The following is a 48863-nucleotide window of genomic DNA, read 5'->3' as shown; positions in this document are numbered from 1 at the left end:
GCCTTTCAAGCTCTCTCGACCAAGATCTGTGCCGCTCTCCCAGTCAGTCCGATCCGCCGACCGCAATCAATCCGCTGGTCCGAATGATTAGGCAATGTTGCCCGCGCGTCATTCCATGACATCTCGCCTTGCGCCGCGCTGAGATACGGTCCTTCGTGTCACCCGTGCAACGAAAGCTAGCTCACACTTGCCGCGGATGAGGCTCAAGGTCAGGCGCCAGTACTGCGGCCAGCTGCCGATTGGCCTCACATAGGATCCCGCCCCATTGCATTTCCCCTCGGGTCTACGGGCAAACTAGCACCGGGAAGACGTCGTTTCTCGGCGATCTGACTGCCTTCGCTGGAAACTAGCGGTGAAACTCCACGAAAGACTGGAGGTAAGTGAATGATTCCTGCAAGATACGATGGATTTTGACGCGCGAACGAATCAGCATCGGAAAGCACCCGCACCGAATGTCGCGCGCTCTGGCGCAGCCGGAGACCTAACTGGTCGTCGTGAGGTTGAGTTTCAGCGTGCGCGGCAGCGATCGTCCGCCATCCATGACGATTGATTGTCCCGTCACCGCGGAAAACTCCGATGTACAGAGAAACGCCACCATCCGGGCGACCTCCTGTTCGGTGACCAGTCGCGCCATCGGTGTTTCCATGACGACGCTGGCCTTGTAGTCGGCCATCATATTGGTACGCTCGCTGGCGATCTGGCCGGGTACGATCGCGTTGACCGTAACGAGCGGCGCAAATTCGAGCGCGAGGCACTGCGTCAAATGGATCAAAGCCTCTTTGGCAAGCCCGTATACCGAATGCGACCTCGCATAGGCCGAGGTTGCGCTCACATTGATGATCCGGCCCCAGCCCATTCGCTCCATGCCTGTGATCGCGCTTTGAGCAAGCTGGTACGGGGTCCTTAGATTCACCGCCATGACCGTCTCCCACTCCGACAAGGATAGCGACCGAAACGGTGTATCTGAATAGGGACCCGCATTGTTGACTAGGATGCCTAAGGCTCCCAGTCGCTCTGTGACCCGGCATACAAGCGCTGCCGCCGCCTCTGGGTCTCTTAGGTCAACCGGAAACAGCATCGCTTTTCCACCGATCGCGGCGATGCGAGCGACAATGCTTTCGCCCTCGCTCAAAGCACGCCGGCAATGCACCGCGACACGCGCCCCACGCCGGGCGAGCTCGACTGCGATTGCAGCGCCGGTGCCTGATGAGGAGCCGGTGACAAGGGCGACCTTGCCGTTGAGATCACATTCGCCCGCACTCATGGATCGATTCTCCTAGACCAGATCAACTTCAGCTTCGACTCGTCCAGATATTTGTTGTGTATCAGGTCGATCAGATCCTTGGCGGATGTGGCGAGCTCCGCCTCATAGGCGGCGCGATCGGTCACCTCGATGCGCTCGATGTAATCCCAGGGGCCGCCGTCGAACGGCACCGGCTCCGTCAGGCGATGAATCCGATAGCTGATGATCGTCTTCAGCTTTGCTGTAAACGGATAGTCAACCTCGCGCTCGAAGCGTTCATATTCGTCCGGGTCGACACCGGTTTTCAAGGCGGTCAGGATATAGACGACCGTCGTCATCATTTGCTCCTTATGAATATTGCTCAGAGAGGACGAACGAGCTTTGATAGCCTGAAGGCCAAGCTTCGGCAGATCCTTATGTTTGGGATCATCGGGCGCCGATAAGTACCGCTGTCCGCCAAGCACGAGCCACTCGTCTTCACCATCCCGCTCGTCTCCGACGCCAAGCTACACGCGTCATCCGTCACGTCCCTGGCAGGGCTTCGATCAGCGCGGCGCAAAGAGCCCGCGAGGAGACTGCCAGTCCTCTTTTGGGAAAAAAAGTTGGCTCGAGGCTTATGCCTGCCGATCGCTCGACGCCTTCGCGAAAGCCGCCTCGACGGCCGGCCAGACTTGCGTTCCGAAGCGCATGATGACGTCTTCGTAACTGACGCCAGGAGCCGGAACCGGAAAGATGTTGAAGCCGGTGACGCCGGCGCGGCGGAGGTCAATGACGTGCTGGGTCACCTCTTCGACAGTCCCGCAGAGGGTGAGAGCATCGACATGGCGGTCGGTGACGAGAGGAAATAATGCGGCGAACGGGGCGACGCCGGCAGCATAAGGGACTGGACCAATGGCATCGACGACCTCTTTTGGCAATGTAAGTCCCTGTGTCTGAAGCGTGTAGAACCGCGAAGTGGCTTGCGCAATGATCCGCGTCACTGAAGGGCGCAATATATCGCGCGCCTGCTTACCGTCATTGGCGATACAGCAATCAAGGCGCGCGACAAGCTTGATCTCGCCCGGAGAACGGCCGGCCTTTGTCGCCCCCTCGGCGACGGCCGACGCGAAGGCCTTTGCTTCGTCGACAGAGCCGCACCCTTCCATCATCACGCCATCGGCGACTGCGCCGCCCAATTTCTGACCGAGCGGACCATTGCTTGCGACGCGAACAGGGACGCGCGCGCGCGGCGGCGTGAAATTCAATCGGCCGCGGTGAAATCGAATGATCTCGCCCTGGTAGTCGACCTCCTGCCCGGCCATGAGCTGACGAATCAGATCGACGGCTTCGCGAATGGCGAGAGGCGGCTTGCGCGATTGGATCCCGAGCTCGGCGAAGCCGGAGACACCCGCGCCGATGCCGAGAATGGTGCGCCCCTTCGAGATTTCATCGAGGGTGCCCAGGGCCATGGCGGTCAAAGCCGGGTGGCGCGCGAACGGATCGGTCACGCAGGGACCAAGCTTGACGCGTGAGGTTTGCCCGGCCAGATAGGACAGACACGAGTAGGTTTCGCGGTAGAAGCGCTCATCCGCAAGCCAGACGGTTTCAAATCCGCTCTCTTCGGCAAGCCTGGTACGAGCGGCAAGGCGGGACACCGGTTGGTCGCCGAGCATCAACAGTTCTATCGACATGAACGTCTCCGACAGTTGCCTCCCTCCGCGCTCAAGCGAGCTGACCCGGCCGAGAGGTGATGAAGAAAAAGGGCTTGACTTGCCGCCTCGCCGGTCCGCGGCCAGGTCCCTAACCAGCCGAGGCATCCGATCCTTGAGGGCGAATGCGCGATGACGCCGAGCCACGTATTCGGGCGTCGCCATGGCGCCGGCCTTCACGAGGGTGGATTACCGGGCAACAGATAGACGAAGAAAGCCGGTCACGCTGACGCCGAATAGGGTCGGCGTCAGCAAAGAGTGACTGGCGAAGCACGAAAGCGAAGAACGACATGATCTTGTCAGCGCGTCCAGGCCGCTCTCAACTCAGCTTCATCTTGTTGAAGCGCTCGAAGGAATCCCAGTACTTCGCAACGCCCGCGAGCTCGGAACGAGTCACCCTCGCCCAATTGTCATACCAAAGCAGACCCCAGGCCGCGTCATCCAGAAGAATCTTCTGCGCATCCTTGACTGCGGCCATGCGCCTGGCTGGATCAGCCTCTCGGATATTCTCGTCGATGATCTTGTCGAGGGCAGGATTGGCGTAGCCCCCCTTGTTGGTCGCGCTGGCTTTGCTGTGAAAATTCCAATAGAGGTGATAGAATGGGTCGTTGATCCAGGACTGCCACGATTCAATCGACAGCTCGTGCCCGCCGGTCGATGACAGTTGGCGGAAGGTCGCGTCAGTCTCCTTCTCGATGCTGACCCGGAATCCGATTTTCTCCAGTTCGCGCTGAATCCATATCGCTGCTTGCTCATGCGGCGCATATCCAACACGCACCGCGAGCTTGACCGGGATCGGCTCCGAGCCGAGCCCAGCTTCCGCCATCAGTGATTTTGCTTTGGCGACATCGTAATTGTACGGCGAGAGCGAACCATCATGGCCGGGCGTTTGAGCTGCGATCGGGCTTTTCATCTGTTCGCCATAACCGTAGAGGACGTTCGGGATGATTGCGTGGATCGGCATCGCGTAATTGATCGCCTGGCGAACTTTCACGTTATCGAACGGTTTTTTCTTCAGATTCATGCAGAGAAAATTGCAATTGGTGTCGGGCAGCGACACGACATTGAGACCCGGCTCGCCCTCAAGGCTCTTGAGATTCTTCGGCGACATCGAGTTGGGTCCGATCACCATGTCGATGGCTTTGCGCTTAAGCAGGAGAATCCGGTCAGCCTCATTCGCCGTTGATTTGATGACGATGCGCTTGAAATAGGGTGACGCCCCCCAATAGCCTTGTGTGGCTTCCAGAACCACCTCGACGCCTGGCTCGTTTCTGACGGCTTTATAGGGCCCGAGCCCGGCCGTGTTGCGCTTAAGCCATTGAGAGGCCCAAGGATCGTCGGCGGTCGCGTGCAGCTTGATCTCTTCGGGATCAAGAAGTGCGTTGTTGGACAAGGACAGCACGTCGAGCAACATGGCACTCGGCGCCGGCAGGTTGATCGCAAAGGTACTATCGTCGCGCACCTCGAATTGATCTGCCTCCGTCACCCCGATCATGGTTGGAAAGATGAGCCGCATGTAGCCGGAAGATTGCAGCCCACGGTCGAAGAGATATTTCACCGCGTTCGCATTCACCGGCCGGCCGCTCGGAAATTTCAGGCCACGACGGATGTTGACGACAAGGGTTTTGTTGTCGTTCTCATACGTCCAGCTTTCGCCGATGCCGCTTGCGAAAACAGCGGGCTTGGAAATCGCAAGGTTAGGCGATCCGGCGACTGGCTCTGCACCCCAGCTCAGCACCGTGTCGTAGATGTTTGCCTGAACGATATAAGCGCCGTCGGACTTGAATTGCGCCGGATCGAAGGAATCGATATCCGTGCCCCAGGCCACCGTGAGCGTCGGACCAGCCTGTGCATTTGCAGACCCGGTAAAAAGGCCCGGCGTGAACATCGCACTGCCGCTCGCCGCCAGCTTGAGAAAGCTGCGGCGTGATTGATTTCCCAACATTCAAGTCCCCTGCGTAGGTTCTGGATTTGCGTGAACAAGCTCGAATGACGTGGATAGCTCTGTCTCGTGCGCACGAGTCTTCGAAGGCGCTCCCGCAAAGGAGCGACCCAGGAAGTTCCGCTTGCGTCCGCACAATCGACGATCGCGGAGATAAAGATGCGCCTGACGTGTTCAGACACACAGCTCGGGATAAGGCATGAACCGCTGCAGGATCCTCAGGCAGAGGCGTTTCCGCGCCTGCCTTTCGGAGCGGCCGCCGATCGCTTCTTTACGGGTTTGTCGATAACGCGCGAGAGGCAATTGGCCGCCTGCATGATGTCATCGGTCACAGCCGCGCGGGCGGCGGGGCCGTCGCGATGCGTCAGCGCATCAAGGATGCGGCGATGAGCATCCATGGAGCGGCGCAGGTGCGCGGCGTCGGGCGCAACGAGCACGAAGCACGGGCCAATCAGAACCCAGAAATTCTCGACCGCACCAAGGATGATGGGTGCTTGAGCGATCTCATAGATCCGCCTATGAAAGGCGAAATTCGCCGATAGATAAGCGGGCACATCGACTGCATCGGCCGCCGCCTGGAGACGATCATAGAGCTCAGCGACCTCACTATCGTCAACGCCCGTCATGCGGATTGCCGCGCGCTCGGCAAGAAGCCCCTCAAGCGCCACCCGTGCATCGCGCACGTCGCGCAATTGCGCGCCTGACAGATGAACGACGCTCAGGCGCGCCGTGTCGCTGAACTCGAATGCACCTTCAGCCTGCAGGCGGCGGAGCGCCTCGCGCACCGGCATCGGGCTCGAACCCAACGCCTCGGCAAGTCCTCGAATTGTCAGCCTCTGGCCCGGCGCGAAGCGGCCGGCCATTACGCCGTCACGCAAATGCCGGTAAACCTGATCCGCCATCGAGTCCCGGGCAACGGACGGCAGTAGCGGCAGCGGTTTCTTGTCCTTCACCATCGCGGGTCCCCCCAAGTCTTAATTTCGGATATGTGATCACAAATTCGCGTCTACGTCAAGTTTGCTCAGCCCATTCTTGATTTTGGACTTAAGGTTGCAGACTTGTCGGGTCGTTCGGTCAACGTGAGACTTCAGATGGGACGCGAGCGGCGGAGCACCGTTCGTCCCGCGGATCATGGGCCTGAAAAACCGGTTCTTGGAAAGGCCTCCGGCGGGCATGCCGGAGGCCTTCTGGAGGTCAAACTCGATTCTAAAAGCCTCTTCCTTTCTCCTTCGTGCTAGTTGCCAAAACAGATCACCAATTGCGCTGAGCTCGCAGGAGCAAGCTCACCGTGCTCTGGTCCTTCAGCTCGTAGGTAACTCCGGGCTTGGCAATACCCGTCTGCGCCGGCAACACCACAGTGCCGCCGGCCGCATACTTCTGGTCGAGCACGCTGTATGCCAGATCGGCCGAGAAGGTCAGGTTCTTGACCGGAGTCCAGCGAGTGATCACGCCTGCGACCGCATAGTTGAAGTCGGGGTTGCAGCCGGCCGCGCCGCTCGAGAGCGCAAGGCCCGCGACGAATGCACCGCAGATGTAGCCTTTCGCTGCACTATTATATCGCGCAGCAGCCCACGCACCGTAGATGCCAGTGTTCCAGTAAGGATCCCAGTTGTGGGTATAGCCGCCACGGAAGCCGTAGGTGGTGGTCAGTTCCTGACGGGAGCCCGCCACGAAGACCGAGTCGGCGAGACCGGCAAGGCCGACGCTCTGGTAGACCCCCGCAAGTCCCGCCCCCCCGTACATCGCGTAGGTGGTGGGTACGAGGTCCTGGAAATTATAGCGGCTTGCGCCATACGTATAAACGCCTTGGACGTTGATTGTGTCACCCGGACCGGTCGGGAGATTCTTGATTGACAAGGCCAGTTGACCCGCCCAGCCCCACTTGTCGCCGGGATGACCGGTCGTCTCGTCGGCGCCGTAGTAAGCGGCATGATTGTCATGCATCGCGACTGACGCCTGGAAGAGGCCCCAAGCCTGATCGACTCGAAGCATAGCGACAAGGTCAGGAGAGCTTGCACCGGCAATGTCGCTCGCGCCGTACGCGCCTGTCGCAAGACCAGCCACTGTCGCGCCGCTGATGTTCCAGATGTTGGTCGTGTAGTATTGGACCTGATCCTGCGCCGAGAATGATGCCGTGATACCCTGGCCGAAGTCAGCGGTGTACGTAAACTGATTCACACCCGTAACCGCACCGCCGCCGCCCGGCAGACCGTCAAAGTTGTTCGCGGGGTAATTGATCCAGGGCGTTGAGAACTGGGAGATGGTTTTGCCTATCGTGAACCCTGCGAACTGGATGAAGGCCAGATAGACACCAACCGATCCACCAGCGACGCCAGTTCCGCCGTAAACCGTCGAGCCGTTAACACCGCTGGTCCCAACACCGGTATAGCCGCCCGACCCCCAGTCGAACACACCATCGAAGAAGGTGCGGAGCATACCGTATTGTGTTGCGGTGCGCGTATCGATCGTCAGATCTTCACGGGCATTGGTGGAATAGGAGTTGCGCAGGCGATTGCCCGCTCCAGGCGCACCATTCACCGCGCCCTGCGTGTAGATCGAGTTGGTGTTGAAGGCCGCATCAACGCGCAGATAACCTCCGAGCTTGATGCATGTGTCGGTGCCGGGGATATAATAGAACCCGGCGCCATAGAGAGAGCAGACCTTCACGTATTCAATCGGCCCTGCCTTGGCCGGCAGGTCGGCCGCCTGTGCACCACCCATCAAGCTGAGCGCAGCGGCCGAACCGCAGAGCATTCGGTTAAACGTCTTCATAAAAGCCCTCCAACATCTTCTGCGGCCCTTATGGGCGGTTGCCGAAGAATGATCCCAAGTTCACGACTGTTGCTTCTCGTTTCGCGCACCTCGACGTCTTCGCCACGCGCGAATGGATCGATTTGCTTGACGTGCGACCGAGGGGCCGCTCCGTCACGGGATGGACATTATATAAGCTACTTATATATGCAACTGATATAAGTTAGCGAAGTGTCGATTCGGGAAAGAGTCGTGGTATTCGAGCAACACACCACCGCACCCGCATTGTTGCTGCGTGTTGCAAACCGGGTTAGGTAAGTTGGCGAAATAATGAAGAGGAGGTCTCGGATCATGTCCCGAGATACGACCCGGCAGCAGCCCTCGCTGAGCGCGAAAGGTCACAGGACAAGCAAACAAACCGCTCCGTCGGACCGAATCATAGGAGAAGTCGGTTGGGACATTGCGGCCATCAATGTGCATCTGGAGGACATTCGGCGGACCTGGGCAAAGGCACTTGGCGTCAGCGGCCCCCAATGGCTGATCCTAATGGCGATTGCCGATCTGGATCAGGGTGCAGGCGTGTCCGTCGGAGATGTTTCGGCGAAGATCAACGTCCGCTCCCCGTTCGTGACCGCAGAGACCAAAATGCTGGAAAAGGGGGGCTTCGTATCTCGCACTGCCTCTCCGGCGGATGGCAGGGTCGTTTTGATGTCGCTGACCGAAAAGGCTCGTAAGGCAATTACGAGCCTTGCAGCCAAGCGCAGAAAACTGGATGAGACGATTTTTGCAGATCTTGGGCACGAAAGGCTGCAAGATTTCAGAGAAGTGCTTTCGACCATCAAGCGCAGAATGGAGAAAGTGGCCCTTCAGCTCGAGCTGGATGCAAGCAAGCCGGACGTGTGAGTGGCTATATTACAGGAGCCATTCGGCTCCGAAGGATTTATGAGCAGATTGTGCGCACCGGACGCCGAGCGCGAGAGCGATTGATCCCAATTGAATTCGCGCCCTAGGCCCTCGACGCCGTGCGGGTATCATTGAGCGCCAGCGGCCGAGCGTTCTTTACGCAATTCTTTCGCGTTGGAATGCTAGGCGCCTGGTCGTTTCGGTCGATGCGCAGTTTGTCTCTGAGCCAATCGAAGATAAACTGCCGCCCAATGCTCGGATTGTCGAGTTGCCGGTGCGATGAACCGGTCTCCTCGCCCTTGAAGATCTTGAGATCCATGGGTACGCCGGCGGCGCGGCAGTGCTCATGCAAGGCAGTGATATCCTCCAGGCTGACATAGTCGTGCTCTCCCACAACGACCAAGGATGGACATTTGATCTGACGGGCAAGCTTACAGAACGGGGATAGTTTTATATCTGGACCGAAGAGGCTGGCGGTGACATATCTGTGCTCGAGATCATCCCAAAATCCGCCGTCGCAAACGGCAGCAGCCCACCTCGTTTCGGTTGCCGCCACGCGTGTGGCAAGGGCCCCTCCAAGACCATCGCCTATCAAGGCGATTCGCCTCTGATCGACGTCATCGCGGCTGAGTAGATAATCCAACCAGCGACGTAGAGCCACGCATTGATAATGGTGGACCGGTCGATCCTGGAAGCGCTCGATCTCTCGCGGCAGGTCGGTAACGAGCAATGACAGGCCGTTTGCAATGGCATGAGACTGAAATCTCACCAATAGGTCTTCTTTGGTATCTCTTTCCTCGCCGATAGCCACGACCACCGGGGATTTGCGCGGCGCGGCCGATGAACGAATGAGATAACCTTGGAGCAAATTGGTACCGAAGCGGATCTCGAGCACCTCTCCACGCGGAGACAGCACTTCCAGGAAGGCCTCGGCACATGAGTTGGCAATGCGAGACAGTTCGGGAATTCTCGGATCGCTGCGAACAAGAAAGGCGGAAGCTGTGCGATAATAGTTCAAGGCGCGCAGCCATTCGTTCCTTGCCGTCGTAAAGTGGCCTTCTGCGCTTGAGAGGCGCGCGCGCCTTGCGATCCGGTCGGCCAGGGCACGCCACTCCTCGAGCCAGCTCTCGTCGTCGCCGACAACGATCTTGCCGGCAATCATGAGGCACTCGGACACGAAGCTTGCGCCCTCTTGAGCATCTCCCAGCAGGCGTCTCAGCTGGGTGCTCTCGACCTCATGATCCGGCCAGTGGGTCCAGCCGTCAGCGTCATATCTGGGCGAGCGGTGGACATTTTTCGCCTGTTCTCGCATCATCCTGCCCTCCCTATTAAGCCGCGTAGAACGCCTCTGTTCTTTGCGGTCGATCACCTTTTTTTCGTCCAAGCGCCGAATTGACACGTGGCGATATGTCGTATGGTGCGGCGCGCGCATGCAATGCTATTTGAACTCATGCTCGAACCCGAAAACGCGACGATTAGGCCGGCTGGTCACATTGAACCGCCATCGGCTCGTCCTGCGGAACGTGTGACCATTTCGTGTTCGCCTATGCCCAGCGGAGTCTAGGCGACGACAACGCACGCGCTCACGGCAGAGAGCCAGACGCTATTCACAGCTCACCGAGTTCTCCTGTCTTCGCCCCGAACGCTGATCGGTGGCCCTTGGCTGCCTTGCTGAGCTGGCGCCGGTCTCATTCGCAAAAGGTCGCCACAAGATCGCACTCAGAAGCCGACATCGCTCGTCCCTTTCAACTTCAGCATGACACGAGCCTCGTCCGGGGTTGCTGCCTCTAATCCGAGTCCTTTCAGGATCGAGCGGGCTAGCCTCACTTGCTCGGCGCTGGAGGTGGCGAGCTTGCCAGGCCCCGCCCAAAGGCTGTCCTCGAGTCCCACGCGGATATTGCCGCCCATTGCCGCAGCCATGGCGCCTATGCGCATCTGCGCGGCGCCCGCGCCGAGTACCGACCAGACATAGTCGTCGCCGAACAGCCGCTCGGCCGTGCGGCGCATGGTGACGATGTCCTCATGATGCGCCCCGATCCCGCCGAGCAAACCGAAGACGGACTGGATGAAGAACGGCGGCCGCACCACTCCGCGGTCGACAAAGTGCTTAAGATTATAGAGGTGGCCGACATCGTAGCATTCGAATTCAAATCGCGTGCCACTGGGCGCGCACAATGCGAGGACCTGCTCGATCTCGGCAAAGGTGTTACGGAAAACGAGGTCGCGTGAAGACTCCAGGTGCTCGCGTTCCCACTGATGGGTGAACTCGTGATAACGCTCGAGCATCGGAAACAGGCCGAAATTGAAGGAGCCCATGTTGAGCGAGGCCAGCTCAGGCCGGAAATGCCGGGCGGGCTCCACGCGTTCGGCGACCGTCATGAATGGGCTGCCGCCGGTCGTGATGTTGATCACGGCCCCCGATCTGCGGCTCAACTCCGGGAGAATCTTCGCAAATCCTTCGACCGATTGGTCCGGCTGACCAGTTTTCGGGTTGCGTGCATGCACATGCAGAATCGCAGCTCCCGCTTCCGCAGCCCGCACGCCCTCTTCGATGATCTCCTCCGGTGTCACCGGCAGGTGCGCGGACATTGAGGGCGTGTGGATCGCGCCGGTTAAGGCGCAAGTGAGAATGACCTTGCCAGGCCTGGCCATGTGAAACCTCAAGAGCTAATCGGTAGTGGGTAAGCGGCGGCGGCCGCGGAATTTTCGGCTTTTATGGCAGGACAGCCGGATCAGGAGTGCCCATCGCGCTTGCGCACGATGGATCTCCTCGCCTGCCAATTGATGACGAGGCAGCTTTTCGCGAGGTCAGCTGGCGAACCGCGGCTCCGGTATGCCCCGGACGCCAAGCCCCTTGATTGCAAATAGGGCCCCGCGCTGCTGTCCGTCATCGGGAAATCGCGGCAAGGGCGGCTTCGCCATGGAGGTCACATAGAGAATGTCGAGGTTGGGACCACCGAACATCACGCTCGTGACCTTGCGCACCGGCATCTGAATAACGCGCTCAACGCTGCCGTCGGGCGCGTAGCGTACGAGCTTTCCATCATAAACAAGCGCTTGCCAAAGAAATCCTTCTGCATCGACCGTAGCGCCATCGGCAGCACCGCCGTTTGAGCGATCTACTGGCGCGAAACGGCGCCGCTTGGTCGCAGCGCCGGTCTCGATGTCATAGTCGTAGGCCCAGATTTCTCCAGTCCAGGTGTCGGCGAAATAGAAGGTCTGGTCGTCCGGGCTCCAGCACGGGCCATTGGACACGATGATCTTCTCGTCCAGGACGTGCAGCGAGAGATCGGGATCGAGCCGGTAGAGACGGCCAGAGGCCTGATCCTCCAGTGTATCCATGGAACCGAACACGAAACGCCCGCGGCGATCGACTTTGCCGTCATTCAATCGATTGCGCGGCAAATGTGCCTCGGGGGCCGCGATCAGCTTCAGCTCCCCGCTCTCCAGATCGAGATCATGCAGGCCCGATTGCAGCGCGACGAGCGCATGCGTACCGTCGCGACGAAGCGCCATCGAGCCGATTTTCGCTCCAACATCCCAGGCGCGAAGCTCGCGTCCATCTGCGGTCGCACGAAAAACGCGACCATCGATGCTGTCTATCCAGTACAGACGCTGCTGCTCGGTGTCCCAAAGCGGGCCTTCGCCAAGCGTCGTCTTCAGATCCGCCACGATCTCGATCTGCAAAGTCATCCCCCCCATTCTCACGTTTCACAGGTATTCCACATTCCCGTCAACGCTGATCGCCTGGCCAGTCACATTGCGTGCACCTGGCGAGCAGAGGAATAAGGCCATGGCCGCAACGTCCTCAGCCGTCACCATGCGACGCAGCGAGATCTTCTTGAGGTATTCCTGGCGCATCGCCTCGTAGCTGGTATGGAGCTGCTCGGCGCGCGCGCGGATTACGCCCTCCATGCGCGGGCCCTCGACGATACCGGGCAAAAGCGCATTGACGCGGATGTCGTCAGGACCGAGTTCGGCAGCAAGCGATTTGACGAGCCCAACAATAGCCCATTTCGTTGCCGCGTACGGGGTACGCCAGGCATAACCGAGGCGGCCGGCAACGGAGGCCATGCAGAGGATTTGTCCATAGCGAGATTGGCGAAGCATCGGGACCGCATGACGGGCGAAGCGGTACTGTGCATTGAGATTGATATCGATCGTTTGCTGCCAATCGAACTCTGCAATGGCATCGATTCCGCCCGTCGGTCCGGCAATGCCGGCATTGTTGATGAGCACGTCGAGCCCACCCCAACGCGCAGCCTGCGCGCGAAAGACGGCCGCGACCGCACCGCGGTCCGATACGTCGGCCTTTGTGGCAAGGACCTGCGGATGTTGATTGCAGAAGCTTGCAAGCGCATCGTCGTTGACGTCGCAGATATGCACATACGCACCAGCCTCAACGAAGGCACCCGCAAGTGCGGCGCCAATGCCGGATGCGCCCGCCGAGATCAGGACGCGCAGCTCGGGATGAGGCACAAGACGCTGCAGCACGCTCATGCCGGTGCACCTCCCCGGCCGCGTCTCGGAACGGCCACGGAGCGCCCAATGCCCGCATTGTCGAGAAAGCGGGACAGACAATTGGCGGCCTGCATGATGTCGTCTGTCACAGCGGCACGAGCGGCGGGCGCATCGCGGCTCAACAGCGCATCGAGGATCTGGCGGTGCGCGTCCATAGAACGCTGCAGGTGGGCAGCGTCGGGAGCAACGAGCACGAAGCACGGACCAATGAGCAGCCAAAAATGCTCGACGGCGCCGAGAATCGCCGGTGCCTGTGCAATTTGGTAGATCCGCCGATGAAAGGCGAAGTTGGTCCAGAGATAAGCGGGTCCATTGACTGCATCAGCGGCGCTCTGCAGCCGGCCGTAGAGTTGCGCCACCTCGGCATCGTCGACACGCGTCATACGCGAAGCCGCGCGCTCGGCCAGCAGCCCCTCGAGCGCCACGCGCGCATCGCGCACATCCCGCAGCTGCGCCTCGGACAGGCTCCCAACGCTCAGTCGCGCCGAATCGCGGAATTCGAAGGCGCCCTCGGCTTGCAGGCGGCGGAGCGCCTCCCGTACCGACGTCGGGCTTGAGCCCAGCGCCTCGGCAAGGCCCCGGATTGTCAACTTCTGACCCGGCGCAAAGCGTCCGGCCATCAGACCATCTCTCAAATGCCGGTAAACCTGATCCGCCATCGAGTCCCGGACGAGGGACGGCAACGGCAGCAGGGCAATGAGGTTGCGCGATTCCAAGTTCCCTCTCCTATATGAGATATGTGATCACATTATGAAAAACCCGTCAAGCTTCGTCGGCGGGATTCCCGAATCGCGCGTTGAGGCAATTGCCGCCCGGCTGGCGGCGGCAGAATGCCTCGCAGAGGAGGCAAGAGGATTGAGCTTTTCACGCACCGAGGAGTTCGTTCGATGACAGCTGAAGGATGCCGACTGCGTAGAGCCCATCCACGAAGGCCCGATACTGCGGTCGCGCCGCAACGATGGCGGCAACGAGTCTCCTCCCTGAAGCGATCTCGCCGGCGCGGATCAGCAGCACGCCCTTCCAGAAGGTTGGCTCTGGATCAAAGCCGATCAATCCCTGGGCGTTCGTGAGCATGCGCAGCGCCTCTGCAAGCTGCGGACCTGTCGCTGCCGTCTCGCCCGAGAGCAGCCCGGGTGTGAAGACAGATGCGCCGAAGATCGTGTGGGCCTGAGAGAGCTTGGTGAGCCTGCGCAATTCGGCAAGCGGCTCCGGATGGTCGTCAACTCGCACATCGATGAGCCGGTTAGCCCAGGGCGCTGGAGCGATTTCGGCGGACACAACGAGGAGCGCGGCCGACATCCGGCCGCGGGCGTCACCTCCAGCGGCTTCAGCTGCATCCATCGCCGCGAGCATGCGGTCGAGAAGTGGGCCGGCAGTATCCTCGTAAGCTGCCAGCATGGCGGGAACCACGGCGTCGCTGGCCAGCATGTTTCCCAGCACCACAACGTTGCTGGCCTCGAGCTGAGCGCGGTGGGGAACGCAGCGATCGCCAGTGAACATGGCTTTGCCGCCAGCGGCATCGAGAAAGGCGACTTGGCGCAGCTCTCGGTCCTCGTCCTTCGCAAGCAGGCTCGTGAGCGCCATCGGCGCCGACACGCCGGAGGCCATGAGATCCAGCCCGTTCGGCCCGTAAGCTGGATCAACGAACGATTGGGTCGCAACAACACCAACGCCGGCTCGCGCAAACGGCACAACGCGCCCGAGGGCGAAATAATGCGATTGGCTCGCAACACCCAACTCACCCGTAACCGAATCCCGGGCGACAATCGAGTACGTCATCATCAAGACTCCACACGCTCGAGGTGCGCCTTGATCGCCGCGATCAAAGCCAGCGGATCCTCCAGCATCGGCAAATGACCGATACCTGGCAGGAGAACGTGCGGAGCATGCAGCGAGGCTGCCATTTCTGCGCCGGCTGCGGGAGGGCAAGTCAGGTCGAACTCCCCGGTCAGAACCGTCACAGGGCAATTGACGCTGGCCACATGGGCGCGGATATCGGCCGCGCAGGCGGCTCTCCACACGCGACGGATGTCGTCCTTTCCGTTTGGATTGCGCAGCGCAATGGTCTTGGCCACCACTTCGGCAGACGCGTGTGGACCCAGCGCATATTTCGGCAAGATAAGCTCAAACATTTCGGTGACGGTGTGATACTCGAGGGTGGCTAGAACAGCCGCATTGTCAGAATCTCGCGAGTAGAGCTGACTGCCTACCGCAACAACCGAGAGGACCCGTTTGGGCTCTGCAGCGGCGAGATAGACCGAAATTGCTCCACCAAGCGAACCGCCGATGGCGTGGAAGCGATCGATGCCTGCCCGGTCCACGGCATCGATGCAGTCCTGCGCCCACCGCGCAAGGTCGTACTGTTCGGCCGGCGGCGAGTCACCGAATCCACGCATGTCGGGGACAATCGTAAATCGGTCGGCGAATGCCGGAACAATTTCGGCCCACGCCGCGCCCTTGAGATTGATAGGATGCACGAACAGGATTGGCGGCCTGCTCGCGTCGGTCTCGCCATGGTAAGAAACGGCGATCGGACCGACCGGTCGCTTGATAGTGAGCCGCCTCATGAGTCCTCCACGGTCACGACGTTCCGAACGGCCGAAGGGACGCTCGATTGCGTGTGCTCTCCCTTTCCAGTGAGGCTCGCGCACTACGGTCCATCCGCTTCTCGGCGGTCACATCGGGCGGCAAGTTCAGCTGGAAAATCTTCTTTGGACGTTCTTCGCCCCGGCGGGATCAGCCTGTCCGCCGGATGTAGGCGGCGCGGCCAGCCCGGCGGGGCGCTCGCTTTGATTACAGCTTTTGGTCGTCCGTAACCGAGAAGCTCTTGCCGAAGCCTGGCGGCAGATAACCCACGCCGCGGCTGGCGTAGCTATCGCCGAACGGCTGCCGGATCTTGTCTTTGGGCGCCATCTCCGAGCAGTGGAAGTGCCAGATCTTCCACTCCGGCTTTCCCTCTCCGTCGTTGCGCACGTAAATTTCGGTGCTGCGCAGGTACTGGTCCGGTTTGTCGGCTTCCTCGAAATTGCCTTCGCAAAGCAGGTAGGCCATGTCGCCATGGAGATCCAGACGCCAGATGTGCATGACCGCAGGCTTCGATCGCGGCCTGTCCTTGAACGACTCCCAAAAAGCGGTCAGTTCCTCCCGCCCAAAGTACGGATCGCCGCTAAGGTTGAAATTCAAGAACGCGGTGCCACTCGGGAAGCAGGTTCGCATCAAGGGGATATCCCACTTGTGATTGGCAACCCACCAGTCGCGGTGCACTTTCAAAATGGCTGCTCGGTCCTCATTTAAAGTCGGCATGAATGCTCCTGATTGGTGTGATCGTTAAATTGGCCGCCGGGAAAATCCCCCTCAGATTGGCGACCTCATCGGCCTTCGGGTCAAAGACCGAGGCAGATTCTTGTGCTTACGCCTCGGCCACTAGCAGTCGCTCTGGACAGCAGTTCTGAGCGGTTCAGCTGAGCGCGCGCCAGAAACGCGAAATTTCGAGCGCTGAAGCAGGGCGTTGCCGCTGCTCGTCGTGATCCACTGACGCGGACGGCGCCAAGAATGCACTTGGATGGCCTGCAACGCTGAGCCAACTCATAGGCCGCGGAATAGTTGATCCAATGACTCTTGCGGCACAGCGCATTGCGCGCCCACAACAAGCTTGAGCTGAGAGCAACACGAAGAGATGGCGCGAAGCGCCGGCCGATCGAAGCTGGATGCGCGATCAATGCCCGGCGAAGCGTGCGCTGGCGCGATAATGCGGCTCACTTTAGGGTCCCTCCGTTCTCGATATGTGATCACAAATCAAATTCAGCGTCAAGCATTCCCGGCCGACGCCTTTCGGCATCGTCTCAGGCTCGCGCGGGACGCGCTCCCATTACGTCATTTCAAGCGCGCGGGACCGAGGGATGTTTCGCACCTCGCGATGGTCGTCCAGTCCCGTAACAATCGGAGTGAGCGCCGGAGGGTTCAGCGACGCGAGATAACGATCGTCAGCAACTTCGCCATAGAGCGTCGTACGTTGGCGCGGCAGGCGTGCCATGGCCCGGATGAGCTCTTCCATTTGTTTTGGAGCCATCTCGTGGCCATGCTGAGCACCGGCTGAACGCGAGATCGTTTCGTCCATCAGCGTGCCGCCGAGATCGTTCACACCAGCCTCAAGGCAGGCGCGAATGCCTTGTTCGCCGAGTTTCACCCAAGAGGTTTGGATGTTGGAGATTTTCGTGTGGAAGACGAGCCGCCCGATGGCATGCATGAGAACGACTTCGCGGAAGGTCGGCCCCTTGCGCGAGCGCCCTTTCAAGTAGATCGGGGCCTCCATGTGCACGAACGGCAATGGGACAAATTCAGTGAAGCCGCCGGTCTCGGTCTGAAGATCCCGGATGCGCAACAGATGCTTTGCCCAATGCTCGTAACGGTCGACATGACCGAACATGATCGTTGCGGTGCTGCGCAATCCGGCTCTATGGGCCGCTGCCATGACCTGCAGCCATTGCGCGGTGTTGATCTTGTCGGGACACAGAATCGCGCGGACCTCGTCGTCCAGGATTTCTGCGGCGGTCCCGGGCAATGTACCAAGACCGGCGTCCTTCAACTCGCGCAGAAACTCATCGACCGAAACTCCGAGCGTCTTGGCCCCCTGAAACACCTCCAAGGGCGAGAAAGCATGGATATGCATTTCGGGCGTGAACTGCTTTACGGTCCGACAAATCTCAAGATACTTTGCGCCGGTGTAGGCGGGATGGATGCCGCCCTGCATGCAGACTTCGGTCGCGCCACGCTCCCAGGCTTCGCGCGCGCGCCGCCCGATCTCATCCATGGAAATATCGTACGGCCGCCCGCGCAAGTTCTCGGCGAGCTTTCCTTTCGAGAACGCGCAGAACTGGCACCTGAAGTAGCAGATATTAGTGTAGTTTATGTTGCGGTTGACGACATAACTAACGCAATCCCCATTGACGGAGCGGCGCAGCTCGTCAGCAGCGCGGCACACGGCCGTGAAATCGCACTCCTCGGCTTCGAACAGCGACACGATCTCTGCCTCGTCGAGTCGTGCCCCAGAATGAGCCTTTGCGACGATTCTCCGAAAGCTGCCGGTTAGGACGGCGGGCGAGCTGGCATCTTCACGCAGCATCGCGAGGTCCCCGGCAGGCGGCTCGCACCTCGCTCCAGGGCACCATTCGTCTCGGCGCGGCCAGCCATGTCCGTCGACAAGACCGAGCAGGTTCTTCTGCAGCGACATGTCAGTCCAGCGAGCATATTGACGCGCATAGGGCGGATAAACTGCGAGGCGTTCGACGAGCGTCTTGCCGCATTGAACGGTGGCCTCGGAGAGACGTGCCAGATGCGGCCATGGCGCCTCCGGATTGACATGGTCCGGTGTAACCGGGGATACGCCGCCCCAGTCATTGATGCCAGCGGCCAGAATCTTGTCCAGTACGCCCGGGCTGAGATTGGGGGGAGCCTGGATGTTCATGTCGGGCCGGAACAGCAATCGCGCGAGCGCAATGGTCCACAGATGCTCTTCCATTGTTGGGGCCGCCGCGCCCCTCATGCGGGTATCCGGCTTCGGCTTGAAGTTCTGGATAATGACTTCCTGAATGTGCCCGTAGCTTTCGTCTAAATTGCGCAATGCAAGCAATGAGGAGATGCGCTCAAGCGGCGTCTCGCCGATACCGATGAGCAATCCGCTCGTGAATGGGACCGAGAGCTGGCCTGCCAGTTCAATTGTCCGCAACCGACTTCCAGGCTCCTTGTCAGGTGAGCCGAAATGTGGCCCCCCGGGCTCGCACAGTCGTGCCGAGGCGCTCTCGAGCATGATCCCTTGCGAGATGGAGACCTTGCGCAAAGCTGCGATATCGTCGGCCTCCATCAAGCCTGGATTGAGGTGCGGCAACAAGCCAGTCTCGCAGAAAACCACGCGCGCGGCTTCCTGGAGGTAGGCGAGCGTCGATGCAAAGCCCATCTCGTGCAGCTCTCGCTCGGCCTGGCGGTAGCGCAGCTCAGGCTTGTCGCCCAGCGTAAACAGCGCCTCCTTGCAGCCGGCCTCACGACCGGCACGCGCGATCGCCAGCACCTCATCGATGGTGAGGTAGGCACGCTGCCCTTTTTGGGGCGGATGGGCGAATGTGCAGTAGTGGCAGACATCCCGGCATAACTGGGTCAGCGGAATGAAGACTTTTCGCGAGTAGGAGATCTTTCTGCCGTGAGCCTCATCCCGCTTTGATGCCGCCATCCGCATGAGATCGGGAAGGGACACGTCGCTGACGAGAGACATGGCCTCGGAAGCGGAAATGTCACTTCGCCTCAAGGATTCCAGAAGCATCCGATCCACCATTCTCAGAACTCCTCACGCTCCGCGAAAAACGTCGGAGCTCTCTGCATTTTGGGCAACCAACCCCGAGCTCACTTCGGCCGCCGCATCGACGCTTGCGCGCCCCGTCCGTCCGTTCCCATCCCCAGCCGCCTTTGGCCGAGATTAATCGAACGCAAATAGCGATCGGTGGCTGTGGACGTGTTCAGGTCAAGAAAATCAAAGACATCGGCGGGAGCATCGAGATCAAGCCCAATCCTTGCATTGCGGCACACGATAGGCTGAATGCCGAGCCTATCGGCTGCGGCGATGTGGCGGGCGAAGCTATCGGGGCCGAAACACGGCTGCAAGGCTCGCGCTACGGTGAATGCAACCGCGTTGGTGCCGCCATCGCGCGGCGCCGGCACGATCACGGCGTTGCCTTGCGCGGCTTGGAGGAGCGTCGAAACGTCCTCGCTCAAGATAGCCGGCACATCGCTCGGCAGAACAAGGATGAGTTCGTCCCCACGATTTTCGACCGCGGCGAGCCCGGCTGCCACTGCCGCATTGGTTCCGTCCGCACCGCCGTCACCAATCACGACAGTCCCCAGACGAGCCGCCTCTTGAGCGACATCCTCAGCATTTGTTACCACAGCGATATGATTTAGTTTTATCACGCCACATGCCGCGCTCAGAACATCGCACAGCATAGACCGGGCCAACAGGGCGCGCTCGGATGCCGTCAGCAATGGGGAGAGCCGCTGCTTCGCGCACGAGAACGATTTTGCCGGGATGACTACCCATGCATCACGTGTCGTCATGATGCGCCTCCCTTTGAAGGGGCCCTGCCCCGCCGCTCGTGCGTTGCGCGAAGGTTTTCGCCGAAGGCAAGCGCATGCTCTGCGAGCATGAACTTCGACTGCATGTCTGTCATGAGCGTAGGCGCCGGGTGTACATCGACCCCCAGGTCGCCTGCCCCTGCCGAATCGGCAATATCTATGATCAGGCCATCGAGCAGCCCCGCATAATGCCTGGAAATCTCTGCATTTGACGGCTCAAGGCCGAGTTCGTCCATGATCTTGCGCGTCGGTCCTTTGATTGCCTGACCGCCGATAATCGGGGAAATGGCCACAACGGGAACGCTGGTCGCGCGCAGTTTTTCAGCCATCCCTGGAACAGCCAGGATTGGATCGATGCTGAGATAAGGATTGGAAGGACATAGGATGATGAGGCGGAGATCCTCGGCATCGAATGACGCAAGCACCTCCTCGCTCAGGCGAGCGTTTTGCGCCCCGCTGAACCGGATCTGCTTGACAACCGGTTCGCAGCGACGCTCGACGAAATAGCGCTGGAATTCGAGCTCGCCTTCCGTGGTGTCGAGGATGGTCGAAAGTCTGTCATTGGTGACGGGCAGCACAGCTGAAGCGATCCCGAGCCGTCGTGCAATGTCGCTGGCAATCGCTGTGAGACTTTCTCCCCTTAAGCGGCGGCGGGTCCGCTCGATATGCATCGCCATATCGCGATCCCCGAGCAAGAACCAGGTCTCGCCGCCGATCTGCTTCAAGGCCTCCATGAAGTTCCAGGTCTCATCGGATCGGCCCCAGCCGCGCTCGGGATCGCTGAGACCGGCGAGCGTATAAAGGACTGTATCGAGGTCCGGCGAGATATGGAGTCCGAGATGCTCGAAATCGTCGGCCACATTGATGACCACGGTCAATCGTTCTCCGAGAACGTGCTGTAATCCAACAGCGAGCTTTGCTCCTCCGACGCCCCCGCAGAGCGCCACAACACGCCCTTTTCCCGGCAAATGTGACCGCCCGTTCATCTGAACATATCCCGTTCTTTCGCACGCACGAGCGCGGACGCCGAATTGATAGGCGCACGAGAGGAGAATCCACGAACATGGATTACTGGTTGGCCTTCGGCCGCCTGTCCCATCAAGAGCGAGGCGGCGGCCGCCAGCTCATCCGCGACCGCGATCTCTGTTACCTGCATGGGCCGGCCGAACAGATCGGGCTTGCCGATCATGCTCTGAAGGGCAGGAATTCCAGCACTTCCAAGCGCCACACCTACGACGCCGTTGCGCCATGGACGGCCGAAGCTATCGTTTATGATGACGCCGACATCGACCCCGAATTGTCGATCGAGGCCGCGCTTGAGGTGCCGGCAACTGTCATCCGGATCTTCAGGCAGCAACAACACGCGATGGCCGCGATCCTGCTCGATATTGGATTCATCTATGCCGGCGTTCGCCATCACGAAGCCGAGGCGGTGAACAACGATGATCACATTCTGTCTTGCGCGAAGGACCTCGGTGGATTCTGAGAGTACCACCTCGATGTGCCGGGGATCTTTGCCGACCGTTTTTGCAAGCTCCACAGCGCGGTCGGAAGGCCTCACATCATCGAGATAGACGTACCTGTTTTCCGCCTTCGACACGATCTTTTGTGCGACGACAAAAATATCGCCAGATGCCACGGCGATCTCTCCGGTCTTCGCGCCATCCGCGATGACACCAACCAGATCGTCGCCAGGCCCCACCAGAGGGATCCCGGGAAGGGCGCTGTATGTGATGCTCCTCGTCATCGCGACTTTTTCCTCCTTCGCCGCTGCCCACACGTCTTGTTGTTTCTGGCGCGGGGCATCTCTCCTCGAATACGATCTCTACGCGCCGTACCCGAAATCAGTTCTGTATCCTATCTGCTTCTCCCTTAAGCAGACCCTGGCACACCTCCTGGATAAGTCTTCGACGTTCGCATCCTTCAAGCGTGCTGACGCGCGTTTCCGTGCTATCTCTTGCCCTTATTCCGAACTCCGCTTCGCAACGGAGAGGCTAGCCATGAAGCGCCGCCGGAGAAATTGACCGCTTTATGACAGTGCGCATTGCGAAACTCGATTGCAGTCTTGCCACCCCCGGCAGGCGTGACAGGTGCTGCTTATGAATGCGTTCGTAGTCCTCCATGTCGCGCGCCAGTACCGAAAGCCGATAATCGTCCGTACCGGACATCAGATGGCAGGCGATCACGTCGGGGCATTTCTGAATTTCGGCTTCGAAAGCCCTGAGCGCGCCCTCGCTTTGGCGGTCAAGCGTGATGTGGACGATCACGGTGAGGGGAAAGCCAAGCGAGTTTGCATCGATCTCGGCCGAGTAGCCTTTGATGATCCCGGCTTTCTCCATTTGCAGCACGCGCCTTGCGCAAGACGTTGCCGAGAGGCCGACCCGTTCGGCCAACGCCAGCTGGCTTATGCGGGCATCCCGAATGAGTTCGCTTAGGATTTTGCGGTCTAGAGGATCGAGGGCTGTGAGCATCGTTGCGAACGCCCGTGTGGTTTTCCATTCAGGTCAGGCCGGAAATCGTGATGCCGGCACCCTTCACCTTGTATTTGCGGTTGATCGCGATCAGGACGGAGGTGAGGGCCTCGGCTGCAGCGGAGTTCGCGAGCGCACCGCCATCGATCCCGCGATTGCTCACCGCATCCGCCAGCAACATCACCTCCTTGCGGGCCTCAGGATCATCGCTGAACACCAGAACGTCGCAGTCCGCCTTTCCTCCGGCATGGAGCTTCTGTGAGCCGACATTGTGAAACGCTCCGACCACCCGCGAACTCGGATCAAGCTGCGATTGGGCGATCAGCGCAGCCGACCCGGCGCTCGGGAGTTGAACAACAGAGACCTTCGGCGGCACGAGCGGCACGACCGCGGTGACAACAATCTTGCCCTTGGCCGCGTCCTTGATCTCGGCCAGGCTTGTCTCATAACTGGAGAATGGCACCGCAACGACAACAATATCGCTCTTCGCCGCGGCGGCAGCGTTGGCCTCGCCAGTCACATTGGCGAACCCGTCGGATTTTAAGAGCGCGACTGCATCCTGAGCGCGCTCAATCGAGCGCGATCCAAGAATGACGGAATATCCGGCGCGACTCCAGCTGCGGGCAAGGCCGGATCCGAGATCTCCAGTGCCGCCGACGATCGACAAAGTCGGAAGGGGCGCGTTCGACATTTGGCTTACACTCCTTTGCTTGCGGCATGACGCCTTGACAGTGAAACTCTGCTTCGCTCGAGCGTGCTTGACCGTATTCACACCAGGCCGAACACTCAATAGATCAGTCGCACCGCTCCTTCACGTGAACGAATTAGTTCAAAGACGGCTCGATCGCGGGTCAACACTTCTGGGTCCGTCGCCGAACAAAGAAGTTCATACTAGCCGCCTTCAAGATAGGGAAAGAAATTGAGCTCGGCTCCGTCTTTGACTTCAGCTGACAACGGCACGACCATGTCACCAATCGAGGCCAGCCAGACATCATGCTCGGCGCTCAACGAGCCGATCACGTTGAGAATCGTCGCTCCCTCGGGGAGGTCAAGCTGAATGGATCCAACCCCGCCGGGCAAGAACCGACGGAGATTTCCATGCATATTGACCTCGACGCGGATCATGAGTGCGGGGCTCGCATTGTGGCGGCAATCTTTTCAGCGGTCATCGGCAGCGAGTTCGGCCAGCAGCCAGTCGCCGCCGCGATCGCATTGCCGATTGCAGCCGGTGGTTCGATGCATGGTGGCTCTCCAACGCCCTTGGCACCGTAAGGACCGGCAGCGGATCGGCATTCGACGATAATGCTCTCGATCTCCGGGACATCCATCGCCGTCGGCATCTTGTAATCTGTCAGGTTCGCATTCATGACGCGACCGTCCTGATAGACGATCTCTTCCGACAGGGCCTGGCCTATACCTTGCGCCACGCCACCCTCGATCTGTCCCTCAATATAGGTCGGATTGATCGCATATCCGACGTCCTGGGCCACGACATAGCGATTGATCGTCACTTTGCCCGTGGCTTGATCGACCGAAAGGTCGACGGCGTGGGCATGGTAGCTCGGCGTATTCCAGACCGGGAGCGGATGGTTCTTGACGCGTGTCGGATCGTAGGCTGGTGCCGGTGAAATGGCTGTGCCATGCGCAATGAGCCCGCCACCGGCAAGACGCGAGATGCGTGCCAGCTCCGCAATCGAAATCGACTTGTTGCCGACGACCACGTGCTTGTCCTGCAGCTTCATATCCTCAATCGGTGCTTCCAGCTGCTTGGCCGCGAGTTCGAACATCTGACGCCGCAGCTCTTTAGCTGCCGCAACGCACGCATTGCCCACAGAAAAGGTCGTACGGCTGCCTTGAGCGCCGTAGTCGAACGGCGCGGCCTGAGTGTCCACCCCGGTGACGTTGATGTCCGTCAAGTCCAGAGACAGCTCCTCGGCGAGCACTTGAGCGGCTCCCGTGATCGCGCCGGTGCCGATTTCAACGGCGCCGCTGACGAGCGTCGCACTCCCATCGGGATTGATCTTGACATAGACACCAGACGAGCCACCCGTCGTCATCCACCAGCTGCAGGCGATGCCCTTGCCCCGTCCTGGCTCGGGATTACGATCTTGCCAGCCGATCGCATCGGCTGCCTTGCGCAGACATTCCTCGATGCTCACAGAGGTGTGCGTCTCGCCCGAAGGGCCTGGATCCCCCTCCTTGACGATGTTGCGCAGGCGCATTTCGAGAGGATCCAGGCCGAGATCCTTTGCGATCATGTCGATCTGGCTTTCCATCGCGAAATTCGCCATCGGTCCCGCCGGAGCACGGAAGGAGCCAGAATGGACCTTGTTCGTGTAGACAGCGATGCTTTCGAACGCGAGCGCTCCTGTCTTGTACGGACCTGCCATGACCTGAAGTGCGATAGCAGCCGTGCCTGGACCTGAGCCGGCATAAGCGCCACAATCCACGATGACCCGACCGCTTCGGGCAAGAAGATGCCCATCCTTGTCAACGGCAGTTTTGAGCAGAACCACGGAAGCCTGACGCGGAAGCGCGGCTATAAGCTCCTCTTCGCTCGTCGACATCACTTTGACCGGGCGGGCAGTCTTGCGCGCCAGGAGAGCTGCGAAGTGCTCGACACCGATCCTCAGCTTGCCACCGAAGCCACCACCAATTCCCGGCACGGTGACGCGCACCCGCGCGGCCGGCAAATCGAGGATTTCGGCCAATGTCGTTTGCGTGTCGAACGGCAATTGGGTGTTGCACCAGACCGTCACTATCCCGTTCGCATCCCAATCCGCGGTCGCAACGCGCGGCTCGGTGTATCCTGGATGCTGAAGCGAGGTCGTGAACCGATGCTCATAGACCTTATGAGCCTTTGCGAAGGCTCCTTCGACATCGCCGACGTGAATACGGGCGTGACCTGCGATGTTGTCCTTGCGCGAAATGATCGGGAGCGCCTTGTAGGTTTCCCAATCAGGATGGATGCGGATATCGCTTGTGAGCGCCTCTTCCGGATCGTACAGTGCCGGTAGATCCTGATATTCAACCTTGATGGCTTCAATCGCGCGCTCGGCGATCTCGCATGACGTGGCAGCGACCGCGGCGATCGCATGTCCCATGAACAGGACGCGATCGGTTGCAAATACGGTCGTGTCGCGCACCGCCGTTCCATAGCGGACCTGCGGGATGTCAGCGGCGGTGATGATGCCACGCACGCCTGCGATCGCAGCCGCGCGCGAGATGTCGATGTTCTTGATCAGAGCGTGCGCGCGAGCACTGCGCAGGATCTTGCCGTAGAGCATACCGGGCAGCTTGAAATCCGCAGCGTAAACGTGCTTTCCGGTAACCTTGCCGACGCCATCCCGCCGGGGCAGGCGGTGACCGGCAACGCGATGGGTTTGAGCGTTCATTGCTTGGCTCCCGAAAGTGCGATGCGCTCTGCCGCGGTTTCCACGGCATCGATGATCTTGCGATAGCCGGTACAGCGGCAAAGGGTACCTGCGATAGCTTCCCTGATCTCGTCGCGCGAGGGGCGGCAGCCCGGATTTTCGTCCAGGAATGACTTTGCCGTCAGGATCATGCCCGGGATGCAGTAGCCGCACTGAACGGCGCCGCATTCGATGAATGCTTCCTGAAGGGGATGCAGATGCTCGGGATCGCCGATCCCCTCGATCGTGGTGATCGAGCATCCCTCAGCTTGCCCCGCGAGCAGGATGCAGGAATTGACGGCCCTTCCATCGAGCAGCACCGTGCAGACCCCGCACTCTGCTTCCAGGCAGTTCTCCTTGGTGCCCATCATGCCGATCCCGTTGCGCAGGACCTGTAGCAGCGTCCAATGAGGCTCAATGAGCAGCTGATGGCTCTCGCCATTGACAACGATATTGAGAATTTTCCGGTTCATTGATCCTGTTCCCGAATTCGTTGCAAACATGTCCCGAGCGCGCGCTCGACCATGACCGCGACAAGACCGCGGCGGTAGCCGGCCGACGCGCGAACATCAGAAATGGGACTGGAAGCCTCTGCCGCGATCCTGCCCGCCTCCACAAAGCTTTCCTTTCCGGCAGATCTGCCGATGAGATAACTCTCCGCCTGTTCGGGCCGGAACGCCTTTGGGCTTGCGGCTCCGATTGCCAGGCGCACTGAAGCGCAACGCGAGGTGGAGGCATCCAGCGTCAAGCAAGCTGCAACACAAACCACCGATATCTCCATGGCCCGCCGGCGCCCTTCTTTCAGGAAGGCGGTTGCGGATCCGGCCGGAAGCTTGGCAAATCGGATGCTGGTCACGATCTCGGCGGGCAAGAGATCAGTCTTTCCCGGGCCGACGATGAAGTCGCGCAAGGGGACGGAGCGCCGTCCATTGGGACCTGTCATGTCGAGGCTTGCATCGAGCGCGAGCAGTGGCGGCACAAAGTCGGCGGCAGGAGAAGCATTGACGATGTTGCCGCCGATGGTTGCGATATTTCGTACTTGATGGCCACCGACGACGCTGGCAGCTTCGACCAACGCTCGCAGATTACCCCGAAACGCAGAATGCGTTTCGATCGTGCGGTACCTCGTTAACGCGCCAAGGGTGAATGCTTCGGTAGTCTCGGTGATTTCGCTCATTCCGGCCAGGCAGGCGACATCGATCAGATGTACGGGATCGATCTTCTTCCGATTGATCTGGATAACCGTATCGGTCCCGCCGGCGACATAGCGCGCGGTCGGCGCAAAGCGTTGAGCAAGGTCGATAGCTTCAGTGACCGTGGCCGGCCGATGGAGATCAAAGCTCATGGCTTGCTCCCTTCCAGCGCCTGGGCGGCAGGCCACACCTCGGAGCCCATCTTGGCGATCGTATCCTCGATCGTACCTCCTTCGGGAGCGAAGGGCATGATGATAATCCCGTCGACGCCGGCCTGGCGCAGTTCGATCACACGCGCGGTCACCTCCTCCACATTGCCGGCCAAAGTGAAGGCGTTGATATGGCGATCGGTCACGTATGGCAGCAGAGGAAGGTAAGGCGTCACCCCGGCGGCGTAATGGGCGCCCTGGACAGAGGCGAGCACGTCCTCCGGCAAGGTCAGCCCCTGCTCTTCGGCTGTTTCAAACTTGAGACGCCCTGCCCCGAGCAGTCTTGCAACCGTCGGCCGAAGCGCGTCACGGGCGGCCTGACCGTCTGAGGCAACACAGGCATTGAGCCGAACGATCAGCCTGACGGATTTGGGATCGCGGCCCGCCTTCCTGGCCCCATCGTCCAGTCTCGCGCGGAAGGCCTTGATTTCCGGAGCATTGCCGCCGGCCTCCATGAACGCGGCATCGGCGCAAGCGCCTGCCGTCCGTTGGCCGAGCGGACCATTGCTGGCCACATAGATTGGGATATCGGCGCGAACAGGGGTGAAATTCAGCTTGCCCTCCTTGAACCGAATGACCTCTCCCTCGTAGGTGACGGTCTCGCCGCGCAGGAGCATCCGAATGACCTCGATCGCTTCGCTGATAGCGCGCGCCGGCTTCTTCCGATCGATGCCAAGCTCAGCAAAACCGGAAATACCGGCGCCGAGGCCGAGAATTGCGCGCTTGTTGGAAATCTCGTCGAGCGTCGCAATCGCCATGGCCGTCAGCGCCGGATGTCTGGCGTAGGGATCTGTCACGCAAGGTCCGAGCCTGACCCGAGACGTATTTTGTGCAAAATATCCAAGACACGAATAGACCTCCCGATAGAACCGTTCATCGGCAAGCCAGACCGTGTCGTATCCGCTCGCTTCGGCGAGCTTCACGCGATCAAGCATCTTGGCCATTGGCGCGTTGCCGAGAATCAGCAGGTCGAGGGTCATCTTGTTGGTGTCCTGTTTGCGCTTACGTTCTTGGACTAGGCAGAGCTCAACGCGGAGCACAGATCATTCTATCTCGTCGCTGACGAAATAGATGTTCTTCGAGCGATCGAGAAACTTGCCATAGAGCTCCTCTCGCAGCGCAACACCAGCCGGTGAGGCAAGGTCCCTGTCGTGTTGCTCCAGGCTTTTGACCTCGATCCTTTCGATGTATTGCCACGTCGAGTTTTCGGCGCCCTGGATGGGGCGGCGAATGCGATGAACCTTGTAGCTCACGTAATTGTCGAGGCTCCGCACGAGAGCGTAGTCGCGCTCGCGGACCCAGGCCTCATATTCCGCTGGGTCGACCCCTTCCTTGAGCGTGCTGATCAGGAAACGGACTGGCATGTGACTTTCTCCTTGGCTGTTTGCCCAATTCGGGTTGATCGGATATTGCCGACGACTTTGACGCGCACGCGCATGGCATTTCCGGGCAGATAGGCGATCGGCGTATCCTCTGCCTCGACCAGGGCAAGCGATTCCGAATCCGCGCCGGCCTCCACTGCCCGGGAATCGGCAAGCTTGCGTGCTGAAGCAACCGCCTCGTCTCGCGTCAGCCCCTGGAACACCTGATCGACTTCACCACTGACCTGCGCAATGGCTGCGCCAACCGCATTCGCGCAGCCCCCGTGTTGAACCCGAACGACACGCCCGACGCCCTGCAATTCTTCCGGAACAAGAAACGCGCCGCCCCCGACCGCAATCAGCGTGACGTCTGAAGCGCTTGTCTTCATCCGGTCGACGTTCTCTTCCAGCATCTCCTTGCAGCGGCGCAGAACCCTCTTCACGTCATCGGCAGTGATGTGTGCCACACGCTTGCGATCGCCAAGGTCGATCAGTCCGGCGGCAACGCCGATGTCGGTCGAGGTCACGCGATTGCCGCCAAACACCAGCGCTTCCGTGGACAGGCGATACCCAACGCTGAGCGGCCCGATGGCTGCCGCTCCAAGGTCGATATGGCTGCCGCCACCAAGTCCGATGGAAACGAGGTCCGGCATGCGGAATAGGGTCCTGACGCCTCCAATATGAACGACCGTGTTGGCTTCACGGGGAAAGCCGTTCCGCAAGTAGCCAAAGTCCGCCGTCGTTCCGCCGACGTCAACCACCACCGCATCTTTGAGCCCGGAAAGATAGGCCGCACCGCGCATCGAGTTGGTCGCACCGGAGGCGAAGCTGAACACAGGGTATGCGGCGGCACGCGAGGCCTCCGCGACGGTGCCGTCGTTTTGCGTGACAAAAAGCGGCGCGTTCAGCCCGACCTTTGACTTGGCTTGCTCAAAAGCCGTGATGGTCTCCCGAGCAAGCGCAATGAGAGAGGCATTGAGAATTGCGGCGTTCTCACGTTCGAGCAATCCGATCCCGCCGAGCAAATGTGCGCAGGTCACCGACACATCGGGGATTTCTTCGCGCAGGATGGCGGCGACCGCTTCTTCGTCGGACGGATCAAGCGGAGAGAACAGTGCGTTGACCACGACGTATTTGAGGCCGAGATTGCCGATTTCGCGCGCAATTCGCTTGGCTGCCGCGATATCCAGAGGGGCGAACCTGCGCCCGTCGTAATCGTGGCCGCCTTCGATTTGAAAGACCCCGCCATTGGCGAGCTCGGCAAGCCCAGCCGGCCAGTCGGTAAAGGGCGGCAGGGAGCTCGTGGCGGGGAGTGCAACTCGGATTACTGCCACTTTCGTCAGATGACGGCGCTGAACGACCGCATTGATGAAGTGGGTCGTACCTATCATCAGCGCGTCGAGACCGCTCGCATGCTCGGCACTCAGATCGAGCGCCCCGATGGCCGCAGCCACACCACTGGTGACGTCGGCCGTGGTGGCGACCTTCACGCCTTGAACGACTTTTCCGCCGTCGATCAGCACGGCATCCGTATTGGTGCCACCTACGTCAATCCCAATGCGTCTCATGAGCAGAATACCGACTTGAAATCGATGTCATAACCAAAAGCGCGGGGGCCGACATGGTCGAGCCCGCGCGGCGAGAGGAAGACCGGAGCCGCCGGCAGCGCGATCACGGTTGTCCGCTGGCCGTAGCGAATGGTTTCCGTTCCGATCGCTTCGCCGGATTCACTGTCGAGAACGCAAATGAGGTCGGGCGTCGAGACGAGCGCCTGCCCATCGCGCCACACGACGATCCACTCGTTCTGGAAATCGATCCGGATCTGGCTGCTGTGATCATCGCCAAGCCCCTCCACGACTGTGCGGCCGCGCAGGAAGCCCTCCGTTGTCCGCCGCTCGACTTCAACGACCTTGCCGGAGAACAGGAACCTGCCGGATTCCGCTTTCAGAATGGCTGCAATCGGGTCAGCGTGCTGCCGGTTGGCCTCGGCAACCGCCCGCCCGAGATTGATGGCTTTGGATGTGGTACGGGGAATGGCCCATTTCTTCACCTCAGCACCGGTGCGCGGCGCCTTGCAGGTCGCGACGATGGACCCGAACTCGGTACAAAGCTTTCGGCTCACACGTTCCATCCATTTCCAGGAGGAGGTTTTGCCAACGATCGCCTCATTACCGCGCGGGTCTACGGAGGTCAGCGGATAGGGAGCGAGACCGCCCACCGCAAAGCTCGTCATTTGCGCCTCAGGATAGGCACGCCCCATCGCATCGGCGTCGACAACTGGAATTTTCAGGTGGACGGCAGCGAGCAAGGACTGCATGCCGTTGCCGCCACCGATTTCGACTGCCATCACCGCCCTGAACTTGCGACCAAGATGCTCCTCCATGGCCGACACGGCGCGCGCGATGAGCCTGCTGTCGACCAGACGCTCCTGGAAAACAAGCGGCGCGCCCATAATGGAGACAACCGCGATCGCATCATCATCGTCCAGCTCGTCGGGATCGATCAGATCTACGCGAACGCCTTCATTGTAGTAACTCCGCATGCTCAAGAGCGCGTGATACGGACTCCCGCCGCCACCCGTTCCGAGAATCCAGGCGCCGACGGAGAGCGCCTCGATATCCTCCGGACTCAATTGTCTCATCTATAGCCTCCGAGCCGCGTCAATTGCGGCGACAAAAAACCGGATCAAGCAGCAACCGGGCCGCCACCACCAAGGGCGCGCTGCGCACGCTGCATGAGAAACTGATCGCCGAAGCGGTGCGCGATACGCTCAGCGGCAGTCGTAAGCAGCGTGATCGCACGATTCCTCTCCTCATCGCTCATGTGCGAGGCTGGATAGGAAATACAGAAGCCCACCGTCTCGCGGATTTCTGGATCGGAGACGCTCACGGAGATTGAGCCGACCCCGGGGATCGCTTCATCGAGGGCCTCGGCCCAACCGAACCGGCGCGGCTGATCCAGCGCCGCCACCAGCTCGTCGACATTTTGAGGGGCGCGCGGCGAAGGCGGCGTGACGCCTTCAGGATGAAGGGAGCGCACCACATTATCTGGAAAGCGCGAGAGCAGACTGCGCCCAATCGCAGTCGCAAATGCAGGAGCACGCTGGCCCAGCGGCGTGAATACGCGCAAGGCATGAGACCCCTGGTGCATCCGGATGACCAGAACATCCGCACCATCAAGGATCGAGACATAACCGGTATGCCCAGTCTCCCGGGTGATCTCCTTTACGGCCTCATCGACCGCGTCGATCAAGGAGGAGTTCAGCTTGTAGAGGCGCGAAATCTCAAAAAGCAAATTTCCAACCTTGTAGCGCGGAGGATTTTCCGAGCGCGACAGGAGCCCCTCAACCAGCATCGTCTTCAGCAAACGAGATGCTGAACTTTTGGGCATACTCAATAACTGCGAGACTTCTGTCACGGAGACTTCAAGCCTGCCGGGCCCAAAAAGTCTAAGGATTTGCGCGGCATTTTCAATTGCGCCCATTTTTTGATCACATAGTTTCGTATATTGAAACTTAGTTGACAATAGCAGGACGATGACAATAATGCAAGCCATCGCGCACCGGACGACCGGCAAATCTTTCGCGCACAGTCAGGAGGGGAATGAGATGAACAGGGACACGCGCCGTCGGGATTTCTTGAAGTTCGCCGCAACCAGCGTCGCGGCGCTCACATTCACGGGCACAGCTCGTTTAGCTGCCGCACAAGATAAGCGAACGCTGACAGTCGCCTGGGATGCCGACATCGACACGCTCGATCCGGCCTCGTTCAAGACGTCGGCCGGCTACACGGTGCAGGCAAACGTTTACGACAGTCCGCTGATGTGGAAGGTGCAGCCGGTCGAGGGAAAGCCGGGAGTGTCGCAAGCAAAGCCTGGCGAGATCGAGGGCGGCATCGCTCAGTCCTGGTCCTTCGAAAATGGCAACGCCACGCTGGTGCTGAACATCCGCAAAGGCCTGAAATTACCGAGCGGCCGCGACGTCAACGCCACGACCGTGAAGTATCTCCTCGACCGCGGGCTGCAGTCGCCGGGTTATATGCGCCTCCTGTTTCCGCGCCTTCTTGGGGTAACCAAGCCCGAGCAGTTCAAGGTGCGCGACGACTTCACGATCGAGATCAATATGCCCTCGCCAAGCCCGATGGCGCTGGACATGATGGCGCTTATGAACAACGCGCTGCTTGATCCGGATGAGGTAAAGGCGAATGCGAACGCAGACGATCCCTGGGCCGCCAACTGGTTGAAGCGAAATACGGCCGGCGTCGGGCCGTATCAACTAGTCAAGAACCAGCCGGGCGTCGAAGTCGTCCTGGAAGCGCAGGCTGATCACTGGCGTGGTCACCCCTATTTCGATCGGATCGTTCTCAAATATGTGCCGAACGAAGCCGATCGCGTGCTGCTGCTCAAGCGCAAAGCCATCGACATGGTCGTCGGCAGATCAACGCTGTCTCCGCGCAATGTGAAGAGCCTCGAGGCGGAGCCAGGTTTGAAGACAGTCTCCGTGCCGGACACCCTGTGTCACTGGCTTTGCATGAACACGCAGAAGGCTCCGCTTAACAATGTCAAAGTGAGGCAGGCCATCAACTACGCCATCCCGGTCCAGGCGATCATCCCGAGCGTGCTGTATGGTTTCGGCACCGAGATGAAGAGCCCTGTACCTAGTTTGACGCCCGGTTACGACAACACGATCAGTCCCTACAAGTACGACATCGCAAAGGCCAAGGAGTTGATGCGCGAGGCGGGCTTCGGCAAGGATCCGGTTCCGATAGACCTTGCGGTACGCGCTGGATGGCAGCCGCACGAGCAGGCCTCGATCTGGCTCCAGACCGAGCTGGAGAAGATCGGCTTCAAGGTGAACATCGTCAAGGAAACCGAAGCCACCTTCCGCCAAATCGCAACCAAAGGCGATCACCAGCTTTCGATCGAGTCCTGGCAGTCCTGGATCAACGATCCCTTCTATCACCTGTTCTTCAACTTCCACAGCACAGCGAAGGGCACGAACACCTCGTTCTATTCCAATCCAGAAGTCGACAAGCTGATCGATGAGAACATGCATGAAACCGACACCAGCAAGCGTCTGGCGGCGGCAAAAAGCCTGCAGGAGATCATCATCGGCGACGCCGTTTGGGGGCACCTCTGGTACGAAAACTGGACCCGCGTCATGCGATCCGACCTCGTTGGCATTGAGAAGCGTTGGGATAGTTATGAGCGCTTTTTCAGCATGAAGCTCGCCTGAGCACGTCATCTTCGTATTAAACGGGAGAGCGCTCCAATGGGTTTCTTCAATTATGTCATGCGACGGTTTGCGCTGGCTCTGCCGACCTTGTTCGGGGTCAGCGTGATCTGCTTTACCCTCACCTACCTACTCCCGGGCAATCCGGCCATGGTCAAGGCGGGCCCGTTTGCCACGCCCGAACATCTCGCTGAAATGGAGCACCAAATGGGCCTGGATCGCCCGTTTCCAGAGCAATACTACCGCTACGTCTCGGGCATCTTCAAAGGCGATCTTGGCGAGAGTGCCTCGACGGGACGGCCGGTGTCTCAGGACTTTCTGCAGCGCCTGCCCGCCACTCTCGAGCTCAATCTGGCGAGCCTTCTCATCGCGATCGTGATCGGACTGCCTCTTGGGGTCTTGTCAGCGGTGCATCGCGACACATTGATCGACCATATCGGACGAGTGGTCGGCATCATGGGTGTCGCCATGCCGAGCTTCCTGACCGGGCTCCTGTTCGTTTACGTCTTTTTCTACATGCTCAACATGGCCCCCTCACCGCTGGGGCGCCTCGGATCCGGCATAGAACCTCCCGCACACATAACCGGACTTTATGTGATCGACTCCCTGCTTACCGGCAATTGGACCACCTTACGATCAAGTCTGCATCAGCTCATGCTGCCTGCAGCGACCCTCGGGCTCAGCGCGATCGCGCCAGTCGCACGCATGGTGCGGTCCACCATGCTTGAGATCCTCGAGTCCGACTACATCAAGGCGGCCTGGGCGGCCGGATTGCCGCGAAGAACGGTGATTTATCGGGATGCGCTGCGAAATGCGCTGATACCTGTCATCACTATTTCCGGAATCGTTTTTGGATTCTTGATGGCCGGAAATGCGGTCGTCGAAAGCGTGTTCTCATGGCCCGGCATTGGCAATTACGCGGTGACTGCATTGCTTACGAAGGACTCGGCTCCGATCCAGTCTTTCATCCTCTTCGTCGCAGTGACGTGTGTCATGGTCAATTTGGCAGTCGATATCGCGTACGGCCTCGTTGACCCCCGGATTAGGTTCAGCTGATGTCCTCATCATTCTCCTCTTCGATTTCGCAACCGGCTTCATCTCTGGTGTGGCAGCGGCTTCAGCGCAATCCTGTTTCCTTTGCGGCACTGTGCGTGATCGTGCTGATCGCGGCGGCTGCGATATTGGCGCCGATCGTGGCGCCCTACCCGCCCGATGCCACCGACCCTGCAGCTTCTTTGCAGCCGCCTTCCTGGCAGCATGCGCTTGGAACTGACGAGTTCGGCCGCGATCAACTCTCGCGAATCATTTTTGCGGCCCGGGTCGACCTGCTGGTTGCCTTTGCAGCAACGTTTGTTGCCGTTTCAATCGGAGGGTTGCTTGGAGCAGTCGTCGGATACAGCCGGGGGTGGGCTGATACGATCGCGATGCGCGTCGTCGACGCTCTGATGGCCTTCCCGGCCTTCGTACTGGCCATGGGCATCACGGCAGGGCTTGGCAATTCCACCACCAATGTCGCAATTGCCATCTCGATCACACAAATCCCGGCTTATCTGCGGCTGACCCGTGGAGAGATGCTTCGGCTCCGGGAGATGGAATATGCCGATGCTGCTCGCACGCTCGGCAATCCGACCTGGAGGATTGTGTTCATTCACCTGCTGCCGAACTGCCTTCCCCCGCTGATTGTGCAGGCGACCCTCTCGACGGGTTTTGCGCTTCTGACGATGGCCTCGCTCTCCTTCATTGGCCTTGGAATTCAGCCGCCACAGAGCGAATGGGGCGTGATGACCGCGGAAGGTGCCTCACAGATCGTCACGGGAGAATGGTGGCTGTTCCTGTTTCCTGGCCTTGCCATCATGATTTCCGTTCTCGCATTCAACCTTATCGGCGACGGACTCCGTGACTTGCTTGACCCGCGCATGAGGGGATTGAGATGACCGAGCTGCTTGAGATTTCTGATCTGACCGTCCACTTTCAGATAAACCAGGGTGCCATTGAAGCAGTCGACCACATCAACCTGACGATCCGCCGGGGCGAGGTTCTCGGGCTGGTCGGCGAGTCCGGGTCGGGAAAGTCAGTCACGTCTTTCGCCATTCTGCGCCTGATCCGTCCCCCAGGGCGCGTCGTCTCCGGAAGCGTTCACTTTGACGGAGTTGATCTGGGTACGCTCCCTGAGGAACAGATGCGGCGCATGCGCGGCGCAAAGATCGCGATGGTATCGCAGACGCCGCGAACCGCCCTCAACCCGCTTCTGACCGTTGGAAAGCAGATCTCACGCTTGCTGATGGTCCACGCCGGCTTGTCGGCACGAGAGGCGGACAAGAAAATGCTCGAGATGCTGCGCCTTGTGCGCATTCCGGCGCCGGAAAAGCGAGCCAAGCAATACCCGCATCAGCTCTCGGGAGGGATGTGCCAGCGGATCATGATCGCTATGGCTCTTGCAACCTCACCTCAGCTCCTGCTCGCGGACGAGCCAACGACCGGGCTCGACGTTTCAATCGCGGCCAAGATTCTCGATCTGCTGCGCGAATTGAGCGCGAAAACAGGTGCGGCGATCATGCTGGTCACGCACGATCTCGGCGTTGTTGCCGAGATATGCGACCGCGTTGCCGTTATGCATGCGGGCCAAGTGGTGGAATGCGCCCCCGTGCGGGAGCTGTTCCATAATCCCGCCCATCCCTATACCAAGGCGCTCGTCCGATCGATACCGAGGGTCGATCGGGACGTCGTCCTAGAGCCCATACCGGGGTCGGTTCCTTCCCTGGTCAACCCGCCGAGCGGATGCCGTTACGCAGGACGCTGTGAGTGGGTAATGGATCGCTGTCGCGCGGCACGCCCTGCGATGATCGAGGCCGCCCCCGGCCATGTTGTAGCATGTTATGGATTCGAGGAACGCCGTGGCACTTGTTGAGATACGTGATCTGCAAATGCACTTTCCGCTCGGCGGGATGGCCGGGACGCTCGCACGCCTGCGAGGTCAGGATCAGCCCGTCGTGCGGGCAGTTGACTCTGTCTCCTTCGATATAGAAGCCGGCGAGACGGTTGGATTGGTCGGCGAATCCGGCTGTGGAAAATCGACAGTCGCGCGGTGCCTGGTCCGGCTAATCGAGCCGACGGCGGGATCTGTCTGCTATGATGGCACGGACATAGCGAGGCTTGATGCGCATGCCATGAAGCCTTTGCGCCGCGACATCCAGATGGTGTTTCAGGATCCTACTGCCTCGCTCAATCCCAGACTATCGGTGAGACGGATGGTGGAGGAGGCGCTCACGCTTCATACCAAGCTTCCGGCGAAGGAGCGGCGCGACCGCATCGAGGAGCTCATGCAGGAGGTGGGGCTCGGCCGCGATCTATTGGACCGCTATCCGCACGAGCTTTCGGGCGGTCAACGCCAGCGGGTCAATATAGCCAGGGCCATTGCAACGAATCCCCGCTTCGTTGTTCTTGACGAGCCAACCTCCGCACTGGACGTATCACTACGCTCGCGGGCAATTCTTCTGTTGGAGAAGCTGCGTGAACAACTCGGGTTGTCCTACCTCTTTATTTCCCACGACCTGGCCACTGTGAAGTACCTGGCGAGCCGCGTTGCGGTGATGTATCTCGGCAGCATTGTGGAGATGTCGGGCACAAAGGATCTGTTTGCAAAGCCCTTGCATCCCTACTCGCGCGCTTTGCTGGCGGCCATTCCAGTTCCGGATCCCGACGCAAAGCGCGACGATTTCGCTTTGTCCGGGGAAATTCCAAACCCTATCGATATCGCGCCTGGATGCAAGCTGAGAGGGCGTTGTCCTTTAGCCAAGCCTGTCTGCGCGGAAAGACCGCCTTTGAAGGAGGTTGCGCCCGGCCGGTTCGTCGCCTGCCACCTGGTCTGAGACGGATGTCTTTACGTTAGAGCCGCGATACTGAGGAGCCCGTGGGACTATATCGAGCGTATCGAGGTGACTGATCGCGCGGTCTACGAAGCTGAACTCGCCCTCGCCGGCAAGGAACTGATCGACCAGCGAGAAGTATCGGGGTAAATCGAAGACGATATCGCTCTGGTCGGAACGTATCGAGCCGTAACACCCCCGGCGAAGCGTGGGCTTGGTCTGAGTGCGTCTCCTTCGGATCTTTGGGTTGTAATGCACTTACTAGTCATCCACGCGAGTTCGCTCAGGGGATGATTCACGTTGATTCGATCCCGTGGGGGATTTCATAGCTATCCAAAAGTAGAGGGCTTCCACCTCCAAGCTGCCGAACATGCCGGGCACAAAAAAAGGGCCACTCCAAGGAGCGGCCCTTAAGTGAGGGAGGAAACGTCCCATAGGGACTTCTGGGATCAGGCCGCAGCCTGTTCGATCGGGGAGAATGGCAGGCCGAGGCTCTCGGCTACAGCCTTGTAAGTAAGCCGGCCGCGATACGCATTGAGGCCTGCCCGCAGATGCGGATTCTCGAGCACCGCCGCGAAACCCTTGTTGGCGAGCGCCAGCCCGAAGGGCAGTGTGGCATTGTTCAGTGCCTGGCTCGATGTGAGCGGGACGGCTCCGGGCATATTGGCGACGCAATAGTGAATGACGCCATCCACCTCGTAAGTTGGATCGGCGTGCGTGGTCGGGCGCGATGTCTCGAAGCAGCCGCCTTGATCGATGGCGACGTCAACGATGACGGATCCCTTGCGCATTGAGCCTAGCATGCTGCGGCTCACGAGTTTCGGTGCGCTTGCACCGGGGACGAGGACCGCGCCGATGACAACGTCGGCTGCAAAGACCTCCTCTTCGAGGGCATCTATGGTCGAGAATCTGGTACGAACGCGGCTTTCGAACAGTTCATCCAGCTCGCGAAGGCGGGGGATCGAACGGTCGAGGATCGTGACCTCGGCGCCCAGGCCAGCGGCCATTCGGGCCGCATGTGTCCCAACAACGCCGCCTCCGATCACGACGATGCGGGCCGGCTGCACGCCAGGAACGCCGCCGATCAACAGCCCTCGCCCGCCGCTATAGCGCTTCAGGGCGCTGCCTGCCGCTTCGACCGCAAGCCTTCCCGCGACTTCGCTCATCGGCGCAAGCAGCGGAAGCCCGCTATGCGCATCCGTCACGGTCTCATAGGCGATAGCGGTGCATCCAGACTTGAGGAGTCCCCGCGCCTGTTCCGGGTCTGGCGCCAGATGCAGGTACGCGAAAAGGATCTGCTCCTCGCGCAGCTGAGTCCATTCAGAAGGTTGCGGCTCCTTCACCTTTACGATCATCTCGCTGGATGCGAAGACCTCACGAGCTGAGCCGACAATCGTCGCGCCGGCCTTGCGATAAGTGTCATCGCTCGCGCCAATGCCGGCACCCGCATTGGTCTCGACCAGTACATTGTGACCGGCAGCCACATATTCGCGGACGGCGCCAGGGGTCAGACCCACGCGGTATTCGTGCGTCTTGATTTCCTTAGGGACCCCGACCTTCATATGCAATCTCCTGTTTGGCCCCTCCTTTTAATCGAAAGGCCAGGTTGTTTCTCTGCAAAATCGCGAAGAATGGGCGACACAACGGCGACAATATGCGCTGACCGAGATCGTTCTGCAGAATTCCAAACAAACGCGGCCAGCCCGGCAAAGTCACACGATCCACTGCACGGGGGCGACACGATCAGTAAAAGCTCTCTCATCATTGTTGGAAGGCGTCCTGCAAGCGGACCGCTGGGCGTCCGCTCGGCTGGCGGAGGTTCCATGTATGGAGACAGCGGTCAACCTCATGCGGCTGGGTCTCGTCACTGAGAACGGTTTAACCTCGGCCGGGCTTGAGGTCTTCGTCGTCGCTTTCAAAGCGCAACGTGACGCGCCTCAGCGGGAGTTGCTGCCGTAAATCACGCAGCGTTACCAGAACGCCAAGCCGGCTGAGAGATCTATGTTCGGTTAGACGGGTCGGTGCGCTGCTGCGCCGGACCCGATGCCAAGCCAAAAGTGGTTGGCGGCTTGCAAGCCCAGCAGCATGGTGCCTGATTCGGCAAATATCGCGATCATTTTGAGCAAGCTTTCGCACGGCGACGGAAACTGTCGCGGCATTGCGCGGTGACGAAGTCGGATTAGACTTTGCTTAAGTCAGATCGGCTGCCTGCACTGGATCTGGTACTGTCTGTCAGCGCGAAGCGGTCGCTGGCCATGGAATTGCTACCATTGAACTAGACGCCTTCCGTGCCGGTAACTCTACTCAGGCGCTATAGGTGATTGAATCATCGTCCCTTCGGCCGCTGGCCGCAAACGCGCCACCTAATTGCCTCGTCGCCCATCCCGCATCCTCCGCAACGTCAAACTATTTTTCAAATCGCTCGAGATCATACTCAGAAAATAAAAGCCCTATTTTATATCACGATGCTAGCTTCCGCGCGCTGGCGATATGCCGGTCACTCTGGAGAAAGTGGATGAATACAACCGCTATCAATGAAACCGCTATCAATGACACGGTGCAGGACCTCGGGGACGCCACCGAGCTCACAAAAGGCTTTGGGGGCTCGTGGCGCGCAGAACACACGACCGGCGATTATTATTTCGTGGATGAGTCCGATTGACGCGGACCGTCTTGATGGGATGGGCTTCGGCCCATCCCATCAGTTTGAGGCGGTGGCCAAGGGATCGCTGCTGTGAGTGACATATTTCATGCGTGGTCTAACGGGCGTTGGATCAGCCTCGACCTGCAATCCAATCGTTACAGCATGGCGAGCACTTCTGCAGCTTGTCCGGAGGAGCGTGAACGGCTAACCGAGACGACGGCCAAGTTGCGCGATTGCCTGAGTTCACCGCCAGCCTTTCTCCCACCCCTCCATCTGGTGTGGCACTATGCGCGTGCGGCTCATGCTGCTCGCTTCGTTCGCAGCCAGACCATCGCTCGTCAACTCGACTTTTTACGTGCCTCGCGTCGGGGAACAGCACCGGCGTCAATGGGAGTCGAAACAATCGATTACTACGCCAGCGTATTCCAACATCTGCGCAATCTTCGGTTCCGCCGCCCGCGCTGCCTTGAGGATTCCGTAGGGGGGTATCTGTTTTTCTATCCCTACATCGCATCGCTCGAGCTCCTCGTTGGTGTGAAGCAGCCCCCGTTCAGAGCCCACGCCTGGCTGCAATCTGGTGACCTCATTTTGAACGACGCGAAGCGTGCTGTGGAGGACTACAGCGTCATCTTGAGCTTCGCGAAATGAGACTCAATGTAGATGGGCTCTTGGATTCAGCGAAGGAGCTTGCCACCATCATTGTAGACGGCCGCGTGGAAATCACGGTGCTCAACGATATTGTTGACGCCGAGACCGGCATGCCGACTGAATTGGAGCCAACACAGTTCAAAGACACGTCTCTGCCGGAGATTGTCGCCTTGCTGCAGGAGCGGTACGCTGGCGATGCGGCGTTCATTGTTCGCGCGCCAAGTGGCATCGCGATCGTACGCCCACCTTTCTCGGAGATCTCCATCTTCTACCAGGTCAGAAATGATGAGATTGAGTGCTGGGCAGGACTGAAGCTGCCAGATGCCGCCTTGGCGCAACGCCACGCCTTCAACTTTGGCTATTTGACTGGCCTGATACGCAACGCGTCTTGGTTGACCCCGGAAACAGGGTTGTGTGGGATTTTTGAGCTACTGAGTGGCGCGGCGCTCATCGTCTCAAGGGGGACTTTTCGGCAAGTCGATTTTCTGGCGGGCGCCGTAGCCAGGCTCAACACCTCGGCGTTCTCTTTCAAGGATGACGTGGCCAGTTTTCGCCAATTGATCTCAGCGAGCGTCGCTCACAAAACCCGCCACTATGGCGGTGCTTTCAGTATTCAATGTTCCGGGGGCCTTGATTCGTCGGTAGTGGCGCTGGCTGCGGCCGACCTCCATCGAGGCAGGCCCCTTTCCCTCCTGAACAGCTACTCAGAGACGGACGTCAATGGTGACGAACGCTTCTTTTTTGCCGCGCTAGCCGAGCAGGTGGGCGGCGCGCCAACCTATGTCGAAACGAATGCTCGCTCGTCGATGACCCATCTATCGTCAGAATTGCTGGCTCCAACGCCGCGACCTTGTAAGCTAGCGGCCACGATCGCCACAACGGCTCAACTTCACGAGGCTGCGCAGGCCGCAGGATCGCGCCTGGTGCTCACAGGAGACGGAGGCGATCAACTATTTCTCAGAATGCGCCGCTTGACGATGGCCAGAGAGCTGCTTGCCGAATCCCGATCGCCACAAGATGCATTGCGCGAGCTCGCCGGCCTTGCGATTCAGGCTCGAACGTCTGTCTGGCGTGTTCTTCGCGAGGTGATCACCGGTCGGAGCGGCCGGGACTTACGCCGCCATATGCTCGGTGATCATCGGCCGCAGTCGCCTGTCGCGTCAGTGCGGCCGGATTTCGGTGCAGAGCTCGTACCAGGCGCCAGGTCCCTACGCCACCTGCCGACGACGCGACTGTTTCAGTTCTTCGGCATGCGTCATGCGGAGCTCAATCGCATCGCACTACGAGACATTGCGGTAGAAGAGCGAAAGGCGTTTGTGTTCTGGCCGCTCATCAAGGCAAGTCTCGTCACGGCTCGCCGACATCATCACTCAAATGGAATTGATCGTGCACTTGAGCGCGAGGCCTTCCGGGAACATTTGCCCGACGTGATCTACTATCGGGTTGGCAAAGGTGCCGGGCGCGACATGCTAATGCGGTACGAATATGGTGCCTTAGTGTCACGTGTCGAGCGTAGTGCATTGTATCGGCAAGGCTTGATCTCCCGCGATCTCCTCCGTTCAGCTATCGACAATTTGTCATACGACTCAGCGTTTGCACTCGTTCGTCTCTGCGCTGTTGCCGATTGGATGGACCTTCATGAACTGGGGTAAGCCGCTCTTGCCCCCGCTCCAATGGGACATCATCAAGACGAGCCTGCAATCTTCCCGCGTTCTTGTCGCGGGCTTCTTGCTCACGACCATTGCAGCGTCTGCCTGCACGGTCGCCGGGCCGCTCTTGTTCTCACGGGCCGTCGCCCGGCTGGCCAGCGCGCCGCCGCTTCTTACGCTCAGTTTGTTGTTGCTGTTTGCCGTTACGACCGCACTTGCTCGGTGCTTGCAGGAGGTCAAGGCGGTTCTGTCGAACAGGCTGGAACAGGACGTTCGTAATCTCTCCAGCAAGAAGATCATGGCCGCTCTGGTGAGCGCCGAGGGCTCGCTGTTTTCTCAAAACAATCCGAGCAAGATTTCGGCAATGGTAGAGAGTTGGCACCAGTCCAATAAGATGTACATTCAGCTCTATTTGATGGTGCTGATGGGCGGGGTCGCCGATGTTGCGTTCTCGTTCCTTGCCGTCGGTGGAGCAGCAAATTGGTTTGTGGCGCTGTTCGTTCTAGCCTACGGCGCCGTCCTCGTGTTGATAACGTGGAAGAGCAATAGAGTTACAAAAGTGTATCAGGCTGAGGCGCAGGCCTCAAGTAACGAGGGCTCGAACGTTTTAGGAAATGCAATCGAGAACATCATTTCGATCAGGGTGTTCCGCGCTCAACCCTGGATAGCTGAGTTGTATGACCGCCAGGCCGCCGCCACGCGCCGAGCCTGGCTCTCGTTCTATGGCGCCCGGTTGCGCTATGGCGCTTTGCAAGCGACCCTCTTGTTCGTTCAGTATGCCTCGATCTTGGGGCTTTCGCTGTGGCTCTATGACCGATCAGGCGAGATAGGTGGGCTCGTCATGGTGAGCATGATCCTGGTTCAACTGAACCGGCCCTTCGAGCTTATTGGCATGTCAATTCGAGACATCATCATTGCGCGTGGCATGGCCCGGCCGCTGCAGGCGCTGCTTGATGCCCATGCCCCAGCGGCACGACCCGCTATGCTCAAGCGTACTATGCCGATATCGGGCTCACTCGCCATTTCCATCAGCGCGCTTTCGTTTGGTTATGAGCGCGCCGCCTCGCCGCTTCTCTCTGGGATAACGGGCGAGTTCAAGCCCGGCGTCATCAACTTCATCATCGGACGCTCGGGCGCTGGCAAATCGACGCTTATGCAGCTCCTGCTAAAAATGCATCAAGGCTACAGCGGCCTGGTACGCGTTGGCTCTCTGGACCTGGCCACGATCGATCCGGAAGATTACTTGGCGCACGTAGGTTACGTGCCCCAAGAGCCTATGATGATGAATCTGAGTATCCGCGAAAACGTTCTGCTGGGCCGCCCGTTTCCCGATGCGGACGTGTTCCACGCACTAGAATGCGTCCATCTGGCTGATAAGGTGACCTCCTTGCGGGACGGTTTGGACTACCGCGTCGGCGAGCGGGGCCAATTGCTAAGCGGCGGCGAGAGGCAGCGCCTTGCGATCGCCCGTGCCCTCATCGCAAGGCCTCGGCTGTTGCTCCTCGACGAGGCCAGTTCCGGGTTGGACGAGCAGACCGAGCGCGGAATCTTCGACGAACTTCGGCAACTCGCGTCGGACACGACGATCATAGCAATCACGCATCGCCGGGGCGTGATAAGTCCACGTGACTACGTGCTAGATTTGTCGTGGTCGGCATCCGCGAGAGCCTCGCTTGTGCTCGCATAACTTCCGTGACCCGGCGCCTGAAAAAGTCTTGGATGGCACGGGCTGCGCCTTTGTGCTGCCCTTCGACCATCAACGCACTGATACTTTGACTTTCGACAAGCAACTCGCTGTAGTACGTACGTGTTCCCATTGCGCGTGAAAGGTAGACATAAACGACGTCCGCGACGTGATCCGCAATGTGGCGATGCTGTTTGACCAGCAACGCGCGCCGATAGCACTCGCCTGCTTTCAAGAAGAGTTTGGCGGGATCCTCATTGCTTGCGTAGATGGGCTTAATTTCACCGCAGAAGCTTGCCGCCACTTCATCAATCAGCTTCGCCTTGGTGAAATCGCTGATGCTATCGACATACATTTGCGACAGCATGTTGCAGAACAGGATGGCTTGATGTGGGTCGATCGGCCTGGCGTTGAACCCCTTGTGGTCGACATTTTGCACCACATCGCGCTCAGTCAGCCGTATCAAAGCCTCTCGTACGGGCGAAATTCCGACGCGAAGCTCATCGGCAATGTCGGCAGGCTTCAAGGCTGTGCCGGGTAGCCAATGGCCCAGTAATAGACGCTCGCGCAAGGCCTGGAATACTGGATGCTGTGTCTCAAAAGCCATGATTACTCGCCCGTTCAAGCGGCCTGACTGAGGCGGTCAAGGGAGCCTCACCTCTTGGCATAGCTCATGCCGCCCCGGAAACCATGCGCGGTCCGGTCCGCGGCGAAATGGCTGCTAGCATAGGCCGCCATGGCAGGCCGTCCGCTAGGGCCACGAAGCTCTGCTGCCGAGTAGGAGGTGGGTATGTCCAAAGCGGAATAGGCGGTCGCAACGGGTAGAGGCGATGATCGAGCGGCATTTCTGCCATTGTGCAACCCGCCCAAGAAGCAGCGTCGCTGCCACTGGTGCCGACGTCGGCGCCAACATGTTGGTTTCGCTGTTCACGATATTGCGTCCGCACTCGCGGTCCGCCGCCCAAAATCAGGATAGATTCGCCGGTCATCATGGCTCCCATTTCGTTCATCAAAATGTTAGTCGTTTGTTGGATCGGTGGAGAGCTCCAGCTCCGCTCGTCGCGCAGCCGCGTTCGTAACGAGATCAGCATCGGCGATTCGTAAGCCGCCACTTGCGCAATGGCGTGTTGGTGCTCCGAGGTGCATCCGAAGGGGAACGGGCCTGCATCGGGTGAACAACACCGCCACCATCGCTAAAGAAGAGCGTGCCGTTCAAACCGCCCTGCTTTCGCTGATCACGGAAGTCCTGCGGCGTGAGTCTAAGAATTGAAACATTCGCAATCCTTTTCGCTCGTTGGATAGCCTTGGCGTGGTCGGGGGCCGTCCCACCCATCTGAGATACAACTTGACGCTACGTACGATTCAAGGGATCTGAGGCCGTCAAACTGGACCATTTTTGGCTAGAGTTTTCGCCGCCGAATCCTCTCGGCTCGGAGCTTAACAACGGACTTAATCCCTCGATTTTCGAAATTTGCACTCGGCACGAATGCAGGTCGTCCCCGTGATGCCGTGTCTTTCGTTCTACCCGGAGACGTAGATTTTCCTTACGGCGTGCATGCCGCTTGGCCTCGCGGTAGTTGAGTACACACAATCGAAACAGAGCGCCCACAGCCGGGAATATCGCTCCGAAGGCGTCTTTGCGTTCTCAGACTGCAAGCCGCAAATTCCGGCTGCCTACTTGCCTCACTATGAGCGACACGACACTGAAGGGCGGTCGGATTTCAGATCATAAGCCACGGATGTAGCTTCCTCATGATCGGTCTCTCTTATCCTTGGCTTGAGCTCGAGTGCTCGCCAAGACTAGGCGCGACGTCGACCTCGCCGCGCTGCGCCACCCGCGCACGACGTTCGACGGCTTTGCCTTCATCGCAATCGCAGCGATATAGACCGATACATAGCGACTCGCTCTTGCACATCACACCTAATTTTGGAGCCATCCCGTCGCCGGCCATGCAGGCTTAAATGCCGGCTCCGATGATCAGATCAAAGAGCACTTTCGATTCCAGGCTGAATGTGTCGGCCGCATCGCCTGAGCTCAACGAACTGACGGCGCATGATAAACAGTGCAATCATCCCGGCGCCTAGCTCCGCGATGGCTTGACTGGCCAATACTCCGCTGAAGCCAGAGATGGCAGGGAAGAACAGTACAGCCGGAATGAAGAGATAATGTCTCGCGAAACACACAACCGCGCTGAGACGCGCTCTCCCGAGCGATTGAAGCATCGCCGTGACGACAGTCTCAATACCATACAGTCCAAAAAAGAGATGGAAGACGGTGCAGGCAGAAACGGCAATTTCCCTGACGCTATCGCTATCGCTGAACAGCCCGACCAAAGGACGGACAAAAACCATAACGGTCGCGGAATACGCAAAGGAAAGCGCAACCGTGATAGAGAGCATGACCTTTGCAGCCCTCAGTACGCGAGCAAAATCGCGTGCGCCCCAGCCAAAACCCAGGATAGCTTGAGACCCCATACAGAAACCGCTGATAAGCAGTGCGCCAATCGTTAAGAGTCGCACCGCTATTCCCACGGCCGCGATGGACTCTTCGCCGAAGGGCGCAGCTGCTCCGTACAAGAGCACGACAGTAATAGCAGATAAGATGCTGGTCATGGTCGCTGGCGCCCCCACGAACGCTATCTGTCTGATGCGATCTGCTCGCAACGAGATGTGAGACATCCTGACGACGACCATTCCGCGTCGCTTGGTAAAATACGCGATATAGAGGCTAATAGCCGCAGTCTGAGACACAAGCGTTGCGAGAGCGGCGCCTCGCACACCGAGGTCCAGCACGGATATGAGCACTGGATCAAGGCCAGCGTTCAGTATGAAGGCGGTCATCATCGTCCACATGCTAAATCGCGTATCGCCTTCGGCTCGGACGATGAAGCCGTTGACGATATTCAGAAGCATCAGGGTGCATCCGAACAAAAGCGTCGTCGCGTAGTCGAGCGCCAGGGGCATGATGGTTGGAGTTGCCCCGAGCGCTAGGAAGATCTCTCGCATGTTTAGAAACAGAGCGACTGTGACCGTGATGCCGACTGGCGCGGCGAGCGCGAGAGCGGTACTGGCGCCTCGACTCGCCTCTAGGTACTCACCAGCACCAAGATGACGAGATATGAACGACGCTGCTCCAACTCCTATCCCCTGTCCGGCCGCCGCGAGCAGGACCACGATCGGCAAGGTCATGCTGACGGCTGCGATCGCCGGCGCGCCGAGTGTCCCAACAAAGATTGCGTTGACGACCTGCTGCAACGCGTTGATCGACAAGCCAACAACAGACGGAATGGCGAGCCGTAGGATAAGTCTGAACAGACCGGGGTCTGATAGATCGATGCGAGCGTTCTTGTTCGGCATCACATCGTGATCGACCTCGGCGGCGAATTCCGCATCGGGCTCACTCATGGATGAAGGTGTCCCGAGATCTTCCGAATTTCATTGATCGTCTGCAACAGCTCCTGTTGCAAGACCGTGCAAAGATGGCGGGTCACCTCATAATCGACCATGCTCGGATCATACGTGGTGTCAATCTGTAGATCGCCCGATTGATATCCGACATCGAACCAGAAGACGTGGATCGCCGCCGCTTGATGCATGTGTTCGCCGATCCAAAGTGGAGAAGGTTCTGTGTCTAGAAAACGGCGTGGGAAATGGCGCTGCAAGCGGGCGCGATAATTCACCCCAATTCTGGGCAGTGGCAGGCGATCGAGCCGACGCCGCACGGCTGGATCTCGGTTTAGGAATTTCAGGGCCCGAAAGCCTATTCCCCCGCGCGGCAGCGCATTGCGCTGCCGGTATATCAAACGAGCACGGTCGGAACGCGACTCCCTTCCTGTGACATTCAGTGAAAGCGGAACGAGCTCGCTGAGAAGACCAATGATCTGAGATGAATCGAAATCGTCAAACAGCCGGCCTCGTGTCGAGGTCAGGCTATCAATCCAGAGCGAATAGTTGCCGAACAGGGCTCCACACGCACCCGACAGGGCAGCAAGAAACACATCAAAGTCCTGACAATTCGCTGATCTGGCTCCAATACTGAGGAGACTCGCTGTCGCTTCCCGGTCGATCTCAAGATGATACTTGGCCCGATCTACCCGAAGCGAACGGCCGTTCGCATCCTCGCGACGACCTTTAAGACTTGCATCGTGAAGCTCTCTCGCGCTTTCTTCGGCAACACTCGTGCGGCCCGATGACGCGTCGCTGACACGGAAGTTGAATTGATCGTAGTCAATGCCTTCCCAGTGCTTGAGTTCGTCTGGTGCTTCGCTGTTCGCGTAGTGCTCGAGCCGCTTCAACCAGGGAGAGAGCCTTTGTACGGCCTCGGCACC

The 48863-nt window shown here is 59.5% G+C and carries 43 protein-coding genes and 1 pseudogene; 11 read left to right on the top strand and 33 right to left on the bottom strand.

Annotated elements, in window-relative coordinates; genetic code table 11:
* Positions 1–481: 481 nt before the first annotated feature.
* The 6 genes from ACTEK7_RS36030 to ACTEK7_RS36005 all read right to left on the bottom strand — a co-directional run bounded on the left by ACTEK7_RS36030 (position 482) and on the right by ACTEK7_RS36005 (position 7645).
* A complete protein-coding gene (locus ACTEK7_RS36030; protein ID WP_225131283.1) occupies positions 482–1264 on the bottom strand; it encodes an SDR family NAD(P)-dependent oxidoreductase in 783 nt (260 codons plus the stop codon).
* Positions 1261–1707: a hypothetical protein gene (locus ACTEK7_RS36025; RefSeq protein WP_225144544.1), complete on the bottom strand. Its 447-nt coding sequence runs from the start codon at positions 1705–1707 to the stop codon at positions 1261–1263. Before ACTEK7_RS36025 ends, ACTEK7_RS36030 begins: the two co-directional genes overlap by 4 nt.
* A gap of 150 nt (positions 1708–1857) precedes the next feature.
* Positions 1858–2913 carry an LLM class flavin-dependent oxidoreductase gene (locus ACTEK7_RS36020; protein ID WP_225131287.1) on the bottom strand — a complete coding sequence of 352 codons (1056 nt, stop codon included), beginning with the start codon at positions 2911–2913 and terminating at the stop codon, positions 1858–1860.
* A gap of 337 nt (positions 2914–3250) precedes the next feature.
* Positions 3251–4876 carry an ABC transporter substrate-binding protein gene (locus ACTEK7_RS36015; protein WP_225131289.1) on the bottom strand — a complete coding sequence of 542 codons (1626 nt, stop codon included), beginning with the start codon at positions 4874–4876 and terminating at the stop codon, positions 3251–3253.
* Between the two features lie 215 nt (positions 4877–5091).
* On the bottom strand, positions 5092–5829 hold the full coding sequence (locus ACTEK7_RS36010; protein ID WP_225148707.1) for a GntR family transcriptional regulator: 738 nt from the start codon (positions 5827–5829) through the stop codon (positions 5092–5094).
* Between the two features lie 295 nt (positions 5830–6124).
* Positions 6125–7645, bottom strand: coding sequence for a porin (locus ACTEK7_RS36005; RefSeq protein WP_225131292.1), 1521 nt, complete (start codon positions 7643–7645; stop codon positions 6125–6127).
* Between the two features lie 330 nt (positions 7646–7975).
* On the opposite strand from ACTEK7_RS36005, the gene ACTEK7_RS36000 reads away from it, so the two are divergent.
* Positions 7976–8527, top strand: coding sequence for a MarR family winged helix-turn-helix transcriptional regulator (locus tag ACTEK7_RS36000; protein ID WP_225131295.1), 552 nt, complete (start codon positions 7976–7978; stop codon positions 8525–8527).
* Positions 8528–8630: 103 nt separating this feature from the next.
* Here the strand turns inward: ACTEK7_RS36000 and ACTEK7_RS35995 are convergent, their stop codons facing one another.
* The 23 genes from ACTEK7_RS35995 to ACTEK7_RS35885 all read right to left on the bottom strand — a co-directional run bounded on the left by ACTEK7_RS35995 (position 8631) and on the right by ACTEK7_RS35885 (position 32369).
* Positions 8631–9842: an alpha/beta hydrolase family protein gene (locus tag ACTEK7_RS35995; RefSeq protein WP_225131297.1), complete on the bottom strand. Its 1212-nt coding sequence runs from the start codon at positions 9840–9842 to the stop codon at positions 8631–8633.
* A 404-nt stretch (positions 9843–10246) separates the two neighbouring features.
* Complete coding sequence (gene kce, locus ACTEK7_RS35990; protein ID WP_225131299.1) at positions 10247–11179, bottom strand: 3,5-dioxohexanoate:acetyl-CoA acetone transferase; 933 nt, start codon at positions 11177–11179, stop codon at positions 10247–10249.
* Positions 11180–11335: 156 nt separating this feature from the next.
* On the bottom strand, positions 11336–12220 hold the full coding sequence (locus ACTEK7_RS35985) for an SMP-30/gluconolactonase/LRE family protein (protein ID WP_225131301.1): 885 nt from the start codon (positions 12218–12220) through the stop codon (positions 11336–11338).
* Positions 12221–12238: 18 nt separating this feature from the next.
* Positions 12239–13027 carry an SDR family oxidoreductase gene (locus ACTEK7_RS35980; protein ID WP_225131302.1) on the bottom strand — a complete coding sequence of 263 codons (789 nt, stop codon included), beginning with the start codon at positions 13025–13027 and terminating at the stop codon, positions 12239–12241.
* The gene (locus ACTEK7_RS35975) at positions 13024–13764 is read right to left on the bottom strand and encodes a GntR family transcriptional regulator (RefSeq protein WP_225131304.1); all 741 of its coding nucleotides are present in this window, start codon (positions 13762–13764) and stop codon (positions 13024–13026) included. The genes ACTEK7_RS35980 and ACTEK7_RS35975 overlap by 4 nt, the downstream gene beginning before the upstream one ends.
* A 148-nt stretch (positions 13765–13912) precedes the next feature.
* Positions 13913–14830 (bottom strand): DUF1028 domain-containing protein, encoded by a 918-nt coding sequence (locus ACTEK7_RS35970; protein ID WP_225131306.1) that lies wholly within the window; start codon positions 14828–14830, stop codon positions 13913–13915.
* Positions 14830–15615: an alpha/beta fold hydrolase gene (locus tag ACTEK7_RS35965; protein ID WP_225131308.1), complete on the bottom strand. Its 786-nt coding sequence runs from the start codon at positions 15613–15615 to the stop codon at positions 14830–14832. The genes ACTEK7_RS35970 and ACTEK7_RS35965 overlap by 1 nt, the downstream gene beginning before the upstream one ends.
* A gap of 226 nt (positions 15616–15841) precedes the next feature.
* Positions 15842–16351: a YybH family protein gene (locus ACTEK7_RS35960; protein WP_225131310.1), complete on the bottom strand. Its 510-nt coding sequence runs from the start codon at positions 16349–16351 to the stop codon at positions 15842–15844.
* A gap of 565 nt (positions 16352–16916) precedes the next feature.
* A complete protein-coding gene (gene cofH, locus ACTEK7_RS35955) occupies positions 16917–19373 on the bottom strand; it encodes a 5-amino-6-(D-ribitylamino)uracil--L-tyrosine 4-hydroxyphenyl transferase CofH (RefSeq protein WP_225131312.1) in 2457 nt (818 codons plus the stop codon).
* 68 nt (positions 19374–19441) lie between these two features.
* Positions 19442–20149, bottom strand: a complete 708-nt coding sequence (gene cofC / locus ACTEK7_RS35950) for a 2-phospho-L-lactate guanylyltransferase (protein WP_225131314.1) — start codon at positions 20147–20149, stop codon at positions 19442–19444.
* Positions 20146–21153, bottom strand: a complete 1008-nt coding sequence (gene cofD, locus ACTEK7_RS35945; RefSeq protein ID WP_225131316.1) for a 2-phospho-L-lactate transferase — start codon at positions 21151–21153, stop codon at positions 20146–20148. The genes cofC and cofD overlap by 4 nt, the downstream gene beginning before the upstream one ends.
* A complete protein-coding gene (gene cofE, locus ACTEK7_RS35940) occupies positions 21150–21914 on the bottom strand; it encodes a coenzyme F420-0:L-glutamate ligase (protein WP_225131318.1) in 765 nt (254 codons plus the stop codon). Before cofE ends, cofD begins: the two co-directional genes overlap by 4 nt.
* Positions 21915–22161: 247 nt before the next feature.
* Positions 22162–22638: an Lrp/AsnC family transcriptional regulator gene (locus tag ACTEK7_RS35935; protein ID WP_225131321.1), complete on the bottom strand. Its 477-nt coding sequence runs from the start codon at positions 22636–22638 to the stop codon at positions 22162–22164.
* A 28-nt stretch (positions 22639–22666) separates the two neighbouring features.
* The gene (npdG, locus tag ACTEK7_RS35930; protein WP_225131330.1) at positions 22667–23329 is read right to left on the bottom strand and encodes an NADPH-dependent F420 reductase; all 663 of its coding nucleotides are present in this window, start codon (positions 23327–23329) and stop codon (positions 22667–22669) included.
* Between the two features lie 200 nt (positions 23330–23529).
* Positions 23530–23763: a MoaD/ThiS family protein gene (locus ACTEK7_RS35925; RefSeq protein WP_225131332.1), complete on the bottom strand. Its 234-nt coding sequence runs from the start codon at positions 23761–23763 to the stop codon at positions 23530–23532.
* The gene (locus ACTEK7_RS35920) at positions 23760–26033 is read right to left on the bottom strand and encodes a xanthine dehydrogenase family protein molybdopterin-binding subunit (protein ID WP_225131334.1); all 2274 of its coding nucleotides are present in this window, start codon (positions 26031–26033) and stop codon (positions 23760–23762) included. The genes ACTEK7_RS35925 and ACTEK7_RS35920 overlap by 4 nt, the downstream gene beginning before the upstream one ends.
* The gene (locus tag ACTEK7_RS35915) at positions 26030–26524 is read right to left on the bottom strand and encodes a (2Fe-2S)-binding protein (protein ID WP_225131379.1); all 495 of its coding nucleotides are present in this window, start codon (positions 26522–26524) and stop codon (positions 26030–26032) included. The genes ACTEK7_RS35920 and ACTEK7_RS35915 overlap by 4 nt, the downstream gene beginning before the upstream one ends.
* Positions 26521–27396: an FAD binding domain-containing protein gene (locus ACTEK7_RS35910; RefSeq protein ID WP_225131336.1), complete on the bottom strand. Its 876-nt coding sequence runs from the start codon at positions 27394–27396 to the stop codon at positions 26521–26523. The genes ACTEK7_RS35915 and ACTEK7_RS35910 overlap by 4 nt, the downstream gene beginning before the upstream one ends.
* Positions 27393–28433 carry an LLM class flavin-dependent oxidoreductase gene (locus ACTEK7_RS35905; protein WP_225131338.1) on the bottom strand — a complete coding sequence of 347 codons (1041 nt, stop codon included), beginning with the start codon at positions 28431–28433 and terminating at the stop codon, positions 27393–27395. Before ACTEK7_RS35905 ends, ACTEK7_RS35910 begins: the two co-directional genes overlap by 4 nt.
* Before the next feature lie 63 nt (positions 28434–28496).
* On the bottom strand, positions 28497–28817 hold the full coding sequence (locus ACTEK7_RS35900) for a hypothetical protein (protein ID WP_225131341.1): 321 nt from the start codon (positions 28815–28817) through the stop codon (positions 28497–28499).
* On the bottom strand, positions 28799–30382 hold the full coding sequence (locus tag ACTEK7_RS35895) for a hydantoinase/oxoprolinase N-terminal domain-containing protein (protein ID WP_225131343.1): 1584 nt from the start codon (positions 30380–30382) through the stop codon (positions 28799–28801). The genes ACTEK7_RS35900 and ACTEK7_RS35895 overlap by 19 nt, the downstream gene beginning before the upstream one ends.
* Positions 30379–31455: a DUF917 domain-containing protein gene (locus ACTEK7_RS35890; protein ID WP_225131344.1), complete on the bottom strand. Its 1077-nt coding sequence runs from the start codon at positions 31453–31455 to the stop codon at positions 30379–30381. Before ACTEK7_RS35890 ends, ACTEK7_RS35895 begins: the two co-directional genes overlap by 4 nt.
* Positions 31456–31499: 44 nt before the next feature.
* Complete coding sequence (locus tag ACTEK7_RS35885; RefSeq protein WP_225148708.1) at positions 31500–32369, bottom strand: IclR family transcriptional regulator; 870 nt, start codon at positions 32367–32369, stop codon at positions 31500–31502.
* On the opposite strand from ACTEK7_RS35885, the gene ACTEK7_RS35880 reads away from it, so the two are divergent.
* Genes ACTEK7_RS35880 through ACTEK7_RS35860 form a run of 5 tightly spaced genes read left to right on the top strand, consistent with a single transcriptional unit; the run spans position 32359 to position 37913 of the window.
* Positions 32359–34047, top strand: a complete 1689-nt coding sequence (locus tag ACTEK7_RS35880) for an ABC transporter substrate-binding protein (RefSeq protein ID WP_225148709.1) — start codon at positions 32359–32361, stop codon at positions 34045–34047. The two genes, ACTEK7_RS35885 and ACTEK7_RS35880, sit on opposite strands and share 11 nt — an antisense overlap.
* 36 nt (positions 34048–34083) lie before the next feature.
* The gene (locus ACTEK7_RS35875) at positions 34084–35100 is read left to right on the top strand and encodes an ABC transporter permease (protein WP_225131358.1); all 1017 of its coding nucleotides are present in this window, start codon (positions 34084–34086) and stop codon (positions 35098–35100) included.
* Positions 35100–35978, top strand: a complete 879-nt coding sequence (locus ACTEK7_RS35870) for an ABC transporter permease (protein WP_225131360.1) — start codon at positions 35100–35102, stop codon at positions 35976–35978. Before ACTEK7_RS35875 ends, ACTEK7_RS35870 begins: the two co-directional genes overlap by 1 nt.
* A complete protein-coding gene (locus ACTEK7_RS35865; RefSeq protein ID WP_225131362.1) occupies positions 35975–36952 on the top strand; it encodes an ABC transporter ATP-binding protein in 978 nt (325 codons plus the stop codon). The genes ACTEK7_RS35870 and ACTEK7_RS35865 overlap by 4 nt, the downstream gene beginning before the upstream one ends.
* A complete protein-coding gene (locus ACTEK7_RS35860) occupies positions 36939–37913 on the top strand; it encodes an ABC transporter ATP-binding protein (RefSeq protein WP_225131364.1) in 975 nt (324 codons plus the stop codon). Before ACTEK7_RS35865 ends, ACTEK7_RS35860 begins: the two co-directional genes overlap by 14 nt.
* A 446-nt stretch (positions 37914–38359) precedes the next feature.
* On the opposite strand, the gene ald is transcribed toward ACTEK7_RS35860, so the two are convergent.
* Positions 38360–39472 (bottom strand): alanine dehydrogenase, encoded by a 1113-nt coding sequence (gene ald, locus ACTEK7_RS35855; RefSeq protein WP_225148710.1) that lies wholly within the window; start codon positions 39470–39472, stop codon positions 38360–38362.
* A 265-nt stretch (positions 39473–39737) separates the two neighbouring features.
* On the opposite strand from ald, the gene ACTEK7_RS35850 reads away from it, so the two are divergent.
* From ACTEK7_RS35850 to ACTEK7_RS35830, 5 genes are all read left to right on the top strand, one after another.
* A complete protein-coding gene (locus ACTEK7_RS35850) occupies positions 39738–39869 on the top strand; it encodes a hypothetical protein (protein WP_275945364.1) in 132 nt (43 codons plus the stop codon).
* A 556-nt stretch (positions 39870–40425) separates the two neighbouring features.
* Entirely contained in the window at positions 40426–40572 is a 147-nt protein-coding gene (locus ACTEK7_RS35845; RefSeq protein WP_225131368.1) for a hypothetical protein, read from the top strand.
* 72 nt (positions 40573–40644) lie between these two features.
* Positions 40645–41202, top strand: coding sequence for a lasso peptide biosynthesis B2 protein (locus ACTEK7_RS35840; RefSeq protein ID WP_225131370.1), 558 nt, complete (start codon positions 40645–40647; stop codon positions 41200–41202).
* Positions 41203–41222: 20 nt separating this feature from the next.
* On the top strand, positions 41223–42854 hold the full coding sequence (locus ACTEK7_RS35835) for an asparagine synthase-related protein (protein WP_225131372.1): 1632 nt from the start codon (positions 41223–41225) through the stop codon (positions 42852–42854).
* On the top strand, positions 42841–44538 hold the full coding sequence (locus ACTEK7_RS35830) for an ATP-binding cassette domain-containing protein (RefSeq protein ID WP_225131375.1): 1698 nt from the start codon (positions 42841–42843) through the stop codon (positions 44536–44538). The genes ACTEK7_RS35835 and ACTEK7_RS35830 overlap by 14 nt, the downstream gene beginning before the upstream one ends.
* Here ACTEK7_RS35830 and ACTEK7_RS35825 read toward each other — a convergent pair.
* The 3 genes and pseudogenes from ACTEK7_RS35825 to ACTEK7_RS35815 all read right to left on the bottom strand — a co-directional run.
* Positions 44447–45142: a GntR family transcriptional regulator gene (locus tag ACTEK7_RS35825; protein ID WP_225131377.1), complete on the bottom strand. Its 696-nt coding sequence runs from the start codon at positions 45140–45142 to the stop codon at positions 44447–44449. The two genes, ACTEK7_RS35830 and ACTEK7_RS35825, sit on opposite strands and share 92 nt — an antisense overlap.
* A gap of 1376 nt (positions 45143–46518) precedes the next feature.
* Positions 46519–47940 (bottom strand): MATE family efflux transporter, encoded by a 1422-nt coding sequence (locus tag ACTEK7_RS35820; protein ID WP_474810767.1) that lies wholly within the window; start codon positions 47938–47940, stop codon positions 46519–46521.
* Positions 47937–48863, bottom strand: a pseudogene (locus ACTEK7_RS35815) (non-ribosomal peptide synthetase); the annotation flags it as partial. The pseudogene ACTEK7_RS35815 and the gene ACTEK7_RS35820, both read right to left, overlap by 4 nt.

This window comes from Bradyrhizobium sp. JHI2711 (assembly GCF_056156565.1).
Note: the sequence above shows the minus strand (reverse complement) of the source record. Positions and strands in the feature narration are given on the sequence as shown.

Bases quoted from the DNA above. Each gene is read 5' to 3' on its own strand.
- ACTEK7_RS36005 (WP_225131292.1), bottom strand. From the start codon at position 7,645: ATGAAGACGTTTAACCGAATGCTCTGCGGTTCGGCCGCTGCGCTCAGC.
- ACTEK7_RS35925 (WP_225131332.1), bottom strand. From the start codon at position 23,763: ATGATCCGCGTCGAGGTCAATATGCATGGAAATCTCCGTCGGTTCTTG.
- ACTEK7_RS35900 (WP_225131341.1), bottom strand. From the start codon at position 28,817: ATGCCAGTCCGTTTCCTGATCAGCACGCTCAAGGAAGGGGTCGACCCA.
- ACTEK7_RS35995 (WP_225131297.1), bottom strand. From the start codon at position 9,842: ATGATGCGAGAACAGGCGAAAAATGTCCACCGCTCGCCCAGATATGAC.
- ACTEK7_RS35890 (WP_225131344.1), bottom strand. From the start codon at position 31,455: ATGAGACAATTGAGTCCGGAGGATATCGAGGCGCTCTCCGTCGGCGCC.
- ACTEK7_RS35960 (WP_225131310.1), bottom strand. From the start codon at position 16,351: ATGCCGACTTTAAATGAGGACCGAGCAGCCATTTTGAAAGTGCACCGC.
- ACTEK7_RS35920 (WP_225131334.1), bottom strand. From the start codon at position 26,033: ATGAACGCTCAAACCCATCGCGTTGCCGGTCACCGCCTGCCCCGGCGG.
- ACTEK7_RS35985 (WP_225131301.1), bottom strand. From the start codon at position 12,220: ATGACTTTGCAGATCGAGATCGTGGCGGATCTGAAGACGACGCTTGGC.
- ACTEK7_RS35845 (WP_225131368.1), top strand. From the start codon at position 40,426: ATGAATACAACCGCTATCAATGAAACCGCTATCAATGACACGGTGCAG.
- ACTEK7_RS35830 (WP_225131375.1), top strand. From the start codon at position 42,841: ATGAACTGGGGTAAGCCGCTCTTGCCCCCGCTCCAATGGGACATCATC.
- ACTEK7_RS35965 (WP_225131308.1), bottom strand. From the start codon at position 15,615: ATGAGGCGGCTCACTATCAAGCGACCGGTCGGTCCGATCGCCGTTTCT.
- ACTEK7_RS35880 (WP_225148709.1), top strand. From the start codon at position 32,359: ATGCAAGCCATCGCGCACCGGACGACCGGCAAATCTTTCGCGCACAGT.
- ACTEK7_RS35935 (WP_225131321.1), bottom strand. From the start codon at position 22,638: ATGCTCACAGCCCTCGATCCTCTAGACCGCAAAATCCTAAGCGAACTC.
- ACTEK7_RS35895 (WP_225131343.1), bottom strand. From the start codon at position 30,382: ATGAGACGCATTGGGATTGACGTAGGTGGCACCAATACGGATGCCGTG.
- ACTEK7_RS35870 (WP_225131360.1), top strand. From the start codon at position 35,100: ATGTCCTCATCATTCTCCTCTTCGATTTCGCAACCGGCTTCATCTCTG.
- ACTEK7_RS36000 (WP_225131295.1), top strand. From the start codon at position 7,976: ATGTCCCGAGATACGACCCGGCAGCAGCCCTCGCTGAGCGCGAAAGGT.
- cofD (WP_225131316.1), bottom strand. From the start codon at position 21,153: ATGAACGGGCGGTCACATTTGCCGGGAAAAGGGCGTGTTGTGGCGCTC.
- cofH (WP_225131312.1), bottom strand. From the start codon at position 19,373: ATGGTGGATCGGATGCTTCTGGAATCCTTGAGGCGAAGTGACATTTCC.
- ACTEK7_RS35970 (WP_225131306.1), bottom strand. From the start codon at position 14,830: ATGATGACGTACTCGATTGTCGCCCGGGATTCGGTTACGGGTGAGTTG.
- ACTEK7_RS35980 (WP_225131302.1), bottom strand. From the start codon at position 13,027: ATGAGCGTGCTGCAGCGTCTTGTGCCTCATCCCGAGCTGCGCGTCCTG.
- ACTEK7_RS35885 (WP_225148708.1), bottom strand. From the start codon at position 32,369: ATGGCTTGCATTATTGTCATCGTCCTGCTATTGTCAACTAAGTTTCAA.
- kce (WP_225131299.1), bottom strand. From the start codon at position 11,179: ATGGCCAGGCCTGGCAAGGTCATTCTCACTTGCGCCTTAACCGGCGCG.
- ACTEK7_RS35825 (WP_225131377.1), bottom strand. From the start codon at position 45,142: ATGGCTTTTGAGACACAGCATCCAGTATTCCAGGCCTTGCGCGAGCGT.
- npdG (WP_225131330.1), bottom strand. From the start codon at position 23,329: ATGTCGAACGCGCCCCTTCCGACTTTGTCGATCGTCGGCGGCACTGGA.
- ACTEK7_RS36020 (WP_225131287.1), bottom strand. From the start codon at position 2,913: ATGTCGATAGAACTGTTGATGCTCGGCGACCAACCGGTGTCCCGCCTT.
- ACTEK7_RS36030 (WP_225131283.1), bottom strand. From the start codon at position 1,264: ATGAGTGCGGGCGAATGTGATCTCAACGGCAAGGTCGCCCTTGTCACC.
- ald (WP_225148710.1), bottom strand. From the start codon at position 39,472: ATGAAGGTCGGGGTCCCTAAGGAAATCAAGACGCACGAATACCGCGTG.
- ACTEK7_RS35850 (WP_275945364.1), top strand. From the start codon at position 39,738: ATGGAGACAGCGGTCAACCTCATGCGGCTGGGTCTCGTCACTGAGAAC.
- ACTEK7_RS35820 (WP_474810767.1), bottom strand. From the start codon at position 47,940: ATGAGTGAGCCCGATGCGGAATTCGCCGCCGAGGTCGATCACGATGTG.
- ACTEK7_RS35905 (WP_225131338.1), bottom strand. From the start codon at position 28,433: ATGACCCTCGACCTGCTGATTCTCGGCAACGCGCCAATGGCCAAGATG.
- cofC (WP_225131314.1), bottom strand. From the start codon at position 20,149: ATGACGACACGTGATGCATGGGTAGTCATCCCGGCAAAATCGTTCTCG.
- ACTEK7_RS35865 (WP_225131362.1), top strand. From the start codon at position 35,975: ATGACCGAGCTGCTTGAGATTTCTGATCTGACCGTCCACTTTCAGATA.
- ACTEK7_RS36010 (WP_225148707.1), bottom strand. From the start codon at position 5,829: ATGGTGAAGGACAAGAAACCGCTGCCGCTACTGCCGTCCGTTGCCCGG.
- ACTEK7_RS35910 (WP_225131336.1), bottom strand. From the start codon at position 27,396: ATGAGCTTTGATCTCCATCGGCCGGCCACGGTCACTGAAGCTATCGAC.
- ACTEK7_RS36015 (WP_225131289.1), bottom strand. From the start codon at position 4,876: ATGTTGGGAAATCAATCACGCCGCAGCTTTCTCAAGCTGGCGGCGAGC.
- ACTEK7_RS35875 (WP_225131358.1), top strand. From the start codon at position 34,084: ATGGGTTTCTTCAATTATGTCATGCGACGGTTTGCGCTGGCTCTGCCG.
- ACTEK7_RS35915 (WP_225131379.1), bottom strand. From the start codon at position 26,524: ATGAACCGGAAAATTCTCAATATCGTTGTCAATGGCGAGAGCCATCAG.
- cofE (WP_225131318.1), bottom strand. From the start codon at position 21,914: ATGACGAGGAGCATCACATACAGCGCCCTTCCCGGGATCCCTCTGGTG.